Annotated in this window: 46 protein-coding genes (2 of these 46 only partly in view); 10 read left to right on the top strand and 36 right to left on the bottom strand. The window is 43.8% G+C overall.

Annotated elements, in window-relative coordinates; genetic code table 11:
• Positions 1–1,981 carry the 3' portion of an AsmA family protein gene (locus tag ACFQZX_RS14880; protein WP_377116782.1) on the top strand. Its footprint begins 443 nt before the window's first position, so only the last 1,981 of its 2,424 coding nucleotides appear in the window; its start codon lies beyond the left edge, outside the window; the stop codon is at positions 1,979–1,981.
• A gap of 14 nt (positions 1,982–1,995) precedes the next feature.
• Here ACFQZX_RS14880 and ACFQZX_RS14875 read toward each other — a convergent pair whose 3' ends face one another.
• A complete protein-coding gene (locus ACFQZX_RS14875; protein ID WP_377116780.1) occupies positions 1,996–2,451 on the bottom strand; it encodes a hypothetical protein in 456 nt (151 codons plus the stop codon).
• A 66-nt stretch (positions 2,452–2,517) separates the two neighbouring features.
• Here ACFQZX_RS14875 and ACFQZX_RS14870 point away from each other — a divergent pair, with 66 nt between their 5' ends.
• A complete protein-coding gene (locus ACFQZX_RS14870) occupies positions 2,518–3,507 on the top strand; it encodes a hypothetical protein (protein ID WP_377116778.1) in 990 nt (329 codons plus the stop codon).
• Between the two features lie 3 nt (positions 3,508–3,510).
• Here ACFQZX_RS14870 and ACFQZX_RS14865 read toward each other — a convergent pair whose 3' ends face one another.
• Both ACFQZX_RS14865 and ACFQZX_RS14860 read right to left on the bottom strand, forming a co-directional pair.
• The gene (locus ACFQZX_RS14865) at positions 3,511–3,735 is read right to left on the bottom strand and encodes a DUF4287 domain-containing protein (protein ID WP_377116776.1); all 225 of its coding nucleotides are present in this window, start codon (positions 3,733–3,735) and stop codon (positions 3,511–3,513) included.
• A 162-nt stretch (positions 3,736–3,897) separates the two neighbouring features.
• The gene (locus ACFQZX_RS14860; RefSeq protein WP_377116774.1) at positions 3,898–4,590 is read right to left on the bottom strand and encodes a hypothetical protein; all 693 of its coding nucleotides are present in this window, start codon (positions 4,588–4,590) and stop codon (positions 3,898–3,900) included.
• Between the two features lie 151 nt (positions 4,591–4,741).
• On the opposite strand from ACFQZX_RS14860, the gene ACFQZX_RS14855 reads away from it, so the two are divergent.
• A complete protein-coding gene (locus tag ACFQZX_RS14855; protein WP_377116772.1) occupies positions 4,742–5,329 on the top strand; it encodes a TetR/AcrR family transcriptional regulator in 588 nt (195 codons plus the stop codon).
• A 67-nt stretch (positions 5,330–5,396) separates the two neighbouring features.
• A complete protein-coding gene (locus ACFQZX_RS14850; RefSeq protein WP_377116770.1) occupies positions 5,397–6,137 on the top strand; it encodes an SDR family oxidoreductase in 741 nt (246 codons plus the stop codon).
• A gap of 243 nt (positions 6,138–6,380) precedes the next feature.
• Here ACFQZX_RS14850 and ACFQZX_RS14845 read toward each other — a convergent pair whose 3' ends face one another.
• Complete coding sequence (locus tag ACFQZX_RS14845; protein ID WP_377116768.1) at positions 6,381–7,157, bottom strand: DUF72 domain-containing protein; 777 nt, start codon at positions 7,155–7,157, stop codon at positions 6,381–6,383.
• A gap of 74 nt (positions 7,158–7,231) precedes the next feature.
• Here ACFQZX_RS14845 and ACFQZX_RS14840 point away from each other — a divergent pair, with 74 nt between their 5' ends.
• Complete coding sequence (locus ACFQZX_RS14840; RefSeq protein ID WP_377116766.1) at positions 7,232–7,699, top strand: hypothetical protein; 468 nt, start codon at positions 7,232–7,234, stop codon at positions 7,697–7,699.
• A gap of 15 nt (positions 7,700–7,714) precedes the next feature.
• Here ACFQZX_RS14840 and ACFQZX_RS14835 read toward each other — a convergent pair whose 3' ends face one another.
• The 21 genes from ACFQZX_RS14835 to ACFQZX_RS14735 form a co-directional block, all read right to left on the bottom strand.
• Positions 7,715–8,431, bottom strand: a complete 717-nt coding sequence (locus ACFQZX_RS14835; RefSeq protein WP_377116764.1) for an SIP domain-containing protein — start codon at positions 8,429–8,431, stop codon at positions 7,715–7,717.
• A gap of 74 nt (positions 8,432–8,505) precedes the next feature.
• Positions 8,506–9,354 carry a helix-turn-helix domain-containing protein gene (locus tag ACFQZX_RS14830; protein ID WP_377116762.1) on the bottom strand — a complete coding sequence of 283 codons (849 nt, stop codon included), beginning with the start codon at positions 9,352–9,354 and terminating at the stop codon, positions 8,506–8,508.
• A gap of 37 nt (positions 9,355–9,391) precedes the next feature.
• Positions 9,392–10,096, bottom strand: a complete 705-nt coding sequence (locus tag ACFQZX_RS14825; RefSeq protein ID WP_377116760.1) for a c-type cytochrome — start codon at positions 10,094–10,096, stop codon at positions 9,392–9,394.
• A gap of 8 nt (positions 10,097–10,104) precedes the next feature.
• Entirely contained in the window at positions 10,105–11,607 is a 1,503-nt protein-coding gene (locus ACFQZX_RS14820) for a flavin monoamine oxidase family protein (protein WP_377116758.1), read from the bottom strand.
• Between the two features lie 67 nt (positions 11,608–11,674).
• Positions 11,675–13,594, bottom strand: coding sequence for a glucosamine-6-phosphate deaminase (nagB, locus tag ACFQZX_RS14815; RefSeq protein WP_377116756.1), 1,920 nt, complete (start codon positions 13,592–13,594; stop codon positions 11,675–11,677).
• A 1-nt stretch (position 13,595) separates the two neighbouring features.
• On the bottom strand, positions 13,596–14,627 hold the full coding sequence (gene galE / locus ACFQZX_RS14810) for a UDP-glucose 4-epimerase GalE (RefSeq protein WP_377116754.1): 1,032 nt from the start codon (positions 14,625–14,627) through the stop codon (positions 13,596–13,598).
• 14 nt (positions 14,628–14,641) lie between these two features.
• Positions 14,642–15,991: a Gfo/Idh/MocA family protein gene (locus tag ACFQZX_RS14805; RefSeq protein ID WP_377116753.1), complete on the bottom strand. Its 1,350-nt coding sequence runs from the start codon at positions 15,989–15,991 to the stop codon at positions 14,642–14,644.
• Between the two features lie 26 nt (positions 15,992–16,017).
• Positions 16,018–17,313: a sugar MFS transporter gene (locus ACFQZX_RS14800; protein ID WP_377116751.1), complete on the bottom strand. Its 1,296-nt coding sequence runs from the start codon at positions 17,311–17,313 to the stop codon at positions 16,018–16,020.
• A gap of 4 nt (positions 17,314–17,317) precedes the next feature.
• A complete protein-coding gene (locus tag ACFQZX_RS14795) occupies positions 17,318–17,980 on the bottom strand; it encodes a carbohydrate-binding family 9-like protein (protein ID WP_377116749.1) in 663 nt (220 codons plus the stop codon).
• Positions 17,980–19,101, bottom strand: coding sequence for a phosphotransferase enzyme family protein (locus ACFQZX_RS14790; RefSeq protein WP_377116747.1), 1,122 nt, complete (start codon positions 19,099–19,101; stop codon positions 17,980–17,982). The genes ACFQZX_RS14795 and ACFQZX_RS14790 overlap by 1 nt, the downstream gene beginning before the upstream one ends.
• A 12-nt stretch (positions 19,102–19,113) precedes the next feature.
• On the bottom strand, positions 19,114–20,724 hold the full coding sequence (locus ACFQZX_RS14785) for a glycoside hydrolase family 31 protein (protein WP_377116745.1): 1,611 nt from the start codon (positions 20,722–20,724) through the stop codon (positions 19,114–19,116).
• An 11-nt stretch (positions 20,725–20,735) separates the two neighbouring features.
• Complete coding sequence (locus ACFQZX_RS14780; RefSeq protein ID WP_377116743.1) at positions 20,736–22,286, bottom strand: DUF4832 domain-containing protein; 1,551 nt, start codon at positions 22,284–22,286, stop codon at positions 20,736–20,738.
• A gap of 12 nt (positions 22,287–22,298) precedes the next feature.
• On the bottom strand, positions 22,299–23,426 hold the full coding sequence (locus ACFQZX_RS14775) for an acyltransferase family protein (protein WP_377116741.1): 1,128 nt from the start codon (positions 23,424–23,426) through the stop codon (positions 22,299–22,301).
• 54 nt (positions 23,427–23,480) lie between these two features.
• Positions 23,481–24,344: a PKD domain-containing protein gene (locus tag ACFQZX_RS14770; protein WP_377116739.1), complete on the bottom strand. Its 864-nt coding sequence runs from the start codon at positions 24,342–24,344 to the stop codon at positions 23,481–23,483.
• Positions 24,345–24,372: 28 nt separating this feature from the next.
• A complete protein-coding gene (locus ACFQZX_RS14765) occupies positions 24,373–25,890 on the bottom strand; it encodes a RagB/SusD family nutrient uptake outer membrane protein (protein WP_377116737.1) in 1,518 nt (505 codons plus the stop codon).
• A 30-nt stretch (positions 25,891–25,920) separates the two neighbouring features.
• Positions 25,921–28,860 carry a SusC/RagA family TonB-linked outer membrane protein gene (locus tag ACFQZX_RS14760; protein ID WP_377116735.1) on the bottom strand — a complete coding sequence of 980 codons (2,940 nt, stop codon included), beginning with the start codon at positions 28,858–28,860 and terminating at the stop codon, positions 25,921–25,923.
• A gap of 328 nt (positions 28,861–29,188) precedes the next feature.
• Positions 29,189–30,232 carry a LacI family DNA-binding transcriptional regulator gene (locus ACFQZX_RS14755; protein ID WP_377116733.1) on the bottom strand — a complete coding sequence of 348 codons (1,044 nt, stop codon included), beginning with the start codon at positions 30,230–30,232 and terminating at the stop codon, positions 29,189–29,191.
• Between the two features lie 346 nt (positions 30,233–30,578).
• Positions 30,579–31,973 (bottom strand): di-heme oxidoreductase family protein, encoded by a 1,395-nt coding sequence (locus tag ACFQZX_RS14750; protein WP_377116731.1) that lies wholly within the window; start codon positions 31,971–31,973, stop codon positions 30,579–30,581.
• An 18-nt stretch (positions 31,974–31,991) separates the two neighbouring features.
• Complete coding sequence (locus tag ACFQZX_RS14745) at positions 31,992–33,059, bottom strand: imelysin family protein (RefSeq protein WP_377116729.1); 1,068 nt, start codon at positions 33,057–33,059, stop codon at positions 31,992–31,994.
• Between the two features lie 5 nt (positions 33,060–33,064).
• Positions 33,065–33,394: a QcrA and Rieske domain-containing protein gene (locus tag ACFQZX_RS14740; protein ID WP_377116727.1), complete on the bottom strand. Its 330-nt coding sequence runs from the start codon at positions 33,392–33,394 to the stop codon at positions 33,065–33,067.
• 103 nt (positions 33,395–33,497) lie between these two features.
• The gene (locus tag ACFQZX_RS14735; RefSeq protein WP_377116725.1) at positions 33,498–34,733 is read right to left on the bottom strand and encodes a hypothetical protein; all 1,236 of its coding nucleotides are present in this window, start codon (positions 34,731–34,733) and stop codon (positions 33,498–33,500) included.
• A 148-nt stretch (positions 34,734–34,881) separates the two neighbouring features.
• Between ACFQZX_RS14735 and ACFQZX_RS14730 the strand changes: the two genes are divergently transcribed.
• Positions 34,882–35,448, top strand: a complete 567-nt coding sequence (locus ACFQZX_RS14730) for a DUF1684 domain-containing protein (protein ID WP_377116723.1) — start codon at positions 34,882–34,884, stop codon at positions 35,446–35,448.
• A gap of 251 nt (positions 35,449–35,699) precedes the next feature.
• Entirely contained in the window at positions 35,700–35,990 is a 291-nt protein-coding gene (locus tag ACFQZX_RS14725; protein ID WP_377116721.1) for a helix-turn-helix domain-containing protein, read from the top strand.
• Positions 35,991–36,036: 46 nt separating this feature from the next.
• On the opposite strand, the gene ACFQZX_RS14720 is transcribed toward ACFQZX_RS14725, so the two are convergent.
• Genes ACFQZX_RS14720 through ACFQZX_RS14695 form a run of 6 tightly spaced genes read right to left on the bottom strand, consistent with a single transcriptional unit; the run spans position 36,037 to position 45,196 of the window.
• Positions 36,037–36,930: a glycoside hydrolase family 16 protein gene (locus tag ACFQZX_RS14720; RefSeq protein WP_377116719.1), complete on the bottom strand. Its 894-nt coding sequence runs from the start codon at positions 36,928–36,930 to the stop codon at positions 36,037–36,039.
• 59 nt (positions 36,931–36,989) lie between these two features.
• A complete protein-coding gene (locus ACFQZX_RS14715; protein WP_377116717.1) occupies positions 36,990–38,021 on the bottom strand; it encodes a family 16 glycosylhydrolase in 1,032 nt (343 codons plus the stop codon).
• Between the two features lie 4 nt (positions 38,022–38,025).
• The gene (locus ACFQZX_RS14710; RefSeq protein WP_377116715.1) at positions 38,026–38,925 is read right to left on the bottom strand and encodes a PKD domain-containing protein; all 900 of its coding nucleotides are present in this window, start codon (positions 38,923–38,925) and stop codon (positions 38,026–38,028) included.
• A gap of 12 nt (positions 38,926–38,937) precedes the next feature.
• Positions 38,938–40,524 (bottom strand): hypothetical protein, encoded by a 1,587-nt coding sequence (locus ACFQZX_RS14705; RefSeq protein ID WP_377116713.1) that lies wholly within the window; start codon positions 40,522–40,524, stop codon positions 38,938–38,940.
• Positions 40,525–40,540: 16 nt separating this feature from the next.
• Positions 40,541–42,049, bottom strand: coding sequence for a RagB/SusD family nutrient uptake outer membrane protein (locus ACFQZX_RS14700; protein ID WP_377116711.1), 1,509 nt, complete (start codon positions 42,047–42,049; stop codon positions 40,541–40,543).
• 18 nt (positions 42,050–42,067) lie between these two features.
• Positions 42,068–45,196, bottom strand: a complete 3,129-nt coding sequence (locus ACFQZX_RS14695) for a SusC/RagA family TonB-linked outer membrane protein (protein ID WP_377116709.1) — start codon at positions 45,194–45,196, stop codon at positions 42,068–42,070.
• A 297-nt stretch (positions 45,197–45,493) separates the two neighbouring features.
• On the opposite strand from ACFQZX_RS14695, the gene ACFQZX_RS14690 reads away from it, so the two are divergent.
• Complete coding sequence (locus tag ACFQZX_RS14690) at positions 45,494–48,436, top strand: triple tyrosine motif-containing protein (RefSeq protein WP_377116707.1); 2,943 nt, start codon at positions 45,494–45,496, stop codon at positions 48,434–48,436.
• A 34-nt stretch (positions 48,437–48,470) separates the two neighbouring features.
• Here ACFQZX_RS14690 and ACFQZX_RS14685 read toward each other — a convergent pair whose 3' ends face one another.
• Together ACFQZX_RS14685 and ahcY are read right to left on the bottom strand one after the other, a co-directional pair.
• Positions 48,471–50,702: a bifunctional alpha,alpha-trehalose-phosphate synthase (UDP-forming)/trehalose-phosphatase gene (locus ACFQZX_RS14685; RefSeq protein ID WP_377116705.1), complete on the bottom strand. Its 2,232-nt coding sequence runs from the start codon at positions 50,700–50,702 to the stop codon at positions 48,471–48,473.
• Positions 50,703–51,341: 639 nt separating this feature from the next.
• On the bottom strand, positions 51,342–52,658 hold the full coding sequence (ahcY, locus tag ACFQZX_RS14680) for an adenosylhomocysteinase (protein WP_377116703.1): 1,317 nt from the start codon (positions 52,656–52,658) through the stop codon (positions 51,342–51,344).
• 335 nt (positions 52,659–52,993) lie between these two features.
• Here ahcY and ACFQZX_RS14675 point away from each other — a divergent pair, with 335 nt between their 5' ends.
• Positions 52,994–53,209 (top strand): hypothetical protein, encoded by a 216-nt coding sequence (locus ACFQZX_RS14675; protein WP_377116701.1) that lies wholly within the window; start codon positions 52,994–52,996, stop codon positions 53,207–53,209.
• Positions 53,210–53,321: 112 nt separating this feature from the next.
• Here the strand turns inward: ACFQZX_RS14675 and ACFQZX_RS14670 are convergent, their stop codons facing one another.
• Positions 53,322–54,173, bottom strand: coding sequence for a peptidoglycan DD-metalloendopeptidase family protein (locus ACFQZX_RS14670; protein ID WP_377116699.1), 852 nt, complete (start codon positions 54,171–54,173; stop codon positions 53,322–53,324).
• A gap of 220 nt (positions 54,174–54,393) precedes the next feature.
• On the opposite strand from ACFQZX_RS14670, the gene ACFQZX_RS14665 reads away from it, so the two are divergent.
• Positions 54,394–54,804 carry a BrxA/BrxB family bacilliredoxin gene (locus ACFQZX_RS14665; protein ID WP_377117082.1) on the top strand — a complete coding sequence of 137 codons (411 nt, stop codon included), beginning with the start codon at positions 54,394–54,396 and terminating at the stop codon, positions 54,802–54,804.
• Between the two features lie 91 nt (positions 54,805–54,895).
• Here ACFQZX_RS14665 and ACFQZX_RS14660 read toward each other — a convergent pair whose 3' ends face one another.
• Together ACFQZX_RS14660 and ACFQZX_RS14655 are read right to left on the bottom strand one after the other, a co-directional pair.
• Complete coding sequence (locus ACFQZX_RS14660) at positions 54,896–55,522, bottom strand: hypothetical protein (RefSeq protein WP_377116697.1); 627 nt, start codon at positions 55,520–55,522, stop codon at positions 54,896–54,898.
• A 45-nt stretch (positions 55,523–55,567) separates the two neighbouring features.
• Positions 55,568–57,671, bottom strand: the 3' portion of a protein-coding gene (locus ACFQZX_RS14655; protein ID WP_377116695.1) for an ABC transporter permease. Its footprint extends 299 nt past the window's final position; only the last 2,104 of its 2,403 coding nucleotides appear in the window; its start codon lies off the right edge, out of view — the gene reads right to left on this strand; its stop codon occupies positions 55,568–55,570.

Genomic DNA, 57,671 nt, shown 5'->3' with positions numbered 1-57,671 from the left:
ATCAGAAAGCAGCTCGGCTACACAGCTTAAAAACTTCAGCCTGAATAATGTGAACTTTACTGTGGATAACAGGAAAGCCAATAAGCTTTTCAACTTCGCCGTTAAAAGCCTTAATGGCAACATCGCTTATCCGGACAGCGGCTGGCATGCCAGCTTCAAATTAAATGTTCTTGCAAAGAGCATGGCTTTTAACACCCTTAAAGGCAGCTTTATTGAAAACAAACAGTTAGAGGGCGATTTTTCTGCCGGATACAATGAGGACAACGGCAATGTTAGTGTTAAAGTTGCCCCGCTCAACATCGGCGGCGATCCATTTAATGTAAATGCTGTTTTCCGTACAAAAAAGGAACCTACCGACTTTAGCATCAATCTATCGGCCCCGCAACTGCTATGGCGGCATGCATCAAACCTGCTGGCGGCCAATATTCAGAAATCATTGAACATGTTTAACCTTGACAAGCCTATCGCGGTTAGCGCGAGTATCAATGGCAGTTTTGGTGGCGGCGGCGACCCTTTGCTGTTTGTAACGGCTAAAGTGCAAAATAACAAACTTACTACACCGGGTGGTGTTATTGAGAACTGTTCATTTAACGGGTCATTTACCAATAATTACATTAAGGGTAAGGAGATTGGCGACGAAAACTCTATCATCAAACTAACTGCTTTTAAAGGCACTTATAATCATTTGCCTTTCACCATTGATACCGGTAGTGTGATTAACTTAAGCAAACCCATTGCGACCGGTAACTTCAAGTCGAGCTTTCCGGCTGCCGACCTGAACTGGTTCTTGCAGGATGATGTGGCCAAATTCAGCAATGGCTCCGCGGATATTAACTTACGGTACCGTGCCGATGTGGTAGACTATAAAATAAACAAGCCGTTTGTAAACGGGTCCATTAATCTGCGCAACACCGATTTTTATTACCTGCCCCGTAAGCTGAAATTAAAAAACTCGTCCTTTTCGTTGAATTTCGTAAAAAACGATCTGATATTAAATAATATCCGTGTGCAAAGCGGCCGCAGTATAGTAACTATGGAAGGCCGGGTAAATAACTTCCTGAACCTATACTACGACGCGCCCGAGAAGATCTTGCTTACCTGGCAAATACGCAGCCCGCAATTATACTTAGGGGAATTTCTGGGCTTTTTAGGGCAGCGCAAGGCAGCGCCAACAGCCAAACGCCGTGGCAACGACGCCAATTTTATAGATCAGCTGGCTACCGCCCTTGACAAGGGCCGAGCCGAAATGCACATGCAGGTAAATAAGGTGTACTATAAGAAATTCCTGGCTACTGATACACGTGCCGACCTGCTGACCACCGAAGATGGTATCATTATAAAAAATGTTGGCTTAAAAACCGCCGGCGGATCGCTCAGCATGAACGGGCGTTTGGTACAGGGTAATAATCTGAACCGTTTTGCCATCAATACCACCATAGTACATGTTAACATGCGCGAATTTTTTACCGCATTTAACAACTTTGGCCTGCAGGATTTTACTTCCGAAAACCTGAAAGGCTACTTATCTGCCAAAACCAATATAACCGGTGGCATTACCGATGCCGGCGACCTGGTGCCCAAATCTATAAAGGGTAATCTTGATTTAAGTTTACGGGACGCTGCTTTACTTAACTTTCATCCGCTTATTGGCGTAGGAAAGTTTGTATTCCCTTTCCGCGACCTGAAAAACATTATGATACCCAAGCTGGACGGGCATTTTGTAGTAAATGGTGATATGATAACTATTAAACCTTTGCAGGTAAGCTCAAGCGTATTGAATGTGGATGTAGCCGGCGTTTACGGCATGACAAAAGGTACCGATATAGCGCTGGACATTCCTTTGCGTAACCCGAAAGACGATTTTAAGATTGAAGATCCCGAGGAACGTAAAAAGAAGCGCTATAAAGGCATTGTAGTACACATTCGCGCGCATGAAGAAAAGGGCAAAATGAAAATTGGCTGGAACAAAAACCATAAGTAGCAGCCATTACCTGCTTACAATATTTTTTTACAAACGGCTACAAGCGTTTCCCCGTCATATATCAGCAGGTTGCCATGTTCATCAATTTTGTAAATTTCTGATGGTGAGTGTACGCCAACATACTTGTCTCCGTGTTTAACAATCTCAGACGCTGAAGCGGTTATCGGCGGAGCATCATTAAGCGTAAGCTCTTTACCGGTAAATGTTATGGCCTGTATGTAAACCTTATGCCCCTTGCTTACTACCTCATAAGCTATATCTTTACCATCATCGGTTTTTATAGCTTCATCATGCCAGGCACCTACCAAATGGCCTGTATCTATAGCGGCAACCGGTGCTTGCGCTGCTGCTGATGGTTTGGCAACAGCTGGGGTGTCTGCCTGCTTCTTAGCCTGCTCATTATTACCGCACGATGAAACACTTATTACAGCGATAAACCCAACTATAAGAACACTTACTAACTTCTTCATATCACAAATCAAAGTGCCAAAGATACAAATCCCACAGGTATCAATTATTTTTTATCTTAGTGACGTATGAAAAGCACCCTAAACCTTTTTAAACCGCTATTGATATTTTTTGCTGCAATAACATTTTTTAGCTGCAGCACAGAAACCGGCATCTGGAGAAAAGAACAAATTAAAGATGGCCAGCGTGACGAACTACACAATTTAACCGGCAAAATATTTAAAGCCATACTTACAAAAGACGACAGGACTTTTAGCAACTACCTGTCTAAAGAAATGTTGAGCGGCTACTATTATAACAAATTATCGTCGCAGGTATATGACCAGCTGATGAGGGACAGCCTTGTATTGTTCGACGAATTTTATGTATTGAACAAATACCTCAATGCTGATACTATTACCGTAAAGAACGGAAATAACAGCTATAAGCTTATCTATAACGGCGACCCGCAGGAAATGTATATCGCCATGTACCTGCCTAAAAAAAAATTGCCCGACCAGTACTTAACAACCCTTGTTTATGGCAACTTTGATTACGGCTGGAAACTTAAGGACATTAACGTAACTCCGTACAAAATAAACAGCAAAACCGCCCCGGAGCTGTACCAGCAGGCCACGGATGATTATACCCGCGGTAATGTATTTGCGGCGGCGAATACTATGCAACTGGCCAGAAGTTGCTCAAGGCCCAACTCATACTGGCAATATGATAATGAGACCGATTTGTACAACTTTGCTGCAAAGGTAAGCAATGAGGTTAACACCACTTACCATTTTCCCTTAAAGGTTGAGGCGGTAAAAAGCGGCCCATCAATATTCAGGATATATAATAACACTTATAATGAAGGGACTTTCCCTAACGTGTGCTATATCACAAAACTTAGCCTTACAGATACCGCCGCACTTGTTAAGGAGAATAAATCTATACGCGGTGTAATCAACAGCTTACTGCCCGGGATTGAAAGCGGTACTCCGTACATTGTATATTCCGCCTTTAACAAAATGCCAAGTTACAGCGAGGCTGTGCCGCATTATGAATTTAAAATAAAGCTGCACTGATAATTATTCGCTGTGTTCATTTTTGATGCCTTTTAAGAGCGCGTAAATAGCCATAGCATGTCCATGCCCTAAATTAAAATCATCTTTAAGCCATTTAGTAACATCACCAGCTTTGGCTATGAGTTCTCCGCTTGCAGTAAAGCCTTTTTCTTCGGCCAACTGCCTGAAATCGGCAGGCGTTATACCTGTTTTCTCTTTGATGGTTTTTAAATACCCCTGGAATGACATGTTGTTTAATTTAGTTTTACAATATAAACAAAAGTATTATTCAATAAGCGCTATTAAATAGTGCATAAACGACATCATTAAGGCCAAAAGCGACTTTTTAAAACAAAAAAAGGGTGAACAGCCAACCGCTGCCCACCCATACACTTATTCATCAACCAAAATTTAACCTGCATTTGGAGTTGCTGTTTTAGCGCCCCTCCTTGCTTTAAACCTTTCAATCATTTTAGCCTTTAACTCTGCATACTGCTTTTGCTGATCGGCATTGAAAACGGTTTTCAATTGCGCGTCGGTATTCAACAGAATGGTTTTACGGGCCTCCATACCACTTTTACGGTCCGCTGGTTTGCTGGCTTTCAAGTCCTTAATTTCAGTCGCGCTCTTTAACAGTATAGCGTTTACTTTGGCCGACTGGTCTGCGCTGAGCGATAATTTTTTTGTCAGCACTTTTGTATAGCGTTGCGCTTTCTGCTCAGGGTTTTTTGCAGGGCGCCTTCCTTCAAATCGCTTATGCATGTTAGCTTTTAAACCTGAATAAGCAGTTTGCTGTTCGGCAGTTAAAATACCCTTCAAATTTGCATCAGTATTTGCAAAAATGGCTTTGCGTGCCTGCATGTTAGCCTTACGGTCTGTCGACCGATTTGCTTTCAGGCTATCCATCTGTACAGCCTGTTTATCAAATACTGCCTTTACTTTAGCAGATTGATCTGCAGAAAGGTTTAACTTTTTAGTAAGGGCGGCAGTTCTTAGCTGTGCACGCTGGGCCGGATCTTTTACCTTATGCCCTGGCTTGGTTTGCGCATTAGCCGCTACTCCAAGTCCGGCTACTAATGCTATCATTAAAAATACTTTTTTCATTTTTTCTGTTTTTTTGGAGGTATGACAGCTTATGTGCCGCATGGTTTAAGCGCCTATTGTAACATTTGTCATTACATTCACATTAATCAATAAACCACTTGCAAAAAAAGACCGAACGGTCTACATTTGACCTGTCAAAAAGAAACCAGCAATGACAAAGGCAGAACGCACTCGTCAATTCATCATAGAGCAATCGGCACCGCTGTTTAACACTAAAGGTGTTGCAGGCACCGCCATGAGTGATATAATGGAGGCTACTAAAATGGCCAAGGGCGGTTTGTATGGTCACTTTGAAAGCAAGGAACAACTATCATGTGCGGTAGTAGATTATTGCCTTAATACAGTAAGTGAAAAGATAAGTGCAAGCCTTAAAAAAGCTAAATCATCAAAAGAAAAGCTGCTATTGTATATTGATCATTTTGCGCATGTAGATAAACCTGTTATTGAAGGCGGTTGCCCCATGTTAAATTTTGGGCTTGAAGCCGATGATACAAACCCTGCTATAAAGCAAAAAATAAAGCGGGGCATAGAGGTTTCGCAGGCGTTATTAACTGAGATAATTGAAAGCGGAAAAACCAGCGGTGAGTTTAAACCCGATTGGAATACCCGGGAATTTGCTGTAAAGATGTTTGCCATGCTTGAAGGTGGTACACTAATGGCACGTGTTACCAATGATAAAAGCGCCATGCAAACTATAGTAAAAATGCTGAAAGAAGAAATACAACTATATACACTTTAATTTTTTTGATCTAAAAAAGACCGAACGGTCTATTTAAAATTTAAATAAAAACAAACAGCATAATAACATGAAAAATCAAAAAATCGCTCTTGTTACAGGAGCCAACAGAGGAATAGGCTTTGAAACCGCAAAACAACTGGGTGAACAAGGGATAACTGTTATTTTAACAGCCCGCGATGTCAATGTAGCAAATGAATCGGCCGAAAAATTAAAACAGCAAGGGATTGATGCTTATGGCGCGAAGCTTGAAGTAACCAGCGCAGAAGACCGTAAAGCATTAGCCGCTTACATTGAAGAAAAATTTGGAAGGCTGGATATATTGGTGAATAACGCCGGTGTAGCACCTAAAAGGTCGCTGTTTGAAAAAGTAACAGCAGAAACCACCGAAGAGGAGTTTGAATACGTGTTTGAAACCAACTTTTTTGCGCAGGTGTATTTAACTAATGCATTACTGCCCTTATTAAAGAAAAGCGATGCCGGCCGTATTGTTAACCTGTCAAGCATATTAGGGTCTTTAACATTGCATGCACAGGCAGACAGCCCGATAAAAGACATTAAGGTGTTATCTTACGATGCATCTAAAGCTGCATTAAATGTATTCACCAATCACCTGGCCATTGAACTGGAAGGCACCGGCATTAAAGTGAACTCTGCACATCCCGGATGGGTTAAAACCGAGTTAGGTGGTACCGAAGTAGCACCAATGGAAATTGTTGACGGCGCGAAAACCAGTGTTGAGCTGGCCCTGATAGGCGAAGATGGCCCTAACGGCAGGTTCATCCACCTGGGCGAAGAACTGCCCTGGTAAATAAGGGTTAGCTACTGACAAAGGAGGCATACTATTAGCGTGCTTCCTTTGTCTGTTATTACTATAAGGTGTCATTTCGAACGATAGTGAGAAATCTTGATAGATCAGCCTTTACGCTTTATTTTTTGGTCTTCTAACAAGATCCCTCGTCGTACCTCCTTCGGGATGACACAGTTACTGGGCTCAAACAATATATCTTCCCACTCCCCGCTATCGCCCGTTCGAAATGACATTTTTTTATGATTATAAAATCGTTTCCCTTACAAACCTGTTCAGTGTCATCAAATTATTTATCGCATCGCCCATGGTATTATTGAAATAGGCGTAAACACGCTTATCGTCGTTAAGCCAATCGATAATCATCTGGGCATACTCGTATAAAAAGGCATCGTTGTAGCTGCCGCGATATCCGCCATTAGGTCCATGAAAGCGCAGGTAAACAAAATCTGCCGGCGAATCTATCATGGGTGTTATAGCCTTTGGCATATCCTGTATCACCATGGCGCAATTGTAATCATCAAGCAAACGGTAGGTGTCCTCATGATACCAGCTTTTATTCCTGAACTCTATAGCTATATCCCAGCCATCTGCCAGGGCTGTATCCTGTAAATTAACCAGCAATTTCTCTAACTGCCTGATAGACGTTACGCCTGTACTGCCGGGAAATTGTATCAGCAGGCTGCCCTTTTTGTCGCCTGCAGCGTCAATCACCTGCATAAAACGTTCAATATCTTCGGGCTTAAAAAGCAACTCTTTATTATGCGTAATGTCACGCCATAATTTATAAGTAAAACGAAAACCATCCGGTACATCATTGGCCCATTTTTTTACGGTTGAAGCCATCGGCACTTTGTAAAATGAACTGTTTACCTCAATGCTGTTGAATAATGAACCATAATAGCATAATCGCGACTTACTTTGATACTCCGGGGGATAAGCCTGTTTATTAGGCACGGGCAGCACCAGCCCGCTCGCGCCTGAAAAAAAATTTGAGCGATTGCCGCTTATATTTTCCTGCATACAATAGCTTAACAGTATTGCATTTATTATTGTTCCACTTATATTAGTAGTTAAATCAACAAAACCTCAATCTCATGAAATTAACCCGTTTGTTACTGCTGGCAGGCATTGCCCTGGCATCATGCACCCAAAAACCGGCTGGCGATGCGGCTGCAACTAAAACCGCCTCGCCAATGGTAGGCACCTGGAAACTGGTATCGGCCATAACCGTTACCAAAGGCGATACTGTGAAAGATTACCCGGTAGCCAATCAGGAAATGCTGAAGATATTGAACGATACCCACTTTGCTTTTATGCGCCACGATTTAAGCAAAGGGAAAGGTAAGGATGCTACTTATACCGCAGGCGGAGGTACCTATGATTTTAAGGATAACAAATACACCGAACACCTGGCCTACCTAAATTACCGCGACTGGGAAGGCAAGGATTTTGATTTTACGGTTGAGTTCAAGGGCGACACCCTGATACAAAAAGGCATTGAAAAGATTGACAGCTTGAACATCAACCATGAAATTACAGAGACCTATGTTAAGCTTAAATAAGCTTAACACAGGTTGCTAAGACCAAAAGCCCTGCGCCTTTATTTGCGATGACGGGTAACCCTGTTGCTTAAGCAATTTGCGCAACTGGGCTACCATGGTGCTGTTGCCGGTAAGGTAAAAGATAGTATTTTCCAGGCTGTACTTTTGCTGTAATACCCACTCCATCAAACTGTGATGGCCATAAATATCCTTGCGTTCCACAGGCTCTATGGGCGTCCAGAAGAACTCATGGAATTGCCTGCGGTGCTCATCATTACCCATTACAATCCCTCCGGAGAAGCGGGTATGCGGCAACACCATTTTTTGCAGGGCCAGCAAATGCCCTACACTGCTTTCGTCGCCAAGGGCAATAACCGCCGATGTTTGGTCGGGCTTATGCTGGGTAAAGCCAATCTTTTTAATATAGCTGATGGTATCACCACCCCTTAGCTGGCGCGCCCATTTTGCACCGGGACCATTGTGTATAGCATCAATAAAAATAGTACAGGTGCGGGTTTCGGCATCCCATCCTGATGGTGTATAATCACGATAGGTAAGGGCATCTACCTTAAATTTTATATAAGGCACGTATTCCCAGCATTCCATATCAGTAAGTGGTAAATGCAGGTCGATCTCGATCATGGTAGAGGGCGCCCAGGGCCTTACCTCCAGTACGCGGCCGGTTTGCAGCAGGCGTGGCTCAAACAGGTCGCCTGCTTTCTTTTTAAGTTTGTATAATACAGATGTTTCCATGTGGGGTATATTTTATCACAAAGAAACAGGCAATACGGCCGTAAATCAATGGCTAAGCCGTGGTAATGATTGGACTATTTACGGTAAGCGGCCCTGAATGACAATGGCGTAATACCTTCAGATTTTTTAAATATCCGCGAGAAATAGGCGTGGTCGTCATAACCCAGCCGGTGGGCAACCTCTTTAACATTAAGCTGGCTGTAGTAAAGCAAACGTTTGGCCTCAAGCATTACTTCGTTCAATATCCAGTAACTTACAGACATGCCGGTTACCTTTTTAAGCGACTCGTTCAGATAACTCTCAGATACCCGCAAGATGTCGGCATAGGCCGAAGGGCTTTTTACAGTGCAGATATTATCAACCAGTGTTTTCTTAAACTGCTGCGCAATTTCTATAGGCCTGGATACCTGTATGGTTGGGCTTTCTGCGCAGGTAAAACATCCCGCGGCAATCCCAATAAACGATTGCAGCAAGGAGTGCAGAACCGGCAGGTTGAATGGTGCGCCATCGTCTTCTACAAACCGCTGGTGTAACAGGTTGAGCAACAATCTGCACTGGTCCATTTTTACATCGCTTAATGTATGTGGTTGTTGTATCTCCAGCTTTCCTTCAAACACCTTGCGGCAATCGGGTGGTACCAGCATGGTATCAACAGCAATAAACCATCCGCCGGCCATTTCATTATATATGCGATGATGAACCTGGCCCGGCAGTACATAATAAAGGGTTTGGGGTGGAAAAAACACCTCCTGAAAATCTATCATCAGCGAGGCGGTACCATTCTCAATTACAAAAAAGATGTAGTGATCATCGCGGTGGGCATCCATTACTACATCATCTTCAGGATCATCAGGGCTGTACCGCCAAACTTCAAGGCCGGTGCTTGCTCTTTCCTTAAGCTGATGAACAGGGATATCTCTCATGGCTATCAGCAAATGTAAACATCCGCTGCCAAAAATCTTAACGGCTTTGCAATATCATCATATCCCGGCCGGTAATACGTTGTTTGCCCGGCGTCGTTTTTAATCCATGGTCGGTATAGCTTGCTGTGATAACATAGGTGCCTTTTTTATCCGCCGGTGCCGCTTTGGTCCTGAACACACCATCAAGGCCTGTATAATAAGTTACGTTTGGGTTAGCGGCTTGTTTATACATCCATTTCACCACTGTTTCCGTTTCGTTATCACTTAGTTCGGGGTGCGTGGGCATGGCAGCCTTACCCCAAATACCTGCAGACCCCTCTTTGATCCGTTTAGTAAGCAAAGCCACATTAGCAGCAGAAAGCGGGTATTTGGCTACGATATCGCTGTATGATGGCCCTATAAGCTTGCTGTTAAAGTTATGACAGTTAAAACAGTTAGACGAGCGCATTATCGCTAAGCCCTGCTCGTCGGGCGCAGCAGGTTGGTTAGCTGAGGGCACCTGCCCTTTGCTATCAATAAACCTCACTTCAAGTAATACCTCGAGGCCGTTTATCTCGTCGAATTTGGAGTCGCCATCTTCTTTATCAGCAACGCTGATGCTGTAACTTACCGGCGCATCCCAGCTAAACGTTGCAACCTTAGGCGCAGTTATTTTTACAACAGGTGCACTGTTTTGCTGGATTGATATAAACGATAGTGCAACAACAGCAATGCCCGGGAAAGAGAGTAACCAGTATTTCATTTTCAGATCTATAACTTATCAATTTCTTTTGCTACCCTTTGCGCCGATCTGATGCATGACTCCATCCCGCGGCTCATATTGTCTGCATAAGTGCCTGCGAAATAAATCCGCCCATCGGGCTGCATTAGCTGCGGCCAGAATTTGTGCATCTCCCCTATCGGGAAAGGTTCCATTTCGCAGGCCGGGGCGTATTTATCCTTTGTCCAGTCTTTAGTTAAGGCCTGCTCTATGGTATCGTGCTTACCGGGGTATACTTCCCTGAAAGCAGCCAGCACACGCTGAGGCGATAAGCCACCAGGGCCATATGCTTTCAGCACTATTCGTTTGCTGTCAACCTCATTGGTTTCCTCCCATACAGACGATATATCCGGATGCTCAAACTGCATATTGATGCTTTTAAAACCATCCTCAAGCCAAAACCTTGTTGCTGCTTCAAACACATAAAAAGGATGAGAAGAATAAGCCATATTGTCTACCACGTACTGCTTAGCTGCCGACAATGGCGGCGTTACGGGGATGTTTTTAAAGATGGGCAGGGTAATACAATTTACCAATATATCTGCAGCCATTTCCTTCTCTTCATCGTATCCAAAGGCTTTATATTTCACTTTAACACCGTTTGCGTTCTGCTCAATTGCCGTTATGGGGTGATTTAACTTAAGCCTGGCACCAAGGCGCTTTGCAAAGGCTATCGGCAGTTGCTCGTTACCATCTTTCAAGTGAAAAGTTTCCCCTTCTGACGCGGGAATGCCCCGCTGCTGCATGATGTAGGCCCGCCATAAATAATACAAGGCTGATGTGCCATTACCGCCAAGCCAGTTAAGGGCCGCGGCAGATGCGCCTTCTTTTTTTAACAGATCAGCAGCAGAGATTTTATCATAATCATCCAAGCCTACACCAAAAGGTTGATAAGGGTCTTTGAATTTTGACAGGTAGGGCTTGATGTATAAAGAGCTTAATGCATACGATGGGTTTTGCGACAAAAATTTTACCTCCCTGTCGTTAAAGCCAAATTTTGTGAGCACTGCCGGGTCCTTAAGCATGTCTTCGGTGTAAAACTTACCACCTATCATTTTAAGTATATGCCCGTTGGTTGAATCTTCAGAACCTTCGGCATTGGGGTATTGTATTGCTTTTAAGCCAAACTCCTGCACATAATCAAAAAAACGCTCGTAACCAGGCTTGGTGATATGGTCTGCACCGTAATCTGCGTAAAGCCCGTCAGACAGCCCATCGCGGCCGGTAAAAATGTGGCCGCCGTACCTGCCGGATGCTTCCAGAACAATAACTTCATGGCCCGCCTTCATCAACTCATACGCGCAGCACAAGCCGGTGATGCCAGCCCCTGCAACAATCACCTTTTTAGCATTGGCAGCCAATGCAGGCGGTTGAAACGGCTGCGCATGTTGCCGGTCTGCTTTGTTTCCTGCCTGTAGTACAGCAGGCATTATACCCGCACCTGCGCCAGCTAAAAGCGTACGCTTGATGAATGAACGTCTTTTTAAAGCCATGAGTTTACTAATTGATAAAGCAATATACTTATAAGTAAAAACCCGGCAAAGCCGGGTTAACTTTTAATCAAAATTTCCATCTTACAAAGGCTTCTATGGCCTCGTATTCAGCCAGGCCAAGCTGGTTGTAAAGGCGGGCGGTTTCCTGTGTGCGGTGCTCGGCGCGCACCCAGAACTCCCGTGCATCGTCCCCCGGGAACACCGGCACATCTTTTTGTGACTGATGTTTAAATATTGCCAGCCTTTTACGCTCCACTTCCTGTGGCGACAAGGGTACGGCCATCTCAATTTCATGTATCTCAAACTCGTGCCATGCGCCCCGGTACAGCCATATCCAGCAATCGTTTGTCCACTGCTCCCCTAAATTGCGCAGGCGGGTAAAAGCCTCCAAAATTATCTCGAAGCATACCTTATGTGTTCCGTGCGGGTCGGCAAAATCTCCCGCGGTAAATATCTGGTGCGGCCTGATATCCCGCAGCAACTGCATGGTTTGTTGTATATCGTCTTCAAACGATACGTTTTTTTGAAACTTGGTACGGTCGTAAAAAGGCAGATCCATGAAGTGTATACGCTGATCTTTTAAACCGGCCAGCCTTGCACCTGCAATTGCCTCGCCCTTACGTATCAGCCCTTTTACTGTCCGGATGGCTTCGGTATCGCTTTGGTTGGGCTGCTTGGTTCGCAAAAACTCGGTCATGCTCGAATATAAGTTTTCAAGGTAAGCCGCATCCTGCGATTGTGAGCGGGCAAAGTCCATAGCAAACTCTACATACCGCAGCACTTCATCATCCCATACGGCAGTATTGCCCGATGTTTGATAAGCTACATGTACCTCGTGCCCCTGGTCGGCCAGGCGGATAAAGGTACCGCCCATTGATATGACATCATCGTCCGGGTGGGGCGAAAATACAATGGACCGTTTAACGGCAGGTTCTGCGCGTTCGGGCCGCTGACTATCGTCTGCTCCGAATTTACCTCCCGGCCAGCCGGTAATGGTATGCTGTATCTTGTTAAAAATGCTGATATTGATATTATAAACCGGGCCAAACTCTGTAGCCAGTTGCGACATGCCGTTGTTGTTATAGTCGCTTTCGGTAAGTTTTAATATGGGTTTACTTACGGTTTTGGCCAGCCATATAACCGCCTTTTTGATCAGCGTATCATCCCAAACACAATCTTTTACCAGCCAGGGTGTATCAAAGCGGGTAAGTTCTACAGAGGCACCCTGATCGATATAGAAAGTTGCGTTCTGCGATGTTTGCAGGTAAGTGGCAGGCACATCAGATGTAATGTTACCCTCTACCGCTTTTTTTATGATGGATGCCTTCTTTTCACTCCAGGCCATCAGGATGATTTCCCGGGCTTTAAAGATAGTACCAATACCCATGGTAATGGCTTTTGTAGGCACATTTTCCTTGCTGCCAAAATCTTTGGAAGCATCGCGGCGGGTAAGATCATTCAAGGTAACCAGGCGGGTGCCCGAGTTTGGCGCCGAACCCGGCTCGTTGAACCCGATATGACCGGTACGGCCGATACCCAGTATCTGTACATCTATACCACCATAGCTGTTGATCTTTTGTTCATAATCGAGGCAGAAGGCCGTGATCTCATTTTCGGGCAGCGTACCGTCTGGTATATGTACGTTGGCCATATCTATATCCACATGATCAAACAACTGCTCTTTCATGAACCGCACATAGCTTTGTTCGGCATCAGGTTGTATGGGGTAATATTCGTCGAGGTTAAAGGTCACCACATTTTTAAAGCTCAAGCCTTCCTCTTTATGCAGCCTTATCAATTCTTTATAAACTTTAATAGGCGATACGCCTGTTGCCAAACCCAACACGGCCTGCCTGCCCTCGGCTTGTTTTTGTTTGATGATGGTGGCTATGCGTTTAGCAATATCAAAACTTGCCTCGCTATCGTTGGCGTAAATTTGTACAGGTACTTTTTCGTAACGGGTTTCCTCTAATAAATTAAGCAGCATTTTAGTTTATCTGGTTAGTTTGTAAATATTGTTCCCACGCCCATGCAGAGCGCATCATTTCTTCAATGCCCAGGCGCGCCTGCCAGCCCAGCTTCTCCCGCGATTTGGTTACGTCGCCCCATACCTTTACTATATCTCCTGCCCTGCGGGGGCCAATCTGGTAATTCAGTTTTACACCGGTAGTGGTTTCAAAGGCATTAATCAACTCCAGTACCGAATAGCCATTTCCTGTGCCTACATTAAATACATCGTAATTACCCTCAGCATTTCCTTTTTCCAGCAGTTGCAAGGCGGCTATATGCGCTTCGGCAAGGTCAACAACGTGTATATAATCACGTATGCAACTACCATCGGGGGTATCATAATCATTACCAAAAACGGTGATGGGGCCACGTTTACCGGCAGCGCTTTGGGTAACAAATGGCACTAAATTTTGGGGTACGCCTGATGGCAGCTCACCTATCAGGGCCGACTCATGCGCGCCAACCGGATTAAAGTATCTTAAGGAGATGATATTTTTAAGCTTGTCGGCTGTTGCAACATCCTGCAATATCTCTTCGGCTACCTGTTTGGTATTACCATAAGGCGATTCGGCTTTTTTTACCTGCGCGACTTCACTTACCGGCAGTTCGTCCGGCTGGCCATATACCGTGCATGATGATGAAAATACCAGGTTCATCTTTTTCCCTTCAAAAGCTTTAAGGATGCTGAAGAGTGAATTAAAGTTATTGCGATAATATTTTAATGGCTCGGCAACCGATTCGCCTACAGCTTTATGCGCGGCAAAATGAATGATGTTGTGTATGCTTTCATCATTAGTTATCAGATCCGCAAGCTGCGCTTCGTTACACAGATCGATATAATGAAACTCTGGACTTACTCCGGTGATTTTTTCTATCTGCTGCAATATCCCGATCCTTGAATTATCCAGGTTATCTATAATAACTGGCTCATAATTTGCGCGCAGCAATGCCACTACCGTGTGGGAACCTATATAACCAAGTCCACCGGTTACTAAAACTTTTGTTTTCATGATGTATCTGTTTCTTAAAAGCCGCTGTCGTCTAAAGCAAAAGTGTTTTTACGTTCTTTCCATTTTCCCCTGGTAAAATCAGGAAACTCCTGAGGCGCGTTTCCTTCTTTAAGAGATTTTTCTGACAACGGCGTAATTACACTCATGGTTAACGAGTCGTATACATCAATAGGCGTTTGCTTACGCTGTTTAACGGCTTGTACAAAAGCATTGAATACAAACCAGTCCATCCCCCCGTGGCCCGCGCCTTCTGCAAGGTGTTCATACTTTTTCCAAAGTGGGTGGTCGTATTTTTCCAGCCAGGCATCCGCTTTATCCCATACATCCTCTTTGGCCGATTTCCCTTCAATGTATATCGAATTGGCTACATCCATCCAGATACCTTCGGTACCCTGCACCCTGAAGGCTAAAGAATACGGGCGTGGCAAATGCACATCGTGGCTCAGCATAACCGTTTCGCCATTTGCACAGTTGATCATGGTGGTGGTAACGTCACCGTTTTTGAACTTGATATTTGCGTTTTTATTCCCCGGAGATACTTTGTTGATGTACGCGTTAAGACCAACTGATTTTGTTGAGAATGATACAAGATTAGTAAAACGGTTGCCCCGGTTGATATTGGCGTAATTCATTACCGGGCCGGCGCCGTGTGTTGGGTAAATGTCGCCATCCCGATCGATGTTCCATTGTGTACGCCATTGCGACTCGCCCATGGTATTAGGGCCATACTCGCCGCCTTTGCCATAAAAACTTTTGCCGTCATTAAATAAAATGCCGCGCAGGTCATGCTGGTAGCCGCCTTCCAGGTGCACCAGTTCTCCAAACAAGTTTTGGCGTACCATATTTAAAACAGCCATTACATCACGGCGGTAGCAAACGTTCTCCAGCGTCATGTAAGGCATTTTTGTTTCTTCGTGTGCCTTTAATATATCCCAATGGTCCTGCTCAGTTATGCCGGCAATAACTTCGCAACCAACATACTTACCGGCGCGCATGGCATCTATGGCCTGGTCTTTATGAAACTGCCACGGCGTAGCAATTATAACCCCATCAATATCCTTACGCGCAAGGAGTTTTTTGTAGGCATCCAAACCACCGGTATACTCGGCAGGCAGTTTCTTTTTTGCTTTTACAAATTGCTCGCGGCAAAATTTCAGCGAGCTTTCCTGTATATCGCAAATCGCCACAATTTCTACATCATCGCGAAGCAAACCCTCGCCAATATGGTTACGGCCACGTAAGCCAACGCCTATATAACCTAATCTTACTTTATCAGCATTTTTTGCAAATAATGACCCTGAGGGCAAAATGGTTAGTCCTGCAAGTCCTACAGCGGTATTCTTAACAAACTCTCTGCGATCCATAATTTTCACGTTTTATTTATTGATGATTATAATTGTTCGGTTAATTTAAGCTTTGGCCTGCCTGCTTTATGGCCGGCAAAAGCATAGTACAGTATGATTAAATATGAGGGTATCAGTATGATATAAGCGTGGGTGGGGTTAAGTGCATCGGCCAGGGCACCGTAGCCAAGTGGTACTATTGCCCCGCCCGCTATGCCCATGATGAGCAATGACGAGCCAATTTTTGTAAAACGGCCTAAACCGGCCAATGCCATAGGCCATATAGCCGGCCATACCAACGAGTTTGCCAGGCCGAGCAACGCAACGCACAGCACAGAAATATAGCCCGTAGTTAGTATCACCAACACAGAAAGAACCAACCCTAAACCGGCCGAAAGTTTCATGGCGGTTTGCTGTGAGAAATACTTAGGTATGCACACTATACCAATGCCATAACCCACAAGCATACAAGCCAGGGTACAGGCGGTGAAGAATTTTGCCGTTTCTAAAGGGATACCTTGTGTATTGGCATAGTTAATAATAGTATCGCCGGCTATAACTTCAACACCAACATAAAAGAAAAGGGTAATTACCCCTAACAGTAAATGCGGAAAATGGAATATGCTGCTTTTACCGGTGTTACTGATCGCAGTGCTTTCATCTTCCTGGTCGGTATCAACCTCGGGCAGGCTGGAGTAATAAATAACAATGGCCAGGATAATCAGCACAGCAAAAATCACAATGTACGGAATAATTACTCTTGATGCCAGTTCATTCAATTCGGCGTTTTTAGCCGCTGTTGCCATGGTAGCTATTCGTGCTTTAAGGCCATCGGCATCTTTTAAAGCAATGGCCCCTAATATGATTGGCGCTAAGGCACCGGCAACTTTATTACAGATACCCATAATGCTGATACGCTGCGCGGCACTTTCTGGCGGGCCCAGGATAGTGATATATGGATTAGATGCCGTTTGCAGCAATGCCAAACCAGAGCCCTGGATGAACAGCCCCAGCAGGAACAAGCCATAGAACCGGGTAAGCGCCGCAGGGATAAAGATCAGAGCCCCAACAGCAATAACCGCCAACCCTACCGACATGCCTTTTTTGAAACCCGTTGCATTTAAAATACGAGCCGATGGTATTGCCAATACAAAGTAGGATATGTAAAATGCAGTGGTAACCAGGTAGGCTTCGACATTATTAAGCTCGCAGGCCAGTTTAAGATAGGGTATTAAAACTGAATTAAGCCAGGTAATAAAACCGAAAATGAAGAAAAGCATGCCGATAATAAATATCGGGCTTAGGCCTTTTTTACCTGCAGTTACTGTCGTCGCATCCGTCATATCTCTAATTTTTATCGTTATTGATCAGTTGTTTACCAAAAGTTACATCCCTGAAAAACTGGCTCAGGTGAAACTCCGGCACATCAGCCTTTATATTATTCCAGCATAGAAAATGCGGCACCGGTAAACCATCGCCGCACTTGTAAAAATTTACCCTTGCCCTGCTATGAGCGAAAGATAAAGCCGGATGGTACATAAATACCTGTTTAGGTATACATAAAGTAAGCTCCCACTGTACATTACCCGGCACTTTGCTTTTTATAAGGGTTTGATGTTTGATGTTTTTTAACAAAGCGGCGGGTATAAAAATACGGCCGGTTTTATGCGCACCATACTGAACCCTGCTTGTACCCATGCAATTAAACTCAAGGTTATAATACTGCGCATCGTCATTAAAAGCAATAAAGAACTCTACACAGCTATCTTCAAAAACCGGGTCGTTAAATTTACTGTATTGTGCCCGTAAAGCATCCTCTGTAACGTAATATTTAAGATAGATAGCATCATTACTATAGGCAATGCTAAAAGATGCATACGGGCGGTTACCCGTAGTATGCCATGGCGCGAAGGCTAATTCGCTGCGCTCGCAATTATCCAAAATGGCAGCGGCATCCTCTGCTGTAAGCAGGCTGCGCGAATGAAGATATGGTATAGAATCAGCCTCCATCAGTACTGCGCCGTTTTATAGCTGTCCATTTCATTAAGGATAATCTGCTGCATGGCACCAGCATTGGCATCAAGCATTTTCACCAGTTGAAACTGCGCCCTTGCACGTTGCAGGTTGTGGCCTTCAAACTTTATTTTAAAGTAAGTATCCCCGTTAATATGATCTGTTAAAAACCGTACTGCCTGCATGTAGGGCAGTAAGAGCACACCTTTCATTAATGAGTTGACTTCCGCGTCCATCAAAAACTGTGATGCTTCTTTCAGATAGCCTTTCACATACGCTTCAAAAAGCGGCATATTCAGTTGTATCTTACTCAGATCCGCCTCATCTTCGGTAGTGGTATTGATAATGGTGCGTATTGCATCGCCAAAATCGTAGGCCACATAACCATCCATTACGGTTTCCAAATCGATAACACATTGCGCCTCATCGTCACTGTTCAGCAATACATTGTTGAACTTGGTATCGTTATGAGTAACCCTTATGGGCAGTACAGCTACGTTTTCAGGCTGCTGAAAGTACTGCATAGAGGCTGCGTATTTATTTACGATATCCAGTTCGGCTGCAACAGATGCCACTCTGCCAAAAGCGTCTTTAGCAATTGCATCCTGCAAGTGCTGCAGGCGTTTTTGTATGTTGTGAAAGTTGGGGATCACCTCGAACATTTCACCGGCCGGTATATCCGCCAGCATAGCCTGAAACCTGCCGAAAGCTTTTCCGCCTTCATAAGCCTGCTTTGGGGTTTCAACCACATCGTAACTTTTGGTATCGCCAAGGAAATAAAACATGCGCCAGTAACTGCCTTCGCTATCCTGATAAAAAAATTTACCATCGGTAGCAGGCAGCAAGGTCATCACTTCTTTTAATACATCCCCGCCTTCTTGTTTCACCTTAGCCTGCAGGTGACTGGTTACACGCTGCATATTCTCCGTAAGCTTTTCAACATTGGTAAATATGCGGTGGTTAATGCGCTGCAAAAGATAATCGGGGCCACTGGCCGATGTGCTTTTTACAAAAAAAGTATCATTGATATGCCCTGACCCATACGGTTTGTACGACTCAGGATTGGCAGTACAGTTGAAGTGCGATACAACCTCGGCTATATTTTTAGAATTTTGCACTATTTCGATTTTTTAATTTTTTACTAACTCAAACACCGGCAACCTGTCGGCAGCCACTTCCATCTCTATTTTAGCAGGGCCTTTCACCTGCTTACCCAAATCGTTCTTCCAGGTTCCCTTTGGCAGGTAGACGGTTTTTTTGCCTGTCTTTGCTATCATAGGCGCTACCAGGTATCTGTCGCCCAGCATAAACTGCCCTTTTACATCGGTGTAGCCCTGGTTGGGATACTGGTACTCCATGCTGCGGGCAATAGGCTCACCTGTTTTTGCGGAGAGCTTAACCAGTTGCATAATATATGGCGTGTATTTTGCCCTTATATCCACCGCCTTTTTAACTGCGGTAAGGTTTTGTTTGGATAGCACACGCCACGGCGCTACCGAGAATTGCATCATGGGCATCAAGGCCGAGCATTGCGCCGAACGCACTACCAGTTCCTCATCAAGCCTATCGCGCCCGATGAAGGAGCCGAACTCGCCGCCACCTATCATATCGGGGCAGGTAAACTGGTAACCTAATAACCCGGCAGTAGTAAGGTGAGGTATCAGCTTTTGCAGGTCTGTCCAGCTGTGTTGTTTATCGCGGAGGCGCTCTACCAATGGTTCGCCGCCCATTTTCCACATCGCACGATATTCGTTAAGCGGATAATTTAACCCTATTTCTCCCCAAAGGCGGCTATGCTCGTTAGGCGTTGCTTTTTTAAATGAAAGGGCATTAGCCGGATAAAAATCGGCATCACCGGCGTCAAACTTAAAGCCATCCAGATGATAGGTTTTTACCATGTGATCCAACCTGCCCTGGAACCAGGCCTTTGCTTCGGGATTGGTAAAATCAAGCACGGAGCTGTAACCGTTCCACCAGGAAATGATGACCGGTTTATCTGCTTTATCCCAGGACTTGTTAGCATCGCCACTGTTATCAAACAGCAGCAAACGTTTGGCAAGCAATTCCCTGTATACCTCTGTATCCGGTGAAACAAACGGGCTGATCCATAGCATCACTTTAAAGCCCATGTTATGCAGCGTATCTATCATGGCTGCAGCGTTAGTAAAGCGGTCGGCACGGAAATCAAACCGGCCGTAGTAGTCGGCCCAGTTATCATCAATCATAATCACTCCTGGTGGGAAACCGTTATCAATTATTGACCGGGCATAATTCAGTATGTCCTTCTGGTTTTGGTTATAAACCAGTTCTATCCAGGTATTATACTGCGGCCTGCTGAAAAGCAAAGTATCCGGCAGCATATTTTTTGATGGGAAAAAGCGCTTTGCCGCGTTCTTGAAAGCTTGCTGAAGGGTCTTACCTGCAGAATCAATAATCAGTGCGGCGCTTGTTTCAGTTATAACCAGCTTGTTGTTCTCAAAAGCAAACTTAAACGGCTCCTCGCTCCAGATAAACCGCCCTGTTGTTGACAGCAACAAAGGTGCTGCCTGGTTGCCACGCGTATCGCCGTACATATTAAGGTTGTATCCTTCTTTAAACGGCATCAAATGGGCATCGTTAACTGCGCCGCCAAACCATTTTTCGCCGGGTTTAACCGTAATACTGGTTTGCGCGCGCAGTTGCACGGTTACCGTGCATATCAGTAGGGTAAGTAATAATCTTGTTTTGGCAGTATAACGCATTACAGCAGCAATCAGTTAACTTTTATGGTGTGGTTTAATTTGTTGTAGCCTGTAGCTGCTTCCCAAACATCATTATTGGCCAGGCGGATGCTGAATTCAGGCTTAGCGGCAATGCTGGCATAAGCATCGGGCAGGTTCAGCAACATTTCGTATTCGCCGGCGGCAAGATCAGACGGAATAGCAACCGTTTCAGTAACCTTTACATCCCCGCTGTACCATTTGCGTACGTCGGTAGCCAGGTCGATAGATTTCACCTCGCCACTGGCTTTGTTGCGTAACAGCAGCTTTACCGGGCGTTTGTTGTATGGCGACGCATACCCTTTATTTTTGATGTTAAGGGTGATATCCATATTGGTGCCGCGTACCACATTATCAGGCAGTACGGCACTTTGCAGCACAAAACGGTAGCCCAGGTTGCGTTTAATGTTATCCATACAGCCGCCATCCTGCCAGTCGTTGTTTACTGCAGTATTATAATGCGCGTTTATAAAGCTGTAATGCAGCGAAGAAAACTCGGCTTGTGCCTTACCGCCCGGTTCGCAATCATTAGCCGGGCTGTAATCATCCGAGCAGGTTTCGCCTCCCACTACAACAAATTTGCTGTCGGCTTTAAAATAATCTTTTAAGGTATTTAGCACCACACCGTCCGATGTGCGGGGAGTAGAGCTGTTGCCGTAATCCTCATAGGTACCAAAATCATTACTGCTGGCTAAAAAGCAATCGTTATGATAACCTAAGCGGGCAATGTCTGTTTCATTAAATGCAATACTTTCTGTAAGTGCAGCGGAGGTTATCAGCGCATTTACGCCGTATACATAACGTTGTTTTATCTGCGGATAGCGCACCTGTACCATCCTGTCGGCAGGCACGGCATCAAGCATGGCTTTTATCACTTCTATCCTGTCGCGCCAGTTAGCATCGGTCAGTTTGTTACCCTGGTTACCATTAGTTGATGCATCTCCAAAGAAATCGCTGTAATATTGTTCTCCCCATACGCCTATAAAGCCCAACTGCACACAGGCAATCACGTCGGCATTTTCATGCAGCACAGGCTTTAGCTGCGCAATATGATTGAGGATAATACTCTTAGGTGCATCGCCATAAAGCGGGCAAATAAAGCCTTCGGGGCAATTACCAGGCTTGGCAGTGGCAGTGTATACAAAGCGAGGTATCAATTTAACACCGGCATCACGCGCCGCCTGAAAATCCTTTTTCAAATTATCCAGAAATGATGAAGTTATCGGCTTGTTCACCACATCATCTAAAACATAGTATCTGAACAGCAGCGTACTCATCACCTGGTAATTGGCGCTTTCGATAGATTGCAGTGAACGGTATCCCTTTAATTCATCAGCGCTAAGTACGGTATAGTTGCTTGAATGTACCTCCGAGTAGCGGTAAAAGCCACGCTCGGGGTTGGGGAAGTCCTCATTACTCTCGGTATAAGTAACGTTTACCTTTTCAATTTTTACCAGGTTGGCCTCCTTGTCCTTGCAAGACGATGAAAGTAAAACAGCAGCCAGCATAACGGCAAAGCAAGAGCCTGTAAATCTTTTTATCATTGGTTTAGTGTTTTAAAGTTTAAAAAAGATGCCCCGTTTATATAGCCAGTAACATAAACCCCACTCTGCCACCCAGGTGGTAAGCGCCGAAACAACGGCGGCTATACCAGCCGGTACCCCCAAAAACAAATGCAGCATTTGCCCGCTGAAGATACTTACGGCGCCATTTACCCATTGCATGCCAACCGTTTCAAAAAACAGGTAAATAAAAATGGCATTCATGCCTACTACGGTAGCTATCCAGGCGTATTTTTTATTCTGTTTGATATCAACAAACCAGTAAACAAAGGCCAGCATCAGCAACACCCATCCTGCAGACGCAAAGGCGAATGAACTTGTGCTGATGCGTTTGATTATTGGCGTTATACCGCTCCAATCCAACCCAAAACCTATAGCAAGGGCTATCAATCCGGCGATGATCAGGGCTTTGATCTTATAGCTTATAGATCTGTCTGATATCAGCAGCTTTCCGGCTAAAACACCCCATATAGTATGGGCTGCTGTAGGTATGCAGTTGATAGTTACCCAGCCGTCGCTATTGATCTTACCCATCAGTAATGTATCCACATACGAGCCAAAGTTGTGCGACTCGACAAAGGGTTGATCAAAACCGGGCATCAATATGGTGCGATACAGAACCTCGGTCAGGATCAGCAGGGCCACACTAAAAATCAGTTGCCAGGCGAACGATCTGTTGATGATGAGGTATGCTACTATGGTAGTAAATGACAACTGGGTAAGCACGTTCCATAACTCCCACACCGGCTTGCCTGCATAAACACAATGCAAACCAACACCACATATAAACAGCTTTAGGCTGCGTAACAGGATATGCCCCAGGTTATCGCTCCAGCTGCTGCCTTTGGCCAGTTTGCGGCTGTATGAAATATACATGGCAACGCCAGCCATGAACATGAACGCCGGCTGAACCAGGTCCCAAAAATGCAACCCATGCCATGGATGATGGAAGAACTGGTTAATGAGCCCTCCCATCGGCTTACTTCTGTCGACATGTTTTATAGACTCATAAACCATACAGCTTTCGCCGCAAAGTAGTATCATAATAATGCCGCGCATCACATCAAGCGATGCAAGGCGGCCACCTGTAGCCGGCTGATGAGCAGTGCCTGTATTAGCCATATAAGCGCCGATGTATATTTAGTGTTGAGTGTGTTTGGTTGTTGGCTATGCTAATTACTCGCTCATATCCAGGAAGTAGCTTGAGGTACCCACATCGGGCGCGCTACCCAATGTAACCGACCAATCGCTCTTGGTTCCCTGTATGCCAAAACGTGCTCCCTGGCCGGTCAAACCTTTTAGTTTACCACGGGCAATACGCATTTCAAACTTCACTACACCGCCCTCTTCCTTAACTGTACCAACCTGGTAAGCATCAGAGATGGATTGCTGAGCAAAAGAGAATGCGGTTTGGTCCGGGCTGTTATGATAAAATATGTCAACACCGGCAGTCAGCAATTGCCCTTCTAACAATATATCATAGCCACCTTCGGTAAAGGTACCGGTAGAAAGGCCCGTTGCAGGGTTATTGTCACTATCAATATAAAAATCAAAAATAACACCATCTGCTTTTTTACCGGTCATCTCGCCGTATACGTAAATATAATTACCATCGTAATCAAACTTAATGGCATTGAAAATTCCTTTGCCTGCGCCCAGTTGTATGCTATTGGTCACCGTAGCCCAATCGTCCAGGGTATTATCATTTATTTTTACCGGCGAGGTTTTGGCGATACGCAGAACGGTTGACGACTCCGTGCTTTTGCCGTTCACCGATGCGGTAAGCGTAGGCACATATTTACCTTTCCCAGGATAGGTATGCATTGGGGCTTTCTCTGTAGAGGTAGTTCCATCGCCAAAATCCCACTTGTAATCGCTCACCCCCTCGGTGGTAACTTTAAAGGTTGCCACCGCGCCATCAACGGTAACATCATAAGCCAGGTCGGTTTGCGGGGTATAATCATCTTTATTGCATGAACTTACAGTTACACCCGCAAGCACTATGCTGAACAGGCACAAATAAGCTTTAAAAGTTTTCATATCAGTTTATTTTATAGTGATATTTCTATTACGGGTTTTGTGTTACAAGCGGGTTACTTAAAATCTCGTCGATAGGCAGATAGTAAATAATCCTTGGATTGGTATAAGGCACTGTTAAGTTTGGATATCCGCTTGGCTTTTTAGACAGGTCGATATCTGTTTCCTTAAGGCTGGTGATGTGATATCCCCAGTAGGTTTTATCAAGCGTGCGCTTATTGCGGAACACATCATACGTGCGGTGCCCTTCAAATGCAAATTCAATGCGCTTTTCGTCCAGCACTACATCAAGCGCAGTTTTACCTGATGGGAGTGTTTTGCTGTATAAAGAAGATGCCAGTCCGCGGTTTTTGCGGATCATGTTTACGTCATCGATCGCGTCATCGCTTTTTCCTGTTTTAGCTTCTGCCTCGGCACGTATCAGGTACATCTCTGCCAGCCTGAACATAATTGGCGAGCTTAAATTTGGCAAACCGTTCTGGAAAGAAAACTTGCTGATGTAATACATTTCAATTCCGTTCTTTTTGGTTACGTTGCCAGATCCATCTTTGGCCGGTACAATGTATGACCATCGCGCATCTTCGGGATGGGCAGACATTGCATCGCGCAGCGATGAGGAAGCATACTCTTCACCCCAGCCGGAGTTTCCGTCCGAGTAGATCATGGATGCTATTGAACCAAATTTGCCATAGTCATCGGCTGTTGTAAATGCTACGCAAAAAATAACCTCGGGGCTGGTAGTCGCGTTGGCAAACATAGTTTTAAAAGATGCCGCGTCTGAAAGTTGAAACTTACCAGAGTTGATCACTTTGTTGGCATACTCAATAGCCTTTGCATTATCCTCTTTATATAAGTTAACGCGTGCAAGCAAAGCCCACGCAGCTTCCTGTGAGGCATACTGTACACCACGGGACTGTGTCATTAAACTTGCGGCTTTCTCGGCATCGGCAATTACCGAATCATAAACCTCTTTTACGGTCGAACGGGCTTTCTGCGCATCGTCTGTTAAGTTAGTACGAAGAATAATGCCCGGGGCATTAGGGTCAACGCTGTAGGGCTTACCAAATAAACGTACCAGGTTAAAGTGGCAAAACGCGCGTAAAAAATAACACTCGCCAAGCAACTGGTTGGTAGCTGCATCAGTTTTACCTGAGCTTTCAATAGCGCTGATAACGGTATTTGTACCGGTAATAATCTTATAGGATACATACCAGAAATAACGTGTATTACCCTGAGATGGCGAGTGGCCAAGGGTAAAGCTATAATACAATGGGTCGGTTGTTACCTGGCCGCAAACAATATCATCGCTGGCAAAGTCAGACAGGTGATAAAACTGGCGCAGGTACATATTGTTCATGTCTATAGTACCATTGAACTGAATATGATCTTTAAAAAGGGCGTAGGCGCCGTTCAGAGCATTGGTAAGCCCGTCGGTAGTAGTTACCAGGGTACCGGTGCTTATGGCATCACTTGGCGCAACGTCTAACTTTTTACAGCTGCTTGCGGTAACCAGTGCAAGCGCGATAAGTGTAAATATTTTATTTTTCATGATATTAAAATCTTAGTGGGCTCTACCTGGTTAAAAGTTGAAGTTAACGGTTAACAGATACTGGCGGTTGTTGGGATACTTAAAGTCGGACACGCCCGGCATGGCATAAGTACTTGGCTGGATGGTAGTTTGCGGATCCTGGCCCAGGAAGTTGGAGAAAGTGGCCACATTGTCGGCAGTTAAGCCAACGCTTATTCCATCCATGTTTATGCGTTTTGCCCATGCTTTAGGCAGTGTGTAAGACAAGGCTATGTTACGTATAGTAAAGTAGCTGCCATCTCTTAAATATCTTGTTGATGTTGCTGTTGAGTTAGATGAATTTTGCGGGCTTGGCTCTGTAGCCTGTGTATCGCCCGGGCCACTCCATACTTTAGCACCATCAGGTAGTTTTATCTGATTGTAGTATGGCTCGTGTCCGTCGTTCATCATAAAGGTAAGGTTGTTGCTGTAAACCTTGTTGCCATAGTTAAAGTAAGTACTTACCCTTAAGTTAAGGTTTTTATAACGGAAACTGTTGTTAAAGCCACCCTGAAATTTAGGTAACGCAGAGCCTACTTCCTGTATGGTTGCCTGCGCATAGTCTGATGTTTTTTCGCTGGCAACTGCCTTTCCTTCGCTATCGTAAACCACTTTTTCCCATACAGGGGCGCCGGTCTGGGCGTCAACGCCTAACCATTTTGGCATGTAAAACTCATAAAGGTTACCACCGTTACGGTATATCTGCGAAATGCTCCAAGTACCGCTGGTTTTAACAATGCTTGATGGCAAGCCATAAAGTTTGTTGCTGTTAAAGTTGATACTGAAATCGGTGCTCCACTCAAAGTTTTTGTTTTGAATGTTGGTTGAGTTAATACCAACCTCGATACCTTTATTAATTACGTTACCGGCATTTTCCCACTTGGTTTCAAAACCTACAGAAAGCGGTTGTGATACCTGCAGCAGCAAGTTTTTGGTATTGTTGCGATAAACGTCGACGGTTAAATTAACACGTTTAAACAAACCGATATCGGCACCCAGGTTTACCTGGTGCTTACTTTCCCAGGTAAGGTTCGGGCTCTCTAACTGGTAAGGTACCGCGCCTACTACCGAGTTGTATTGCGTGGTTAACGAGTACAGGCCAAGGTAGCGCGATGCACCAATATCCTGCGTACCGGTTACACCATAACTGGCCCTTAGCTTTAAGTTGCTGATGATGTTATTATCTGCAAGAAAATCTTCGTTGCTAAGCAGCCACGCACCCGATACCGACGGGAAGGTGCCGTATTGCTTGCTTGGCGCGAAAGATGATGAGCCATCGTACCTTAAAGAGGCAGACAGGAAATATTTTTCCTTATAGTTGTAGTTAACCTGCGATAGTAACGATTGCAGAAAGGCCTTATCAAGATAGCCGTTTACCAGCTGGTTGCTGGATACCACGTTAAGCACCCTTAAACCCTCTGGCAAGCCTTTGCCCGATGCTCCTGAGTACTCTGTCTGGCCGCCTTCAAACGCTGCACCTGCAAAACCGCTGATAGCGTGGTCGCCCAAACGGAAATCAAATTTAAACAACTGGTTAGATACGATGCCGTAGTTAAGGGTATTCAGTTCGTCAAGGTAACCGGTACCATGGTAAGTTCCGGCTGCCAGCGGCGAAACAAAGTTTACACCTTTATTAAAGGCAGCTGCTATCCTGTTGGTGCTGGCAAATGTTAACCAACTGGTAATGCGGTAGTTGATGCCCAGGTCATAATTCAGATCGAAGCCTTTATAGCTGTGATCGGAGTTATTAACCGTATGGATAGGGTTGATCTTATCACGCGACCACCATTTGAACGTGGAATTACCATCCACATATATGGGGTTACCATTAGTATCATAAGGATTGTCCCAGGGCATGTTCAGGAATGAGTAGTACACATCCATGTAGTCGTAACTTTTACCTTGTGAGCCGCTGATGTTGATATTATTAGTTATATCCAGCTTTTTTGAGAAATGGTAGGTTGAGTTGGCCCTTAAGTTCACACGCTCATATTTGGTGTTAAGAAAGGTACCTTTTTCATTGTAATAAGATAAACCTACATAGTAGTCGTTCTTTTCTGTACGGCCGGCCGCAGACAGGTAAAAGTTATACATCGGCGCAGCCTTGAATGATTCACCTGCCCAGTCGTAATCCTGGTTGCGCAGGGTTAGCGGGCGTTCCGCGTAAAATTTGTTCAGGTCAATCTTATAAGTGTTATCACTTGCACCTACAATGTAATCGCGGTAAAATTCTTTCTGATAATCATACAGTTCATTACTGTTCATCAGGTTCATTTTACCAAAGTCGGCAGTGCGGAAACCCGCTGAAACCTTCGCCTCGAATTTGGTTTGGCCCTGTTTGGCTTTTTTAGTTGTAACGATAATAACGCCCGCATTGGCCTGTGAACCGTAAAGAGCTGTTGATGCAGCGTCTTTCAATACGGTCACGCTTTCCACATCGTTAGGGTCGTAGTTACCGCCTATAATACCATCCACCACAAAAAGCGGGTTTTGATTTGCGTTTACCGATGATACACCGCGCAGCCTGATCTCGGGCGTTGAGCCCGGCGCACCAGAGCTGTTTACTACCTGTAAACCGGCTACCTTACCTTGCAGCATGGTACCTACGTTGTTGGCGGTAACATCCTTAAGTTTGTTGGATGATACTACGGTAACAGCGCTGGTAAGTTCGCTTTGTTTTTTGCTGCTATAACCTACAACAACCACATCGTTTAGTTGCTGTACGTCTGCAGCAAGTGTAACCTGCACGCCGGTTTGGCCGGCTGTTACATCTACCTGCTGCGTAGTGTAACCTACAAAACTTACAATTAGGGTTGATTTTCCGGCCGGGACGGTTACTGAAAAGTTACCGTTTACGTCGGTCATGGCGCCGTTGCCGGGATGGTCTTTTACTGCAACGCTTACTCCGGCTACTGGCAGATTATCTGCCAGTGACATTACGCGTCCGGTCACCCTCGAAGATTGCGAAAATGCTTGCAGAGAGACCATTAGAACGCAACAACAAATGAGTAGAACTTTTTTCATCATATTGTGAGAGTTAGTTTAAATAGTTAGCATTAGTTGGCTATTTGTAAAAGTGGAGTAAAATTATTGTTAAGTAAAGGCGTTGTTTTTAAACAAAAACTTAAATCCTTTCACGCAAACGTTTGCATGGTTTACGCAAACGTTTGTGCAATTTTCACGCAACCGTTTGCGTAAAATGACGCAGGAGCGCTTTTATGCAGATTATTATTAGCCAATTAAGAAATTAAATGTTATTTCATTTGCCTAATACAGAATACTATAATATTTGCTTTGGCATGCTATACTCTACCATCTCAGAGTCGATGATGTGTTGCAGCAGTGGCATGTTGGTAGAATCGGGGTCGGCAGCGTTCTTTATGAGTTTAAATAGAAACTCCGCCGCCATTGAAGATTGTTTATAGGCAAACTGTTCTATAGACGCAAGCGGCGCACTATCCATGTATTCCCAAATAGGCAGATTAGCAAAACTGATAAAGCTGATATCCTTATTAACAACCAACCCGGTAGTTTTAACTGCCGATATACAATCCAGCAGAACATAATCATTAAATACAATGGCGGCGGTTGGAGGTTGTTCCAGCGAAAGAAGTTTATTAATCGCTTTAAGGTTATCGGCCTTTGCCAGGGTGGTTGATACGATCATGTCCTGATCTACCGGCAGATCATTCTCTTTTAAACACTTGATATATATTTCCAGCCTTTGTAAGGTAGCCGCCAGCTTTGCAGGCCCGTTTATCAGCCCGATGCGCTTATGCCCCATGGCAACCAGTTTTGTAATGGCCTGCAGCATGCCCGATACCAGGTTACAGGCTACATAATTGATATCTTTTCGACTTGGCACCCTGTCAAAAAAAACTACGGGTATATTATATCTTTTCAGGTTATCGAAGTGCTCGTAGGTAGAGGTTTCTTTTGTGAGTGATACCAGCATGCCATCCACACGATGGTCTTTCATGTTTTCTACAATCTTTTTTTCGCGTTCAAAGCTATTTAGCGACTGCCCGATAATTACGTTGTAATTACTGGCTTCGGCAGCATCTTCCACACCGGTAAGGGCGGCTGAAAAAAAAGGTTCGGAAAGATCCGGAATAATTACACCAATGGTATATGTTTTACGCTCCTTAAAAAAAATGGCTGTTTTGTTGGCCTCATAGCCAAGTTCCTGCGCTACTTTGCGTACACGCATGGTAGTAACCAGGCCTATACTCGGGTGATCATGGAGGGCACGTGAAACTGTGGAGGCCGATACATTAAGCCTTTTTGCAATTTCTTTTATAGTAGGTAACTTGTTATTAGACATTTATACGGCGCCGGTAAAAACTCAGGTAGCTAATTTAACATTTTAAACGTTAAGCTTGCCATCAGCCGTATAAGAAATATAACATAAAGGGCCGACTAAATAGCCAGCCCCCTGTTTGGTTAAATCGTTGGTAAACTATTTACCCGCTTTATCACCGTTAATAAGTCCGGCTTTTTTTTAAAACACTGAACAGTGTACTGTTATCTTGTTCTTTGGCGTAATCAGCGGCGGTTTTATGGTTAGTGTCCCTTATTGTGGTATCGGCACCATGTTTAATCAAAGTTATGGCACATTAGGGATTGTTGGCTTATACCGCGGCGATCAACAAGTGTAATGCACATACCTATTAAAGTGATTCAACAAACGACACAAGTGCATCCCGCTCCTTTTTAGACATATTATTCACTTTATTTTTAGCGCTTAATGCTTCACCGCCGTGCCACATAATAGCTTCCATAATGTTCCTTGCCCGGCCGTCATGTAAAAAATTGGTATGGCCATTTACTTTTTGTGTCAGGCCAATACCCCAAAGCGGTGCGGTTCGCCATTCGGTGCCGCCGGCTAAAAAGTCCGGGCGGTTATCTGCAAGGCCTGTTCCAAGGTCATGCAGTAACAGGTCTGTATAAGGGTGTATCAGCTGGTTGCTTACCTGTGGCATAGTAACATCTACCCCTGTACGCATATCCGGTTTATGACATTTGGCGCATCCGGCCGATATAAACAGCGCTTTGCCTGCAACAACCGTTGCATCTGTTACATTACGCCTTACCGGTACGGCAAGTGTGCGCACATAAAAATGTGTACTATATAAAAGGCTATCGCTTAGTTCGTAGGTTTTGCTGTTAGGGTCGCTATCAAATTGCGTTTGCCCCTCGCTGCTTTCTTTAGGAAACAAAAAACTGGTGATACCTATGTCACCATTATAAGCTGCGCCAACCTGTTGCAGCAAGTTAGGTTGGTTGGCTTTCCATCCAAACCTTCCTAATACTGTTTTTTGGCTGTAAACATCCCATACCCTGTTGGCCTTGCCGCTGATACCGTCATTATCCCGATCATCAGGATCTGCATTTTCCAGAATGTTTTGCTCGGTAATGGCTTCTAATAGCCCTAACCCGAAAACAGGTGCCGCTACCCGTGGAGACAGCATAACATTGCCTGGCATGGTGGTGTATAAACCGGTAAAAGTGTAGGTAGGCGTACGGAGGTTATAGGTACTGCCATCTGCAAACTTATAGGTATTATCAGTATAAGTTATAGCAACATCTCCCTCGCGTGATTTTCCCAGCAAAGCACGTGTTTGCAACTGATCGCCATAACCAGGCACAGGAACAGGATTACCATGTTCGCCCTGACCAGGGATGCTTAATCTGAATAACATGTTCGCAGCTGATTCGCCAAGGCCAGGGACCTTGCCGCGGCCATCAGACACATGGCACGACCCACAGGAAACATTATTGAATATCGGCCCCAACCCCGGGTTAAGCGGGGCAGGCGCCGATACAAACGTTGCATTAAATTGCGCATCGCCAATTTCATGCACACGGATAAGGTGGGCCGGTAAAGATCCAAAAGCATGAGAAAAAGCGCCGCTACCCTGGTCAAACGCAGTCTGGCTTCCACCGCTGAGCCATTCGCTATCAGGGTTGTCATCGGGTTTTAAAGCATCGGCCTTACGGCACGCAACCTGCAAGGCAAACATGGTTGCCAGGATAAACAGTACTGCTACGGAAGTTTTTCTCATCTCTTAATTATCGCCTAATTATTTAGTATACTGCTGTAAAAATGGCTTAAGCTTACCATCTATTACCTCGGCAAGGTCATTAACCTTATCCATTGCATTTTGCACCTTTGATTCTTCTGATGTTATGGCCTCTCCAAATGGCTTATCAATTGCCTGCAAAGCTGATATGGCTGCCGCATGCTTGCTTTTTATCTCATTATCCAATGAAAGGTTGCTTTCTCTTACAATGTCTTCAAGTCCTTTTCCATCTTTAGTAAACCGGCCCTGGTAAATAGCCAGTATGCCCTGTATATTATTGGTAAAGTCTATTGTAGAGTTTTTTGCGAAAGGGCTTTCTTCTTTAGATGGGTCCCTGGTATCAAATGGCTCTTTCATTTTTCCGTTAGCCACTTCATCGCAAATGCCGGCCATCCCGTCGGCAACCTGCACAAATGCAGCCGTTTGTGTACTAAACTCTGCCGAACCATTGCCTGCAGTAGCTAACTGATTGTTGTAGCCGTTTGTCCAGGTATCACGTACTTCTTTTGTAAGTGATGTAAGGTTTTGTGTCAGGGCTAATAAAAACTGTTTTTCGCGTGTGGTGAACTGTGCCGCGGTTTTATTGCCGTTTTGCCCCCAAAGCAAAAATTCAATAGGGTGAAAACCTTTTGCAGCATCGTCCAAACCGTTTACATAAGCTTCGTTAAGCTCGTCTGTCCCGTTTAAGGCGCGGTTGAACAAGTTAAAATCGACAGGCCAGGTGTCAATACGCGGGTCGATGTTATTTGACTCAACAGGGCCAAACAGCCAGGCCTCGCTTTGCTCCCAGGTTACACGGATGGCTTTCCATTTTAAACGTGCTGTAGCCAGGTTATCGTCATTAGTAGTTGCATTTAAAGCAGTAACGGCAGTTAATAACTCTTGTGTTTTGGCATACATATCTTCGTAAGAAGCGGTACAGACATTATTGGCGATATTTGCAAGCACTTCTTTTTTCAATTCGCCCGTATCCGGGTTATTATCCGGGGTTTTATCCTTTGAGCATGACGCAGCAAGCATAAACAAAGGAAGGGCCAGTGTCAGGGATTTTTTGATAGATGTATTCATTTGGTTTAGCTTAAATGTATGATGATTTGGTTGTTAATTAACTCGGTTGGATAAGATTGCAAGGGGCGCAAAGCAGGTTCTTTAACCACCTTTCCGTCAAGATCGAAAACGCTGCCATGAGCACTGCAAAATATTTTGTTAGCTGCAGGCGTAAGCCCTACACCCTCATGCGTACAGCGTAAATAAAGCGCCTTATAATTTTCGGCATTTTTAATCAGCAGTATATCGTACTCTAACTGTTTGGTGCGTAATACCAGCATATTACCCTTCCCCGGGCCAAAGCTGTCGGCGTTTATCTTTATCAAATTACTATTATCCCCTGCAACCTTTATCATAGGCAGCGGGGTTGAACATGATTCTAAAAAAGACAGGCCTGATGCCGTTAATATACATGCCGCGCACCCTGATTTAATAAATTGTCTTCTGCTGCTCATGGGCTTAAAAGTTATAGGCTACACCCAGATTTATAAAACCATTATTTTTAAAGTAGGGTACCTGCTGTGGGAAAGGCGTTACGATAAGTGCCTGGTTAAAATCACCTGTAATACGCCTTACATAATCTGCCTTGATGGCTATCCCGCGGATAGGCTTATAAGTAAAGCCCCCAACGATGTAACGCTTTTCGTTAGCTTCGTTTTCGATACCGTTCGACGGAATCTTTGCGTTCAGATTAATGTATTCAAACCGGCCAAATACTGTAAAAGATTTTTCACCTTTGTTTTTAGGATACAAAACATCATATCCCAATTCTGCATAACCACCATACATTTGCTGCGGTGTATTGTTAGCAAACGCCCTGTTAATAGCGTCCGCGTTCTTAATATTAATGATGGTACCCAATACACGCACCCCTATACCCGATCTGTTATATTGTACATTCATTTCACCCAAGCTCACCGCGTTGCCAAAAGCACCCGAGTTTAGCTGTAAACTATCCGCTACACGCTGTTCTTTTGCGGTGGAGCCGCCTATATAGCCCGATGCCTGAATCCTGAAATCGCCAACATAGTACAGCAAAGCGCCGCTAACGCCTAAGTTTAAACCATTGCTGGCCTGCCCTAACTGGCGCCCGCCGTTTATGCCGCCTTCGCTGCTAAAACCTTCAGAGTTTAAACCGTTTGTTAACGCAAGACTGTAATTTAAGCCTGGTATACGTGTAAATTGCCCATAAAGGCCAACGCCCACTTCGCGCCATGTTGTTGGGATAAGCTGCTCTTCCAGGTATGGCCTGTCTACCCCGTTAAAGGTTGTAGGTAAGTGATTTTCATTGATGATACCTATGCGGGGTACGATTAAGCCGGTAACCAAATAAGTATTAGGGTTTAGGTTGAACTTTAAAAAAGCCTGCTCTAATGATACACCACCTTTACCACCAACACCCTCACCCGATTGAGACACAAGTGCGTCCTCTACCTCAAGCTCGGTAAATAAGGATATCTTGTTATTGAATTTATGCCCAAGGAATAATACTACCCGCTTTAAGCTGGCCTCAGCACTTTTTCGTTTAGTATCAATACCATACTTGGCCTCGCCGTAACCAGACAGTACCGTTGCCTGCTGCCGGTTAATAAGGCCTGCCGCGAGCGAGTCTTCCTGGGTGAGTACCTGCGCGGCGGCAGAACCCACATAAATTATACTTATTAAAAGGATCAGCGTAAAGGTTTTTAACTGCATATCAATAATTTGGGCGTAAATATATATCTTTATTAAGACTTAGTCTTAATAAATTATTAGAAAGTCATTAGAAAAATATAGCCGTTAAAATTCTAACTGATTATCTTTGAACATGAGATACCTTTTGATCCTGCTTTTGCTATGTACAATGCAAGTATATGCTCAATCTTATACTGATGCTATTACTGAACATCGTAAACAGTACAAGGCAGATTTTTTATCAGATAGCCATTTGCCGTTAAAAGAGGCCGACCTACCCTACCTGCAATTTTACAATGCCGACAGTACCTTTAAGGTAATGGCTGATATAGAATTGCTACCTGGTGAAACCGTATTATATATACCAACTTTTGCCGGTGCAAAAAAAGAATACGTGCGTTTTGCCATCGCCAGATTTCAGTTAAAAGGTAAGCCTTACCAGTTAAGTATTTATCGCAGCCTTGCTTTAGCCAAAAAACCGGGCCTTGAAGATTATTTATTTTTGCCTTTTACTGATGAAACCAACGGTAATGAAACTTATGGCGGCGGCCGTTATCTTGACTTGAGGGCCACACAAATAAAGGATGGTAAATTAGAAATTGATTTTAATAAGGCTTATAACCCTTACTGCGCTTATAGTGATGGATACCAATGCCCAATGCCCCCGCCGGAAAATGATGTACCTATGAAAATTGAAGCCGGTGAAAAACAGTATACAGGGCAAAAGAAACACTAAATATGCAAATGTACCGGGGCTGAATGATCTTGATAAGCTTTGAATACATAAAAAGCGGTGAGTTATATGTTATAACTCACCGCTTTTTGTTTCGGCTCGCTTGGTAGTGTTGGCAAAATACTATTGTATAACCCTGTAATAGTTGCAGGGTTTGTGTTCATTAAAAAAATTTTACAGTTGTGTAAAAGAATAATCAAAATCCGTTGAGTTACTATTTTCGTTAGTTATTAATATCTTACAGTTATAATCCCATGAAAAATCATATTAACAGAAAAGTAGATGATATTGTGACTAATATAAGATTGATAAGAGAGCGTAAGAACTATACGCAGGAATACCTGGCCATGCGTATGAATGTTTCTCAAAACGCTTATTCTAAAATTGAACTCGGGTACTCTAAATTAACCTTATTGCGTTTGCTTGAGATATGCAATGTACTTGAGGTACCCGTAACAGAATTGATCTCTCCAAACAAAACAGAGGTTAGGTACAGATTTGTAAATAACCCGGCATTACAATTTCAGGGATTTAAAACTAACTAACTGACTAAAAAAATAAAGGAGCGGTTTTAAAACCTGCTCCTTTATTTTACTTCTTGTAACCGGTTACCTTTACCCAGTCTACCAGCATTTTAGCTTTATTGGCTTTTATTAAATTTAGCGCATGCTCGGATAAACCATAATATGGTTTTTTGAGGCCGTTGATCTTAAATGGATAAATACCGCCTACCGCAAAGTTAAGTATGAGGTACTGCTTGTCGGTAAACACCCACTTTCCATAATGCTCTGCCATGGTACGCGTAACCCTGAACATAGGCACACCATCGTATTTAAATACCAGGCTATCGGGTGTCCAGTCAACTGCATAAATATGCCATTTGGTAACATCATTATTTTTAGGCAGGTACAAACGGTTTACAAAAGGCGTTTCGCCGCTGTAACCCGGGCCATGCACAGCAGCGCTTACCCAGTCCCCTTCGCCAATAAATTCCATAATATCGGTTTCGCCACTGGCAGGCCAGTCGCCATTGCCAAGCATCCACCAGGCAGGCCACAAGCCATCCGCAACCGTTAACTTAATGCGGGCTTCGGCAGTACCATAAGTAAAATCAAATTTACCTTTGGTCATCAATCTTCCTGATATAAAGTCGAACTGCTGGCCATCAAAGGTTTTAAAACCCGGCGAATATCTTGGCGTTAATACCAGGGCACCGTTTGCAGCGCCCTCTGCAGCTGCACCTTTTACCAGTGATATGGTAGCGCCCGAATCTACGTAAGCCTGCAACTCATCATTAACATGAAAGCCTGTTACCACCGGCGTCCATTTACTGCGGTCGAGCTTATTTCCGGCAAAGTCATCAAAAAACAAAACGCTGCCTTTAGTGCGGCTCTGCGCATAAGTACTCGTGACACTTAAACCCGTTAGTACTGCACTGCATGCAAAGGTAAGGGCCGTTGAACGTATATATTTATTATATAACATAAATTAGTTAGGGGTGGATAAAAGCATACACCATTAATTAATGGCGTATGCTAAGTATTTTATTTATAAACTCTAACGTAGTCAACCTCCATAGTGGCACTGTTAACGCTTGGGTCAATTGCTCCACCCAGGTTACCGCCCATAGCCAGGTTCATTATCAGGAAGAAGTTGGCATTGAAAGGTGTAGCGCTGCTGTTGGCAAACGTATGGTACACGGTACCATCCACCGCAAATTTAATTGTGGTTGCGCTCCACTCCATGCTGTATACATGAAACTCGGTAGATGCGGTTGGCACCATAGTAGCATTGCTCACGCCATTACCGCCGTAATGCTCCGGGTAATGCAGTGTGGCTAATACCCTGTTCTGCTGGTTACCTATATGCTCCATGATATCTATTTCGCCACAGGCAGGCCAGGGATTAGTATCTATATTGCTACCTAACGCCCATAATGCAGGCCACGTACCGCCACCGGTAGGCAACTTGGCTTTAAACTCTACCCTGCCATATTTAAAGTTGAACTTGCCTTTGGTCAGCAACCTTGCAGATGTATAATTATAACCATTATAATTCTCCTTTTTCAGGATGATCTTTAGCTTTCCATCGGCAACTACCGCGTTATCTGTGCGGTTGGTGTAATACTCGGCCTCGTTGTTACCCCAGCCATTATTATTGCCCAGGTCATATCCCCATTTACCCGGGTCTGGCGCACCAGGGGTGTCAAACTCGTCTGACCATACCAGCGCTTCACTTGCTGTAACTGTAACCTGCGTAGTTTGGGTGGCAATTTTACCGGTTGCACTTTTTGCGGTGATTTTTACCGTATAAGTACCGGCAACCGGATATTTATAAGTAAGGTTACCTGAAGTTGAGTTCTGATACACACCATTGCCAAAATCAAACTCATAAGATACCGCATCCTTAGCTGTAACAGCAAAGGTGACATTGCCGCTGTTATCGGTGCTCGGCGTATAAGTTACCTCAATGTTTGATGGCTTCCCAACTGCTGCTTCGGCGTTGTGGTTTTCTTTATTGCAACCGGCAAATGCTGTTGCCAATGCAATAAACAAGTATATGCTTAGTTTTTTCATATAATTATTGTTTTACTTTAAATTTCTGGTACCATGCAAGTCCATCGGCACCTATGTTACGTAAGGTAATGGTTGTAGGTGTAATAGACAGTATCTCATATGTGTTACCGCCGGTACCAAAGTTAATTAAACCATTACCAGGCACCACAAATTGTATACGGGTGGAATTTTGTGCCGTTGAGTTAGATGTGGCGTTCATAAACGTAAGTTTACGCGGTGCAGATACATCAATGTTATAGCAGTCATCCGGACCAGAAACGCCATAGGTTGCAGTTCCACCTGCAGTAGAAAACGACTGCCCTTTGTTGTTAATGGTCAGTGTTACTTTGTCGTTCTCATCTTTACTAAAAGTCATTTCATCATCGTACAAACACTCTGAACGCTGGTTTGGCTCAGCAGCGTAATAATCCGGACCGAAACTATCTGCCGGGCCTACACCAACGTGGCCTGGGGTTTCGCGGGCGGTTACCCATGTTTGCGAACTTCCATTGGTTAAATCCTGCAATATTTCGGCAGGTATCTTAAAGTCTACAAAAACGGTTATTTTTTTTGTAAGGGTTGAGGTTACACCACCGGTGCCTATAGCGCTTACTATAATGTTGTAATCGGCAGTACCTGGGTTTGAGTACTTGTGTGTCACCTGGCCCGAAGGTACCATTTCGGTATTCCCGTCGCCATAATCAACTTTGTAAGACACAGCGTTTGCTGCTTTAATGGTAATTGCAACATTGCCGCTTCCGCTTCCGTTAGGGTTAGTGGCGTCTACACCTTCAATATCAGTTGTCAGTGCGACATCTGTAGGCGTAACTATTTTACCAAAACTGTATTCGGGCTTTTTACAGCTCACTATTATGATGATGGCCGCCAGGCAGGTTGCCATCAATATTCTTATATTATTTTTCATTACTCCTATTAATTAGTTAAGGGTGATATCATCAAAATAGAATGTATAGTTGGCAGAGCCGTCGCCTGCAGTGCCATTGTCTAGTATCAATACCAACTTCTGGTAAGAGTTTGCTGTATTGATGGCGCTGTAATCAAAGGTCAGCTCTTCCCACTCGTTAGCTTTTGTAGTAGCCGTTTCCTTTTCGAAGCTTATACCGCCATTGGTGAGGTTTTCAACTTTCAAAAGGATCTTTGCACCCACACGTGGCGACCAAACTTTCATTTTAAATATCTTTTTAGTTGAAAAATCAATAGGATTATCTAAAGGCAGGAATGCGCCACCCCAGGTTTGCCCCGCGCTTTTAACCATTTTGCCTACCTTTGCACTGGTATTGATACCTGTGGCAGAAGGATTATTAACCACAGAGGCTGCACCGCCATCAAATCCTGTAAAAGCATAATTCAATTCTGTCGATTCAAAATCAATTGGTATGCCTAATATCATTGATGGTGGTGTTGGTATTTCCAGGTCATCTATATAAAACACTTTACCTGTACCCATTACACCAAAATCAAAAAATACCGATGCTTTATCATAAACATAAGCGCTGTTAAGTGGCGGGGTTGATTGAGAGTTATTCTTGAAATCGAAAGTAAGCGTTTCCCACTTGTTGGCTACGGTAGTAACGGCGTCTGTCTCCACAGAATGTGTGCCTTCGGCGTGTTCTTCCAACTTCAGCTTAATAGTAAGCCCTGCTGCCGGAGAGTAGATCCGCATGGTCATTTTTGAGTTTGAAACAGAAACCGGGATTTTAGTAGCAAAACCTGTTGCCGTACCCAAAGTTGTACCTGCCCAAACTTCGGCGCCGTTAGGCTTAACCACCTTTAATACCTTGTTGGCATTATTGGCCGGGTCTGCATCTACAGATGCCACATTACCGCCAAAATCGCTCATGGTATAATCAAAGATTGGATCGTCAAAATTTAACGGCAGATCTATTTGTTTACCCACTTTTATTGTTTGCTGATATGTTGTTGTAGCTGCACCACCACTTAGCGCTACTAACCTGATGGTATAAGTACCGGCTGCCGCGTAAGTGTGCTTAGCGGGCTGCCCTTCTAAAAAGGTATCAAACGGCTCGGGGTTGGTACCTGTTTCATCGCCATAGTATACATGAAACATGGTTTCATAAGACGCCTTTGCATCAACGGTAACTGTTAAGGCACTGGTTGTAATAGCCGGCTCCAGGTTCTCAGGCGCTCTGAACGATACAGTAAGTTCATGACTCAGCTCCACAGATTTTCCGCTGATGCTGTGTCCCACAATTTTTACAGTATAAACGCCCTCCGCATATTTATGCTGGGCGGTTTTGCCAGCGTTAACTTTTTCAAAGTTTTCGCCGTTATCGCCATAATATACATCATAGCTGGTTATGGCCTCACCGCTTGGTATAATGGTTACCATGCCGGTATTGTCCTGGGTAATATCAAACATTACGCCCAGTTTGCCCGGTTCGGCAGCCTGTTGAACAAACGATGTATCGGTATAATCCTTTTTACAGCCTGTTATAACAGCCAGTAGCAGGGTTACGCTTAAAAAATATTTTATTGCCTTCATGATTGTAATAATTAGGTTAATATCCCGGATTTTGAGTAATACCTGAAATAGTTATCTCCTGCTGCGGAATCGGGAACACCTCGTTCTTTCCGGTTACAAAACCGGTAAGCTCTGAAGCTGCCTGCCCTGTTCTTACCAGGTCGAAAAAACGATCGCCATCCATAGCCAGTTCAAGCCTCCGCTCTTTCCAGATGGCTTGTTTAAGCGCATCACCCGAAGCGGTAACCGCATGGTTATCATCTTTAAAGGCGCGCCTGCGTACCTGGTTCAGATATCCTCTGGCCTTGTTATCATCGCCGCCACTACGGTTAATGGCCTCTGCCGCCATTAACAACACTTCAGAGTAGCGCATGATCCTGAAGTTATTAAGATAGTTAAGCTCTATCTGACCAGATGTCTCGCCTTTACGCGGCAGGTATTTACCGTTATATAAACCGGTATTTTTATAGGGCGCTACCTGGTAAGTAATGCCATAATCGGGATGGGCGGTTTTGTAAGCCTCTATGTCAAAGGCTGTGATAGCTTTACGCTGGTCGCCCGCAGCATAATCGTTAGCCAGGTCTTGTGTTGGCAGGTTAGTACTCCAGCCTGCGGCATAAGGCATATTTGCACTGCCGCTTAACCCTCTGATACCGTTTTGCTGAACCGCGTAGTTACCCTGGCCGCGAGTGGCACCACCCCAGTTATAATAAGGCGACCCATTAGTATATTGTATTTCAAAAACAGATTCCGGGCCATTCTCTCCTGATGCGAGGTAGATTGATGCATAATCATCAACAAGGCTAAACGCTCCTGAACTAATTATTGGCTCAAGCACGGCATCAGCCTCGGTAAATTTGCTTTCATATAAATATACCTTGCCTAATAAGCCTTGTGCAGCATACTTGGTTATGCGGCCTTTTTGAGTTTGAGTGGCCGGTAAAACATCAATGGCTGCTTTCAGGTCTTTCTCTATTTGGGCGTAAACATCTGCTTTTGGCGATCTTTGCAGGCTTCTTGAATCTGTCAGGCTAAGGCGTTTATCTGTAAACAAAGGTACATCGCCCCACATTTTAACAAGTGTAAAATAGTAGTACGCACGTAAAAAATTAACCTCACCATACAACGCATCCTTACCAGAAAAACCTACCGCCTGCCCTGCCGGGTTCTTATCTTTATATTGTAAAAGGTAGTTGGTACGGTTAACACCTTCATAAGCCACCTGCCACAGATCCTGCAGGGTAGAGTTGATGGGCGTAACAGAAAAATCATCTATTTGCTGTAGCGGCAATACGTCTGAAGCGCTTTCGCCACCGGCAACAGAGTTATCAGAGGCGATATCGCCAATAACCACCACCTGGTTTAACCATTGCAATGGTGAGTAAGCGCTGATCACCATGGTACGGTAATCGCTTTCCGATTTCAGGTAATCCAGATCGGTAACAACAAAATCTTCATGCGGATCGTAATCAATAAACTTTTTACATGAGGTAAGTGCAGCCGCGAGCGCAACAACACTGAATATTTTTATATATATCTTTTTCATCAATCTTCAGTTTAAGTATTATAAACTTATATCAAGGCCTAGTGTATAGACGCGCGCCTGCGGATATGCACCACGGTCGATGCCTGTTTCCAACAGGTTACTTCCTCCTGATATTTCCGGATCGTATCCTGAGTACTTGGTAATGGTGAACGCGTTTTTAACCTGTGCGTATACCCTTAGGCTTTTAAATACATTCCGGATAGCCGTTTTTGAGAAAGTGTACCCTAACTGGATATTTTTCACTTTAACAAAAGAACCATCCTCTACATACCTGTCAGAAACACGGATGTTGCTGTTGGCATCGGTAAAAGAGTAGCGTGGCGTAGTAGCATCGTTTGTTGAGCCCTCACCTGTCCATCTCCCTAATACCGAACGGTATTTGTTAGCAAAGTTGGCGTTACGCTCATAAGCCCTGTAAATATCGTTACCTAATGAGGCGTAGGTAAATGCGCTGAAATCAAACCCTTTGTAAGCCATGCTTAGGTTCCAGCCCAGGGTTACATTAGGGAACGGATCGCCAATTTTCACCTGGTCGTCAGCATTGATCACGCCATCATGGTTGGTATCAACAAAGCGGATATCGCCCGGCTGAGCGCCCGGCTGGCTGGCATGAGCCGCAACCTCTGCCGCATTCTGGAACAAACCATCTGTTTTATATCCATAAAAATAAGCCGGTGTAAAGCCTTTCTCAAACACGGTAACGGTTTGCGACTGGCCGTTAAAATAGCTTCCGCCGATAATTTTAGCGGTACCATCAGAATTGGTAGCGGTAACCTTGTTTTTAACAGTAGTCACGTTGAAAGAGTTGTTCAGTTTAAAGTTGCTGCCAATGGTTTCGTTGTAGCTGATGTTGATATCAAAACCGCTGCTTTTTGTAGAACCGATGTTTGCAGTCGGGATTTGTGCAGTACCTAAATACAACGATACCGAAGGGGTAAATAATAAGCCGTTAACTTTCTTTTGATAGTAATCGGCAGAGATTGATAATTTGTTTTTAAGCAAAGTTATATCAAAGCCTACGTTGCCCTGCAATTGTTTTTCCCATGCCAGATCATCATTCCTGGAAGTGGCAATGGTAGAGCCCGGATAAAATGCGTTATCAAAGTTATAACCGTTACTATTGGCAGTAGAGCCATAATCAGGACCGCCGGTAACCACACGAATGTATTGCGGCGATGTATTTTCGTTACCGGTTGAACCGTAGCTACCACGTATTTTCAGGTAATCGATAAACGAAGGTTTAAAGAAATCTTCACTGGTAACTACCCAACCTAATGAGCCTGCATAGAAATTGGCAAATTTATTATTGACACCAAAGGCATAAGAACCATCACGTCGTGCTGAAAATGATGCCAGGTATTTGTTTTTGTAATCGTAGTTAACGCGGCCAAAATAGGAAAGGTTTCTCCTGAAATACTGGTAATAACCTCCTGTTTGCGCGTTAGGGTTATCGGCGCTGTTGGTACCGGTCGCGGCAGAGTAATCTGCAAACTCCCACGAGTTGAACGGCACATCCTGCCTTGCCACATTCATGCCGTTGCCGGTTGTTTTGGCCATCGAAAAGCCTAACACAGTTTCAAAATGGTTATCCTGCGCAACATTGAAAGTATAATTGGCAAAGTTTTCCCAGGTATAGTTAAAGTTGCTGTTTTTACTTTGTGCAACATTATTGTGCCTGCCGTCTATGGCGTTACCAAAAGCATCAAGGCCATTCTCTACGTTAAGTGGGCCGTAAAATACAAGCGGCGTAAAAGTTTTCGATTTATCATCATATTTAGTGTACCCAAAACGGCTGTTTACTTTAAGGCCCTTGATGATATCGTACTGCAACTCAAACTTACCGTAAATTTTGCTGCCGGTATTAGTGTTATAGGTATTGTCAAGCTTGGTAAGCGGATTGAATATCTCTGATAGCAATAAGTTGCTGTAACCATATTTGCTTACTACTGACGGATCGGTGTTGTAAACCGATACAGTAGGATCAAAATTCAATGCGCTGCCAATAACACTGTTAAAAGAGTTTTCCTGCACACCCTTATTGTTCAAAAGCACGCCGGTTGTATTAACTATAAATTTCAGTTTAGAAGTGAAATCAAAGTTTAAATTAGCTGTAAAAGTACCACGGTTAAAGTGCGATTTATCGTATCCGCCTACTATACCGCCCTGGCTTAAATAACCTCCGGATAAAAAATACGACATTTTTTCGCTGCCACCACGTGCCGAAATATTATGCGATTGCATAGGCGCTATCTTAAACACTTCCTTTTGCCAGTCGGTACCGGTACCTAAAACAGAAAGATCCGGGAAGATGATGTTACCACCGGAAGCTACGCTACCTTCGTTAACAATGGCCCCGTATTCGGTAGCGTTCAACACGCCAATACGGCGCGATACTTCCTGCAAACCATAATTACTGTTGATGCTGAATTCGTTTTTCTGATTTTTACGGCCCGATTTTGTGGTCACCACAATAACACCGTTACCACCTTTTAAACCATAGATAGCGGTTGTAGCAGCGTCCTTCAATACGTTGATCGATTCGATATCCGAGGGGTTAATGGAATTAAAATCATCCAGGGTCTGGATCGAGCCATCTACTACAACAGTTGGATCGTTACCAGAGAATGACGGGATACCCCTTACCAATACTGTTGGCCTTGCCCCCGGCGAGCCCTGCTGAACCACCGTTACACCAGATACCTGGCCTTGTAAGGCTTCTTCGGCACGGGTAGCATTCAGCTTTTTGATATCAGCGCTTTTCACTACCGATATGGCACCCGATACTGTGGTTACTTTTTGTGTACCGTAACCCACCACTACTACTTCGTTCAGCGCGCTGGCCGTGTTATCATCCAGCACAAAATTTTGTAAGCCGGCCTGGCTTACGTTTCTTTCAATTGTAGTCATCCCGATAAACGATACTACAACTACACCACCATTGGCAGGAATGTTAAGCGTGTAATTACCGTTAACATCTGTTACTGTGCCAATAGAGGTTCCTTTAAGGGCTACTGAAGCGCCCGGCACACTCTGGCCGTCGGATTTTTGGGTTACTTTACCTGTTAAGCGCAGGGTTTGTGAATAAGCCTGGCTAACAAAACAAAATAGCAAAGCAATACCCACAAAAAACTTGAGTTTAATTTGCATAATAGGTTTAATGTTAGTTTATAATTAATTGGCACCCGCAGGTACCGTTGTTTGGTTGTAAAGGTTTCTCCATAAAAAATTGCAAGGCATTAAAATGCATGTGAATACATCAGGTCATAAAAATTGGTTATAGTTTATACTGGTTTATAAATGCGCATTACGCGCCTGGTTTATGGGGTCAAATGTATGCTATGGGTACACTTCAATACAAATCCGGCACTACATCACTACTACACATCATTAAAAAAAACAATTAAAAACCCGATATTAGTACTCTTGTTATAAGCCCTGATTATAATGTTGATAAACCAACATAACAACCTGTTATTTAAGATTTTTCTGTTCATTTTGCTTATCGCCGGCACTAACACCGCCCGGCCGCAGGCTTATATTGCACAACGCAAAACCATTAATTATGAGAAAAGACAGTACAATGCAGGCACACAAAACTGGAAAATAAGGCAGGATGCAGAGGGCAGGATGTACTTTGCCAATAACGAAGGTGTTTTAGTGTTTGATGGGCAATACTGGCAACTTTATCCGTTACCCAACCGCACTATCGTACGCTCGTTGGAGTTTGGCAAGGATAAACGATTGTATGTTGGCGGGCAGGATGAAATAGGATACTTTTCTCCTGACAAAAACGGAGTGCTTGTTTTTACTTCTATCAAAAGCCTGATACCGCAGGCCGACCAGGAGTTTTCTGATGTATGGGATATTGTAAGCTATGGGGATGATGTTTTTTTCAGGTCGCATGATAAGATCTTTAAGTATGTCGACGGAAAAATCAGTGTATACCGCTCGCCGTCATGGTTGTTTTTGGGCACTTATCAAAATAAACTTTTAGCACACGACGAACAGAAGGGCCTGCTTGAGTATACAGGCACCGGCTGGAAACCTTTCATCGCCAAAAAAAACCTGCCCGATGGTTTTTATATTACCTCAATTTCCAGGTACAGCACCTCATTCAGCCTGGTTACCACGGCCCGTAATGGCTTATTTTTGCTTAGCGGCACTACCTTGCGCAACTTTACGCTAAGCGGCTTTGGTATTGATAATCATCAGCATTTTTCGGCCGCCGTTGCATTGGATGACGGCACTTACCTGGTGAGCACCTATATAAACGGCATTTACCAGATTGACGGTACGGGAGCTGTATTAGAAAACATCGCCAAAAAAGAAGGCCTGCAGAATATTTATGTGCGCAGCATGTACATGGATACCAACCATAATGTTTGGCTTGGCTTGGATAACGGTATTGATTTTATTGCTTATAACAACGCCGTAAAGCACATAAGCCCTGCGGTGTTTAATGATGGCGGGGGGTATGCCACGGCTTTTTATCATAATAATCTTTACTTCGGGCTCTCAAACGGTATTTACCAGGTGCCCGTAACGGATATGGGCGACCTGAGTTACGTAAAAAATAACTTTAAACAAATTGCAGAGGGCCAAACCTGGAACATGAGCGCTGTTAACGGCCACCTGCTGGTAGGCCGCGACGATGGGATATTTGAGGTTAAAAACGGTGCATTATCTCCAATTTATAATGCTACCGGCTTTTGGATATTCAAGCAGTTACAGGGCAGCGCCGGGGCAGCGCTCATTGCGGCGGGTAACTATTATGGGGTGCGATTATTTGAAGATAAAGGCCAGCAGCTTATTGATAAAGGAAACGTGGGCAAGTATTACGAGTCGGCACGTTTTTTACAGGTAGATAATAAAAATATCATCTGGACATCGCATCCTTATAGAGGGGTGTACAAGCTTAACCCAGTTACTCATGCGGTTAGAACCTATACCCAACAGCAAGGTTTACCATCAACACTTAATAACTTTGTTTTTAAAATAAAGGGGCGGGTTGTTATAGCTACCGAAAAAGGAGTTTATGAGTATGATGAACAGCATGACAGGTTTAACCCATCCGTAACTTATAAACTGATATTTGGTAAAAGAAGTTTAAGATACTTACAGGAAGATGGCGCCGGTAACATCTGGTTTGTGGAAGGTAAAAACCTTGGCGTTGTTGATTACAGCGCTACGCCAACCATCATTAATTTTCCTGAGTTGAATAATCGCATCCTGAGTGGCTTTGAAAACGTTTATCCTGTTAACAGCAACAATATTTTTGTTGGGAGCGAAAACGGCTTTTACCATATCAATTATGCTAAATACCGGCAAAATATCCGGCCGCTAAAAGTGTACATCCGTAAGGTTAAAGTAAGCTCCGGTACAGACAGCCTGTTGTTTGGCGGCTATTTTGGCGCTGTAAACAGCAACAGTAAACAATCTACAAGTAACATACTTACATTAGGGCATAAGCTGAACTCGCTATACTTTGAGTATTCATCGCCTATATTTGAAGAACAGGCAAATGTTGAATACAGTTACCTGCTTGAGGGTTTTGATACAGAGTGGTCTGCATGGTCAAAAAAACCGGAAAAAGATTATACCAACCTGCCTGCCGGCAACTATACTTTTAAAGTAAAAGCCCGAAATCATCATAATAACGAGTCGGCAGAAGCAGCCTATATTTTCAGGATAAGCCCGCCATGGTATCAAACCGTATGGGCCTACATAATTTATGTAGCGCTGTTTACTTACTTGTTTTACTATGTTTATAAGCAACAGGAAAAGCGCCTTATATTAAAACAACAAAAAGAATTGCAGCTACAGCAGCAAAAAAACGAGGAAGAACAAAGGCAGATCGCTTACCTGCATCAACTGGAGCTTGAACGATCTGAAAAAGAGCTGGCCAATTTAAAGAACGAAAAGCTGCAATCGGAAGTTGAATTCAAAACCTCTGAGCTGGCATCATCAGCTTTGAACCTGGTGCAGAAGAAAGAGTTTTTGCTGAAAGTAAAAGATGAGTTGCAGCGCCTGCAAAAATCTGGCAAAGAGGTAGTAGAGGTTGCGGAAATCAAGAAAATCTTACGCCTGCTTACCGAAGAAAATAAGATAAATGAGCAATGGGAGCAGTTCTCTATCCATTTTGATAAAGTGCATGCAGGGTTTTTAACCGTTATAAAGGAACGGTACCCTACTATAAACCAGCAGGAACTTAAATTATGCGCCTATCTGATCATGAACCTGTCCAGCAAAGAGATTGCCCAGTTAATGGCTATTTCGGTAAGGGGGGTTGAGATAAGCCGTTACCGCCTGCGAAAAAAGCTGCAGATTCCAACAGAAATGAACTTGTTTGAATTTTTGTTTAACATCCAAAGGGAAATAATGAAGTAAAGCGGCTTGCACCGCATTACTTCAATATTTACTCCTATTCGTTCAATACAGTTTGCTCCGGATAATTTGCTATGGTTTGCAGCAGCGATTGTACCAGGTATGGTGTAAGCACATTATACTTAGCATGAGAAATTTGCTCACCTACTTTTATGGTAAAAGCCTCGGGACGATTGGCCAGCTTCCTGAACATGTCCTCATCGGTCTGGTCATCGCCAATAGAAAGGATAAAATCATAATTCCTTGAGTTTAAAATCTTCTCTATCGCCTTTCCTTTGTCGGTAGCTAAACTTTTCACCTCTATAACTTTATGCCCGTTCAGTATGTTCAAAGGCAGGCCGGTTGTGCGCTCGAGCAATTCTTTATACAACTCTTTAGATTTATTGATACCGGTAAAGGGATCTGCCTTGCGATAATGCCATGCCAATGAAAAATCCTTTTTCTCTATAAAGGAACCAGGGCAACTCTCCACATACTTCTCCATTACCTCTTCAACAGATTTAAGCTGTCCTTTAAATTCGCTATCGACCATTTCTACCCAAGACTCCCCTTTGTTGCGTTGTTTAGCTCCATGCTCGGCTATAATGCCAATGGCGAGTTTGCCCAACCACTCTTCAAGCGTGTAATTGTCTCTGCCGCTAACTATGTAAACCGTATTATACGGATGGCTGGCCAACTGGGCCAGGGTTTCAAGTAACTCATCACCCGGTTTTGCCATACCGGGCTCTTTTTTAAAAGGCACAAGCGTACCATCGTAATCAAGCAGCAACAACCTGTTTTTTGCTGCCGCGTACTTATTAAGCATATGAACCCTTGAAAAATTATCCATCATTTTAGGGTGTAGTCTTCCTTGTATATCTTTCACTTCTTTCATTTGATAAAAAAATTGCTTTGCCCATGAATTTACATCGTTCTCCTCTACCTGCTTTTGCATAGCCATTATTCTTCTTTCCTGTTCTTCAGGTTTCATTTCCAGGCCGTACTTAATTTTGTCAGCAATCTCGTAGTAATCGTTAGGGTTGATCAGCAGGGCATTGTTCAGCTCATGGGCAGCGCCTGCCATTTCGCTAAGTACCAATACGCCATGCTTATCCTTACGGGTGGCAATAAACTCTTTAGATACCAGGTTCATACCGTCGCGCAAAGGGGTTATCAGCGCGAGGTCGCAGGCGGTATATAAGCCTACCAGTTCGTCAAACGATAAATGCCCGTACTGGTACAATATCGGCTGCGAACCAATATCGCCGTAACGGCTGTTAAGGTCGCCGATGTACTCATCTATATCTTTTTTCTTTTCGGCATATTTACCAATGGTATCCCGCGAGGGCACTACAACCAAAGCGAAAACTACTTTACCAACATACTCCGGGTTTTGCTTTAAAAACTGATCGTAGCCTTTTAAACGATTGTAAATGCCTTTGGTATAATCCAGCCTGTCTACAGAGAATATCAGTTTCTTATCCTGCTTTAAGCGCAGATACTCGGCGCGCTTTTTAATTACTTCAATATCATTGTAAGCATTATTGAACATCTCATAATCAATACCGATAGGTAATGCAGATACTTTTATTTTCCGGTTATCGCGTAAAATAAAATCGCCGTCGTGCTGAATGTCGAATATCTTTTCTACACAGTTTAAAAAATGCCGTGAATAATCAGCCGTGTGGAAACCTATCAGATCGGCACCCAACATTCCTGATAATATTTCACGCTGCCACCTTTTAGGTATCACCCGGAATAACTCAAACGACGGGAACGGTATGTGCAGGAAAAAGCCAATAGTTAAGTTTGGAAATTTATTGCGTAACAGCCCGGCAAGCGGTAGTAAATGGTAATCATGTATCCAAACAATATCATCCTCTTTCAGCACGCTGGCCATTTGTTCGGCAAATGTCCGGTTGACCTCCAAATAAGCATCAAAATAGCTTTGCCTGTAGTCTGCATATGAGGGGAAATAATGAAACAGAGGCCAGATCAACGAATTGGAGAAACCATTATAGTAATAATCGTATGTTTTATTATTAACAAATACAGGTACATATTTATAGTCTCCGTTCTCTTTATCAGGTACGCTGTTCCAAACCTTTTCGGTACAGCCAGGTACCCCAACCCAGTATTTTTCTGCAAAATCTTCCTTCCCTTCTTTGTTAAGGTAGGCTCCAACAGCAGAAATCAACCCGCCGGAAGATTGCCTGTAAGTGTATGCCGCGCCTTCTTTTTCGATGGTCAACGGTAAACGGTTAGATAAGATGTACAATCTTTTTTGCATAGAAAATGATTTTTTCAATAATCAACAAGCCGTTAACAATTACTTGCCAAACAGTGTTGCTTATTAGGTAAAACATGAATTAAAAAGCGAAAAGCGGCCTGTTTGTTTTATAAGGCAGCAAAACGCTCTGGTTAAAAGGGGTTTAACCTAAACAGAAATTTATAATACTTGTAAAAGCCGGAGCCGATTAATTTTAATGCCGACCCGCTATCCACATAGCTGCTTTTACAAAAAACAACCCCCAAAAAAGCGATTGATGTATTTAAATTAATTAAAGGCGAAGTAAATGAGCGGCAGAGATAAATCTCAACTAAATGGTGCGCTTTTAAAGGCACCTTGCTATGACTTACAACTTTTGTAGCTAAAGTTACAGGGCTGACATACATGCAGCCCAAACTGCCATACTGATGATATGCTGAAGGAGCACTGTTTAGATACAGGTTAAAAAAAACTCCTATCATCATGGCAGAAAGCGATATGTAAAGCCTTCTGTTTTGCATCAATTTATGCGAATGTACTAAAAATTATGCAATATTTCAAATCTACAGCCGTCAAAAGGCAGGCAGAGCTGTATATATATAAAAAAAGGACATGGTAGAAACCATATCCTTTTCTTATTTTAATTAGCCTATAATTGGCTTAATAACGGTAGTACTCAGGTTTAAACGGACCTTCAACAGTTACGCCGATATACTCGGCCTGATCCTGATCTAATACTTCCAGCTCTACACCGATTTTTGCAAGGTGCAGGCGGGCTACTTTTTCATCAAGATGCTTAGGCAGGGTGTAAACTTTATTTTCGTAAGCTTCGCTGTTTGTCCAAAGCTCAAGCTGGGCAAGGGTTTGGTTAGTGAACGAGTTACTCATCACAAAACTTGGGTGGCCGGTTGCGCAACCCAGGTTAACCAAACGGCCTTCCGCTAAAACAATAACATCTTTACCGTTAATGGTATATTTATCAACCTGAGGTTTAATTTCAATTTTTGAATCGCCATAGGCGCCGTTCAGCCAGGCCATATCAATCTCGTTATCAAAGTGGCCGATATTACAAACAATGGCTTTATCTTTTAACGCGCGGAAATGCTCTTCGCGAACGATGTTTTTGTTACCTGTAGCGGTAACTACTATATCCGCCTCGGCAATGGCCGTTGAAAGTTTTTTCACCTCAAAACCTTCCATAGCAGCCTGTAACGCGCAAATAGGATCTATTTCGGTTACTATTACACGTACACCAGCGTTGCGAAGCGAATCGGCAGACCCTTTGCCTACGTCGCCATAACCACAAACAACAGCTACTTTACCAGCCATCATCACATCGGTAGCGCGGCGAATGGCATCAACCAGCGACTCGCGGCAGCCATATTTGTTATCGAATTTAGATTTGGTAACCGAATCGTTGACATTTATAGCAGGCATGGGCAGGGTGCCATTTTTCATGCGCTCATACAGGCGATGAACACCGGTAGTAGTTTCTTCTGATAAACCTTTGATACCGGCTACCAGCTCAGGATATTTATCAAGTACCATGTTGGTCAGGTCGCCGCCATCATCCAGGATCATGTTCAACGGCTGGCGGTCTTCGCCAAAAAATAACGTTTGCTCAATGCACCAGTCAAACTCTTCGGCATTCATGCCTTTCCAGGCGTAAACAGAGGTACCGGCAGCAGCAATAGCGGCAGCGGCATGGTCCTGAGTAGAAAATATATTACAAGATGACCAGGTAACATCAGCACCCAGTTCAATCAGGGTTTCAATTAAAACAGCGGTTTGTATGGTCATGTGCAGGCAGCCTGCTATACGGGCACCGGCCAGCGGTTTGCTTTGGCCATATTCAGCACGCAGCGCCATCAATCCGGGCATTTCAGCTTCGGCCAATTCAATCTCCTTGCGGCCCCATTCGGCCAGTGAAAGGTCTTTCACTTTGTACTTTACGTATGCAGTTTCTACTGATGACATATTGATTTTTAATTTGCTAATAATAATGTGACAAAATTACGTAATAAACTTGCTATTAACAAAAAGCGGACAGCGTGTTAAAACTTAATGAGCCAGCCATCCCTGATTAAAAGTTAAAGCGGATTACCAGGATCAGGGATAAACAAGTAAGCGCGAACCGGCGAACCAATAACAATATTAGTACCGTAGGTACCTTTGTAATGCAGGTTTAAGACAATAAAAAAACTTCATTGTATACTCTTAATTTGAGTAAGCAATAATCGTTTATTGCATAGTATTAGCTTATCTTTATATAAGATTTACCGAATTAACAGTTGATCTACCCCCCTGATTATATGAATTTTGATGAAACCCTGGCTGAGTCTCTCAACCTTAAAACCTTTAACTCTGTATCAAATAGAGCCTTAGGAACCCAGATACGGCTTTTTCAACGCAATCTGGCGCTGTCCTCTTATCATTCGCTGCATACTAAATTAATAAAAGGGCAGGAATATAAAGCCGCAGGTTTATTGAATGAGGTTATTCAGGAGATGAGAAAGCGTTTAAATTAATTAAAAGGCCCCGATGTTTCCCCGGGGCGCTCGTATATGATCTTAAATTTTTAAAGTATGATGAGTTTACCAAACAACTTATCTGCTTATTCATAAGTTTTTGTTTCATCAATCACATATTTAAACTCAAATATTGCTTCGGGTTTACTGGGCGGCCGTTTTTGCGTATCTCGTAATGCAGGTGCGGGCCGGTTGAGCGGCCGGTTGAACCTACTTTGCCTACCAGGTCGCCTACTGTTACTCGCTGCCCCTCTTTTACAGTAATTTTTGAAAGATGGCCGTACCAGGTCTCCAGGTTATTGTTATGGCGTATCTTAACACAATTGCCATATCCACCGGCACGGCCTGCAAAAATCACCCTGCCGCTGGCAGTACATTTAACCGGGTCGCCTCTATGGCCTTTAAAATCAATACCCGGATGAAATTCGCTGCCACCAAAATTAAAGGGGTTGCTGCGCGATCCGAAAAAAGAAGTAAAAGAGCTTAAACGCGGGTAGCCCATCGGGGTATACGCTATAACGTTGACCATCCTGTCGAGGTAGTTATTAAACTCGGCGTATAGTTTGGTTTCGCTTTTGGGTTTTTCATCAATAGCTATCTTCCTGAATGATACACCATGTAAACCGCGCTTGCTCATGTAAGTATTAATACGTTTAAGCTTTTGCTGGATATCGTGCAGGTAGGTTATGGCTTTACTACGCTGGCCTTCTTTCTGCGCGTTTGACAGTAAGGCGTCCTCTTCGTTCTTATCAATCTGTCCCTGCAACGAAGCAATCTGCGATTGCAGCCTGCTGTTTTCCTGCTTTTGCTGCATTGCCTGCGTACTTAAACGTACTACAGCGGTCATCAAAACCATAACAATGATTAATACTGCAGCAACAGCAAATTTTAATGAATTAACGTGTTTTGCCTTTACCTGAACAACGCGGGGCCGGGCATTATTTTTTTCTGAAATAAGTGCCATGCCTAAAAGTATAATTTTAAGTTCATTCGATAGTTTAATTAATTAGGGCTAAAAAACTACGGATGCAATATAACAATTATCGGTTAAAATATCCACCCGCCTGTTCCGTCTGCTGCTTTTTATAACCGAAACGTCAATTATTACGTAATATTCTGATGACGGGTTATTTTTATTTTGATTTTGGTATTTTTGTGTTGAAAATAAGCAAGAAAAAAAAATGATGTACCCAGAATATTTAGTTGCCCCAATGCGCGAGGAATTAACCCGCGTTGGTTTTGAAGAGTTGAAAGACGCGGATGCTGTTAATACTACCATTAAAAGCGAAGGAACCGTATTTGTAATGGTTAACTCTGTTTGCGGGTGCGCTGCCGCTAATGCCCGCCCCGCTGCACGTATGGCTGCCGCTAACGCTAAACACCCCGATAAAATGGTAACCGTTTTTGCCGGTATGGAAAAGGAAGCTGTTGACGCTGCCCGTAACCTGATGTTGCCTTACCCGCCGTCGTCACCATCTATGGCCTTATTTAAAGACGGTAAATTAGTGCACATCATAGAGCGCCACCAGATTGAAGGCCGCCCTGCGCAGATGATCGCCGATAACCTTATCGATGCTTTTGAGCAATACTGCTAAGAATCATAAAATCGAGACGATAAGAGTCAAGAATCCCTATATTGATAATAATAAAGTCCGGCGCAATGCACCGGACTTTATTATTTAGAAATTATTTACTCTCTGTGATTTTTAAATTCTTCCAATCGCCGGGCGAACCATACCCTACCCAATACCCAATTTTGTTTCCGCCTGTTTTGGTTAGCGGCTTAACTGCCAGCATAGGCTGACGGCTGTTATTCACATATACATTAATCACATCAGGGGCAACGGTTATGCGGACATGGAACCAACTGTTGGGATCAGGGGCCGGGACAACAGCCAATTCGTATTTGTTAGGATATTTTTCGCGCAGCAAAGGCCAGTCAAACTCAGGCAAAGCAATGTATTGCACGCCATGGCTTTTCCTGACCGCATCATCTGCCAAAAAGTTAAACGGCCTGAAATACACACACTCGTAAGTACTATCATTTAACCCATGAAAGGCGATACCTACAAAACTACCTTGTAGCTTATCGTTCCCTTTTACATCAAACTCGATACTACCCTTTGTGAATTTTGCTTTATTGATCCAGGCAAGCCCTGCACCATCAACCTCATTCAAATGTATACTTCCATCTTCATTGATAGTGACCTGCCTGTTAACTACCGAAAAGTCTTCAATCTTATTCGACTGACAAAAACCGCTAATTGAGTAAAATAAAATTAAGCCAGTTAATAAAGCTTTGTACATTCTCATTGATCCGCTATTATTAGCATTTATATTTTTTGTAAAATCTTAAGACTATTCCGTTTTTAAACTTTTAACAGGATTGGTAAGCGCGGCTTTTATGCTTTGATAACTAACCGTCATGATTGTTACAATTATAGCCCCGATTGCAGTAAGCGCGAATACCCACCACGACAGATCTGTACGGTATTTATAATTCTGCAGCCAGCCATGCATAAAGTAATAAGCCGTAGGTATCGCTATCAGCAAGGAAATACTGACCAGCATAATAAAATCGGTAGACATTAAACGCCACAGGTTAAACACCGATGCACCCAACACCTTACGCACACCAATTTCTTTGATACGCTGCTCGGCCATAAAGGATGCCATACCAAACAAGCCCATGCAACTGATAAATATGGCCAGCAGGGTAAAAAAGCCTGCCAATTTGCCTACGCGTTCTTCGTCAGCAAATTTGCGTGCATACTCTTCGTCTGTAAACTTGTAGCTGAACGGGCTACCTGGATCATACTGTTTAAATACGGCCTCTATCTTAGCCAAAGCTTCATGCGTGCCTAACTTAGGGTTCAGGCGGATATCTATAGTTCCTTCTGGGCCGTCGGCCAAGGTAAAAATAGTTGGTTTTACGGGTTCATACGGCGATGACATCACCATATCCTTTACAACAGCTATTACTTTATACTTTTTGCCCCAATCAATTATTTCGCCTGTTGCATGTTTAAAGTTCATAAACTTAGCCGCAGATTCATTCAGGATCATGGCACTGGAGTCGCTCAGGTATTCACGCGAAAAATCGCGGCCCTCAATCAATTGCCAGTTAGCTACTTTACCATATTCGGGAGTAAGCCTCACTGTAGCAAAATCATCCTGCAGATCAGGCGATTTACCGCGCCAGTTAAGGCCGCTGTTATTAGAATAAACGCCTGTTAACGGACTGTTGGACTCAGCAATTTCAATTATGGTATTACTTTGTAACAGATCATTACGTACCGCTGCAAAACTTTTATGTATATCGTCGGATTTCATGTCTATCTGTACAATTCCAGTACGATCATAACCTACCGGCCTGTTCTTTGTAAACTGCACCTGCCTGAACACGATGATGGTACCTATAATGAGCGTAGCTGACGCAAAAAATTGCAGCACTACCAATATTTTACGGGGCAAAGCCGCATACCGGCCGGCTTTAAAAGTACCCTTTAATACCTTAACAGGCTTAAAAGACGACAAGTAGAACGCCGGGTAACTTCCTGCAATTATACCCGTGAACAGCATAAAGCCGATACTCATTATCCAAAATACCGGGTTGCCCCAAAGTATACTCATGGTTTTGGATGCTACCTGATTGAACCATGGAAGTATGAGCAATACTAATATAATTGAAACCAAAAAGGCGAAGGCCGATACCATTAATGACTCGCTGAAGAACTGCCCAATAAGCTGGCTGCGTAACGACCCTACCGTTTTGCGGATACCTACTTCTTTGGCCCGTTTTTCTGACCGGGCTGTACTCAGATTCATGAAATTAATACACGCCAGTAATAACACAAAAGTGCCGATAATACCAAACATCCAAACAAACTGAATACCGCCGCCCGTATTAACCCCATCCTTAAACTCCGAGTACAGGTGCCATTTACTCATAGGATGTAAAAAAACTACCGGCTTAGAGGCGGCGCCAACAGAGTCGCCCTGGGCTTCAATATTCTTCTGTTTAAGAAGCTTTATACGCTGATTTACTTTGTTGATATCAGCCCCATCATTTAATTGCGCGAATAGCTGGAATGAATTATTACCCCAACGGGTTGCTGCCCTGCTTAACCAGTCTTGCGTGGTCATGTAAAAACTCCAGGGCATAATAACATTCAGTTCATTGAAGGTTGTATTATGCGGAAAGTCTTCATAAACGCCGCTAACTTTTACCAGGTGCTTATTATCAATTTTAATAGTTTTGTTCATGGGGTCGGCATCACCAAAAAGTGTTTTGGCTACTTTTTCCGATAGCAGGATAGATAAGGGATCATTCAACCCTTTGCGGGTACCTTTCAGCATTTTAAGAGAAAGCATCTCCGTTGCTTCGGGCTGCATAAAGTTACCGGTTTGGGTTATTTTTTTATCGCCAACGGCAAGTATGTGTTCAAAGGTCCAGCTGGAA

This window comes from Mucilaginibacter litoreus (assembly GCF_042676805.1).
GTDB classification, from domain to species: Bacteria; Bacteroidota; Bacteroidia; order Sphingobacteriales; family Sphingobacteriaceae; genus Mucilaginibacter; species Mucilaginibacter litoreus.
The sequence above is the reverse complement of the archived record's forward strand: the minus strand, read 5'-3'. Positions and strand labels throughout refer to the sequence as shown.

Bases quoted from the DNA above. Each gene is read 5' to 3' on its own strand.
- ACFQZX_RS14875 (WP_377116780.1), bottom strand. From the start codon at position 2,451: ATGAAGAAGTTAGTAAGTGTTCTTATAGTTGGGTTTATCGCTGTAATA.
- ACFQZX_RS14870 (WP_377116778.1), top strand. From the start codon at position 2,518: ATGAAAAGCACCCTAAACCTTTTTAAACCGCTATTGATATTTTTTGCT.
- ACFQZX_RS14865 (WP_377116776.1), bottom strand. From the start codon at position 3,735: ATGTCATTCCAGGGGTATTTAAAAACCATCAAAGAGAAAACAGGTATA.
- ACFQZX_RS14860 (WP_377116774.1), bottom strand. From the start codon at position 4,590: ATGAAAAAAGTATTTTTAATGATAGCATTAGTAGCCGGACTTGGAGTA.
- ACFQZX_RS14855 (WP_377116772.1), top strand. From the start codon at position 4,742: ATGACAAAGGCAGAACGCACTCGTCAATTCATCATAGAGCAATCGGCA.
- ACFQZX_RS14850 (WP_377116770.1), top strand. From the start codon at position 5,397: ATGAAAAATCAAAAAATCGCTCTTGTTACAGGAGCCAACAGAGGAATA.
- ACFQZX_RS14845 (WP_377116768.1), bottom strand. From the start codon at position 7,157: ATGCAGGAAAATATAAGCGGCAATCGCTCAAATTTTTTTTCAGGCGCG.
- ACFQZX_RS14840 (WP_377116766.1), top strand. From the start codon at position 7,232: ATGAAATTAACCCGTTTGTTACTGCTGGCAGGCATTGCCCTGGCATCA.
- ACFQZX_RS14835 (WP_377116764.1), bottom strand. From the start codon at position 8,431: ATGGAAACATCTGTATTATACAAACTTAAAAAGAAAGCAGGCGACCTG.
- ACFQZX_RS14830 (WP_377116762.1), bottom strand. From the start codon at position 9,354: ATGAGAGATATCCCTGTTCATCAGCTTAAGGAAAGAGCAAGCACCGGC.
- ACFQZX_RS14825 (WP_377116760.1), bottom strand. From the start codon at position 10,096: ATGAAATACTGGTTACTCTCTTTCCCGGGCATTGCTGTTGTTGCACTA.
- ACFQZX_RS14820 (WP_377116758.1), bottom strand. From the start codon at position 11,607: ATGGCTTTAAAAAGACGTTCATTCATCAAGCGTACGCTTTTAGCTGGC.
- nagB (WP_377116756.1), bottom strand. From the start codon at position 13,594: ATGCTGCTTAATTTATTAGAGGAAACCCGTTACGAAAAAGTACCTGTA.
- galE (WP_377116754.1), bottom strand. From the start codon at position 14,627: ATGAAAACAAAAGTTTTAGTAACCGGTGGACTTGGTTATATAGGTTCC.
- ACFQZX_RS14805 (WP_377116753.1), bottom strand. From the start codon at position 15,991: ATGGATCGCAGAGAGTTTGTTAAGAATACCGCTGTAGGACTTGCAGGA.
- ACFQZX_RS14800 (WP_377116751.1), bottom strand. From the start codon at position 17,313: ATGACGGATGCGACGACAGTAACTGCAGGTAAAAAAGGCCTAAGCCCG.
- ACFQZX_RS14795 (WP_377116749.1), bottom strand. From the start codon at position 17,980: ATGGAGGCTGATTCTATACCATATCTTCATTCGCGCAGCCTGCTTACA.
- ACFQZX_RS14785 (WP_377116745.1), bottom strand. From the start codon at position 20,724: ATGCGTTATACTGCCAAAACAAGATTATTACTTACCCTACTGATATGC.
- ACFQZX_RS14780 (WP_377116743.1), bottom strand. From the start codon at position 22,286: ATGATAAAAAGATTTACAGGCTCTTGCTTTGCCGTTATGCTGGCTGCT.
- ACFQZX_RS14775 (WP_377116741.1), bottom strand. From the start codon at position 23,426: ATGGCTAATACAGGCACTGCTCATCAGCCGGCTACAGGTGGCCGCCTT.
- ACFQZX_RS14770 (WP_377116739.1), bottom strand. From the start codon at position 24,344: ATGAAAACTTTTAAAGCTTATTTGTGCCTGTTCAGCATAGTGCTTGCG.
- ACFQZX_RS14765 (WP_377116737.1), bottom strand. From the start codon at position 25,890: ATGAAAAATAAAATATTTACACTTATCGCGCTTGCACTGGTTACCGCA.
- ACFQZX_RS14755 (WP_377116733.1), bottom strand. From the start codon at position 30,232: ATGTCTAATAACAAGTTACCTACTATAAAAGAAATTGCAAAAAGGCTT.
- ACFQZX_RS14750 (WP_377116731.1), bottom strand. From the start codon at position 31,973: ATGAGAAAAACTTCCGTAGCAGTACTGTTTATCCTGGCAACCATGTTT.
- ACFQZX_RS14745 (WP_377116729.1), bottom strand. From the start codon at position 33,059: ATGAATACATCTATCAAAAAATCCCTGACACTGGCCCTTCCTTTGTTT.
- ACFQZX_RS14740 (WP_377116727.1), bottom strand. From the start codon at position 33,394: ATGATAAAGGTTGCAGGGGATAATAGTAATTTGATAAAGATAAACGCC.
- ACFQZX_RS14735 (WP_377116725.1), bottom strand. From the start codon at position 34,733: ATGCAGTTAAAAACCTTTACGCTGATCCTTTTAATAAGTATAATTTAT.
- ACFQZX_RS14730 (WP_377116723.1), top strand. From the start codon at position 34,882: ATGCAAGTATATGCTCAATCTTATACTGATGCTATTACTGAACATCGT.
- ACFQZX_RS14725 (WP_377116721.1), top strand. From the start codon at position 35,700: ATGAAAAATCATATTAACAGAAAAGTAGATGATATTGTGACTAATATA.
- ACFQZX_RS14720 (WP_377116719.1), bottom strand. From the start codon at position 36,930: ATGTTATATAATAAATATATACGTTCAACGGCCCTTACCTTTGCATGC.
- ACFQZX_RS14715 (WP_377116717.1), bottom strand. From the start codon at position 38,021: ATGAAAAAACTAAGCATATACTTGTTTATTGCATTGGCAACAGCATTT.
- ACFQZX_RS14710 (WP_377116715.1), bottom strand. From the start codon at position 38,925: ATGAAAAATAATATAAGAATATTGATGGCAACCTGCCTGGCGGCCATC.
- ACFQZX_RS14705 (WP_377116713.1), bottom strand. From the start codon at position 40,524: ATGAAGGCAATAAAATATTTTTTAAGCGTAACCCTGCTACTGGCTGTT.
- ACFQZX_RS14700 (WP_377116711.1), bottom strand. From the start codon at position 42,049: ATGAAAAAGATATATATAAAAATATTCAGTGTTGTTGCGCTCGCGGCT.
- ACFQZX_RS14695 (WP_377116709.1), bottom strand. From the start codon at position 45,196: ATGCAAATTAAACTCAAGTTTTTTGTGGGTATTGCTTTGCTATTTTGT.
- ACFQZX_RS14690 (WP_377116707.1), top strand. From the start codon at position 45,494: ATGTTGATAAACCAACATAACAACCTGTTATTTAAGATTTTTCTGTTC.
- ACFQZX_RS14685 (WP_377116705.1), bottom strand. From the start codon at position 50,702: ATGCAAAAAAGATTGTACATCTTATCTAACCGTTTACCGTTGACCATC.
- ahcY (WP_377116703.1), bottom strand. From the start codon at position 52,658: ATGTCATCAGTAGAAACTGCATACGTAAAGTACAAAGTGAAAGACCTT.
- ACFQZX_RS14675 (WP_377116701.1), top strand. From the start codon at position 52,994: ATGAATTTTGATGAAACCCTGGCTGAGTCTCTCAACCTTAAAACCTTT.
- ACFQZX_RS14670 (WP_377116699.1), bottom strand. From the start codon at position 54,173: ATGGCACTTATTTCAGAAAAAAATAATGCCCGGCCCCGCGTTGTTCAG.
- ACFQZX_RS14665 (WP_377117082.1), top strand. From the start codon at position 54,394: ATGTACCCAGAATATTTAGTTGCCCCAATGCGCGAGGAATTAACCCGC.
- ACFQZX_RS14660 (WP_377116697.1), bottom strand. From the start codon at position 55,522: ATGAGAATGTACAAAGCTTTATTAACTGGCTTAATTTTATTTTACTCA.